Below are 44791 nucleotides of genomic sequence, written 5' to 3' on the forward strand. Positions count from 1 at the left end.
TACGAGGTCTTCCACGGGGTAACCGGTGAGCACCATCTCGCCGAAGGCGACGACGTTCGCCCCGGCTTCGTGGGCGCGACGAGACCAATCGAGCACGGTGGCGGCGTTTCCGTCGAGGTCACCCACGCAGCTGTTGGTCTGAGCTAGTGCGATGCGGATAGTCGGCATGCCGCCATTGTCTACCCGCGACCGCCGTGTCGGCCAGCGCACCCGCCGCGACGGCGGACCATGTTCGACCGAGGAGACCGGCGGATTTCACGTACCGCGAACGGCGAGACGACGGAACGTGCGCGCCGATCGCGACCAGGCGGAACGTCGACGTCCGACGACCACGGACGAGACGGCGGCCCCGTCACCTTCGTGACGGGGCCGCCGATGTCGAGTCGCCTTGCGGCGGTGGGTATCCGGGGTCAGCCCTTGGCCCCGGCGGTGCGGCGCAGCCAGATCGCGATGAGCTCGATGACCATGACGACGGCGAACAGCATTCCGGTGATCAAGGTCACGGCCTCGTATTCGAGGACGCGCGACGCCTGCAGGAGGTAGTAGCCGATGCCGCCGGCCCCGACGATGCCGAGCAGCGTCGCGGAGCGGATGTTGACGTCGAGCTGGTACAGCAGGTTGCCGATGAAGGACGGCAGGGCCTGCGGAAGCGTCGCCGCGAAGAAGACCTGCGAGCGGGTGGCCCCGGTGGCGCGGAGCGCCTGTTCGGGCCCGGAGTCGACCTCTTCGACCGAGTCGGCGACGAGTTTGCCGAGGAGCCCGATCGCGCCGATGGCGAGCGCGAAGGTTCCGGCGATCTCGCCGAGGCCGATCATGATGACGAAGACGATCGCGAGGATCAGTTCGGGGATCCCGCGTACGACGACGATGAACATGCGGAACAGTTTCGCGAGTCGCGGGAACGGCGAGACATTGCGCGCGGCCATGAGCCCCACGGGAATCGCGAGGATCGCGCCGATGATCGTCGCCGCGAACGCGACTTGGAGCGTCGTGAACATCGCGTCCATCAGCGTCTCGGTGGGGACACCCCCGGTTCCGGGCGGGAACATCCGCCCGAGGGTCGCCCAGAGGCCGTTGCCGCTGGCGCCTCCCGCGAAGTCGATGAGGACGTAGACGACCGAGACGGCGACGACGAGACCGGCGACTATGGCGTAGCCGAGGCGGCGCACCCGGGCGGCCGTCCATGGTGGGCTGACGCGGCGTTCGCCGACGGGACGGGAGCCGCGTTCGATGACGCGGCGGCCGAGGCCGAGGATGCCGCGTCGTTCGTTGGCGACACTTTGACCGAGGATCGCCTTGCGGACGGCGCCGGAGATCAGTTCCATGACGACGCACAGGATCAGCACGATCAGGGCGAGCGCCATCGCGCGCTTGTAGTCGAGGCGTTCGATGGCGTTCTTGATCTCTTTGCCGATTCCGGCGACCCCGACGAATCCGAGGAGGACGGAGATGCGCAGGTTGATGTCGAGCCGGTGCATCGCGGTGGCGACGAACGCGGGCAGGACCTGCGGGAAGACGCCTCCGATGAGTTGTTGCAGTCGGCGGGCGCCGGTGGCGCGGACGGCGGTGCGCGGGCCTTCGTCGATCTGTTCGATGGCGTCGGCGTAGAGCTTGCCGATCATGCCGATGGAGTGGATGCCCATCGCGAGGACGCCGGGCAGGATGCCGAGTCCGAGCACGCGAACGAGGACGATGGCGAGGACGACGTCGGGAATGGCGCGGCAGACGACGATGAGGGCGCGGGCGCCGAATCGGGTGGCCTTGTTGCGGGTGGTGTTACCGGCCGCCCAGATGGCGAGTGGCGCGCTCAGCACCATCGACAGCATGGTCGCGGCGATGACGACGGCGAGGGTCTGGCCGATGAGCCCGGCCGTCTCGGCGATGGGCGGGAAGTCGAGCGGGAGCATCCGGCCGAGGAAGTCGCCGGCGTTGCCGACGCTGTCGACGATGGTGGCGACGTTGATACGAAGCTCCACCATGGACCATAGGCCGAAGCCGAACAGTCCGAGGACGACGAGCGTCGCGGCGATCGTGTTGGCCCGGGGAACGGCGAGGGTGCGGCGTCGCCGTGGCGGTGGTGGCGCGCCGACGCTGGTGTCGGGGGCGTCTTCGGTGAGTGTGCTCATCGTCGCCTCACTCGGCCGCTTCGGCGACGGATTCGGCGCCGACCTTCGCGTAGATCGACATGGCGTCGGCGTGGTCGATCTCCGAGACCGGGGTGTCCATCACGACGCGTCCCGTGTGGAGTCCGATGATGCGGTCGCCCCACGTCAGGGCCAGGTCGACCTGGTGGAGGCTGCACAGCACGGTGAGCTTCTCCTCGGTGGCGACCTTGCTGATCAGTTCCATCACCTGGTGCGAGGACTCGGGGTCGAGCGAGGCGACGGGCTCGTCGGCGAGCAGGACCTCGGGCCGCTGCATCATGGCGCGGGCGATCGCGACGCGCTGTTGCTGGCCACCGGAGAGCGTGTCGGCGCGCTGGAAGGCGCGCTCGCCGAGGCCGACGCGGTCCAACTGGTCGAGGGCCTCCTCGCGGATGCGCTTGGGGTAGGTGGGAAGTCCGAGGCGCGGCCCGCCGAGCCGTCCGAGCGCGCCGTGGCAGACGTTCTCGAGGACGGTCAGGGTCGGGACGAGGTGGAACTGCTGGAAGACGAAGCCGATGCGCCGCCGGAGCCGACGGAGTTCGCGGGCTCCGGCGGCGGCCACGTCGACGCCGAGGACTTCCACGGCGCCGGACGTCGGCAGTTGAAGGCCGTCGACGTGCCGCAGCAGGGTCGACTTGCCGGACCCGGACAGGCCGAGCAGCACGACCACCTCCCCGGCGCGTGCCGACAGCGACACTTCGTCCAGGGCCGTGACCGGACCGGGGAAGCGCTTCGTCACCGTGTCGAAGCGGATGACGTCGCCGGTGGACGCGTCGGGGAGCTGGTCGTTGCTGCTCACTGGTTTCCTTTAACGCTGGGGTTCCGGGTCTGGTCAAGAGGCTTTGCAGGCGGCGGCCTGGGTGGCGTCGCAGACGTCGACGAGGGAGTCGTAGTACGTCTCCTCGACGGGCTGCCAGCCCCAGATTCGCTGGTCGGTCAGGTCGCACTCGCCTTCTTTGCAGTAGCCCTTCTCGACGAGGTAGTCCTGGTTGGCCTTGGTCTTCCAGATCTCGACGATCTTCTCTCGCAGTTCCTTGTCGAGTCCGTTGTAGATGGTGATGGGGGCTTCGGGGATGATGTCGGACTTCCACACGACGCGCAGGTCGCCGTCCTTCAGGTCGCCCTTCTCGATGAGGGTCGTCTCGATCATGCTGTCGAGCGCGAATCCGGCGTCGCAGGTGCCGTTCGCGACGGACAGGGCGGACGCGTCGTGGCCGCCGGCCTCGATCTGCTCCCAGTCGTCCATCTCGATTCCGGCGTCGAGGAGGCCCTTCACCGGGTACAGGTAACCGGAGGTGGAGCTGACGTCGACGAAGCACAGCTTCTTGCCCGCGAAGTCCTCGATCGTCTCGATGTCGGAGTCGGCGGGGACGACGCCGTAGGAGAGGTAGCCGGGTTCCGCGCCGTCCTTCTTGACCATGGCGCCGAGCAGCGACAGGTCGGAGCCGCTCTGCTTGGCCTGGTAGTAGGCGAGGGGGCCGTACTGGGCGATGTGGATCTTGCCGGAGCGTTGGCCCTCGATGACGGCCGCGTAGCTGGTGGCGGGCTGGAACTCGACCTTCATGTCCAGCTCGTCCTCGAGCATCTTCATGAGCGGCTCGTAGGTGTTGGACAGGTCGGTGCCTTCTTCGGCGGGTACACCGCTGATGATGAGCGTCTCACCGGACGCGTCGTCGGCGCTGGTGCCGCAGGCCGCGGTCAAACCGAGCACGGCGATGCCGGCAAGCGCTGTCAGCCGTCGGCTGAGCTGTCGCCTCATTGCGAACTCCTTAACGCCGCTAATGGGGGGTGCGGCGAACTGATCGGGGTGGTCAGACGGCGAGGCGTCCCATTCCGTGCACCTTGCCGAAGCGAGACGCACATTACCAAAGATTGACGGTCCCCCTCGCGTAGCGATCACGCGGCGGGCTGGAAGGCCGACGTCACTTGAGAAGTAGGTACACGCCCGCGGCGAGGCCGTAGACGACGATGAACCCGCGAAGCACGTTCTGGGGAAGCCACCGCGCGAGCCGGGCGCCCAGGTAGCCGCCGACGACGGTGGCCGGGGCCAGCACGGCGACACCCAGCCAGTTGACGGGGGCGAAGATCCCGTAGACGAGGACGGTGACGGCTCCGACGGTCGCCGAGGCGACGTTCTTGAGGGCGCTGATCCGCGCGAGCCGGTCGTCGCGGACGAGCGCGAGCCCGGCGACGAGCATGACGCCGAGTGCCGCGCCGAAGTAACCGCCGTAGAGGGCTCCGATGCCGGTCATGATGTGGACGCTCCACCATTGGCGGCGCGGGCTACGAGATTGCGGATGCCCGACGAGCGCGCGGAGACGCTGTTGGAAAGCGAGAAGCAGTGCCGCGCCGATGACGAGGAACGGCACGATCGCCTCGAACGCGGCGGCGGGCGTCGACAGCAGCAGTATCGTGCCGCCGATCGCACCGATCACCGCCGGAACGGTCATGGTGAGTGCGATGCGTCCTTGGCCGGGCAGGTCGCGGCGGCTGCCGACGACCGAGGAGACGTAGCCGGGGAAGACCGCGATCGAGTTGGTGACGTTGGCGGTCACGGGCGGCAGGCCGACGGTCACGAGCGCGGGGTAGGTGACGAGCGATCCGCCGCCCGCGAGGGAGTTGATGGCACCGGCGGCGAGGCCCGCCGTCAGCAGCAGCACGACCGAAGTGACGTCCATCATGGATCGTTTCGTGGTCGGGGGGCGCGTGACGACATGCGGGGCTCCTCGGTTCTATGACGTGGCCGCGTCGCTCGGCGCTGATCGTCGCGGCGCGAGGGCGCGTTCCGACTGGTCAGCGCATCTCGCTGGGAGATGCCGACGCGGGCGGGCGTCGCCATCGGATGAGACTACGATGGTTTCGGCGGACGAGTCAGCCAGACGGTCGCGACCTTGGTCACAAGGTCGAGGAACGTCCGGACTCCACAGGGCAGGGTGGTTGTTAACGGCAACCCAGGGCGACCTGCGGGACAGTGCCACAGAAAACAGACCGCCCGCGTGAGCGGGTAAGGGTGAAACGGTGGTGTAAGAGACCACCAGCACCCCCGGTGACGGGGGTGGCTCGGTAAACCCCACCCGGAGCAAGGTCAAGAGGGGCTTTCGGGCCCTGCGCGGACGTTCGAGGGCTGCTCGCCCGAGTTCGCGGGTAGACCGCACGAGCGCATCGGCGACGGTGCGCCTAGATGGATGACCGTCAACCGGGGTCGCGGTGACGCGCCCGGTACAGAATCCGGCGTACGACTGACTCGTCCGCCCCATTCAGTCGGCGAGTCGCGCCGTCAGGTCGCGATAGAGCACGTCCAGGTGATCGGCGAGTTGCGTCTGACGCGCACCGGTCAGACCGGACAGGAGCTCCGTCTCGCGGCGCAGGATCTCCCCCACGACCCGATCCGTCAGGGTGTGCCCGGAGCCGGTGAGCCGCACCCACACCGTCCGCGCGACGCCGCGTCGACGCTCGACCAGTCCGTCCCGTTCGGCACGGGCGACGCGCTGCGAGATCGCGCCCGCCGTCACCAGTGTCGACGCCGCGATGTCGCGCGTCGTCAGCTCGTACGGCTCACCCCCGCGACGGATGGTCGACAGTAGATCGAGGGTCGCGGGCTCGACGCCGAGCCGGGCGAGAAGACGGCGCCGGTCGTCGGCGAGCAGCTTCGCGATCCTCCAGATCGGAGTGACGACGGTGATCGCGTCGGCCGGGGCGTCCGGGAGCTCGCGACGCCAGGCGTCCGCGATCTCCACGGCGGGAACGGGACCGGGATTATCCAGCGGATAAGAGTCACTCGTCATGTGCCTCGCCCTTGTCGCGTCGATGATCGTCGATTATGTTTAGCTCTAAATTTAGAACTGAACGATAGGTGTGATTATGTCTCGTCTCGTCCTCATCACCGGCGGCGGCACCGGCCTCGGCCGGGCGATGGCCGAACGCTTCGCCACCGGCGGGGATCGCGTCGTCATCACCGGACGTCGCGTCGAGATCCTGCGCCGAACCGCCACCGAGCTCGGAGGCGGCGTCACCGCGATCCCCTGCAACCACGCCGATCCCGGTGAGGTGGCCCACCTAGCCGCCACCCTCGACGGCACGATCGATGTCATCGTCAACAACGCCGGAGGCAACACCGACATCGGAGCCTCCCCCGCCGAGGACATCACCTCCTCGCTGACGGACGGCCTCGCTGCCGTCGCAGAGTCGTGGCGACGGAATCTCGACGCGAACCTGATCAGCGCCGTCCTGACGACCAGCGCGCTCCTCGAACGCGTGCCGGACGACGGACGGCTCATCCACATCGGATCGATCGCGGCCGACAAGGGCGCCGGATCGTACGGTGCCGCGAAGGCGGCCCTCGCGTCCTGGAACATCGACCTCGCCCGCGCCGTCGGTCGGCGCGGAATCACGAGCAACATCCTGTCCCCCGGATACACACTCGACACGGAGTTCTTCAAGGACACGATGACCGCTGCAGGTCACGCCGCCCGCGTCGGAGCGACCGCGGTCGGCCGCGCCGGCACACCCCTCGACATCGCCGAAACCGCGTGGTTCCTCGCGTCGCCGCAGGCCCGCACCATCACCGCCCAGACACTCAAAGTGGATGGAGGCGCCTACCCGAGCCGCTGAGCCGTCACGCCGAAGCCTTCGCCACGCGGCGATCTACGCGACCGGGAACCCGTGTCGTAGGCAGGACCTAGCATCAGGTGATGACGACAGACCTGTTCGCGGGCATCCCCGTCAGCGACTACGCAACGGCGCTCGCCTGGTATGAACGACTCCTCGGTGGGCCGCCGTCGTTCCTGCCCAACGACACCGAGGCGGTGTGGGAGCTCGACGAGCACCGGTACCTGTACATCGACGTCCGCCCCGAGCACGCGGGCCACGCCATGCACACCGTGTTCCTGGGCGACTTCGACCCCCGCATCGCCGCGATCGCCGACCGGGGCCTGGAACCCACCGAGACCGAGACCTACGAGAACGGCGTCCGCAAGGCCGTCTTCCACGACCCGGACGGCAACGAGATCGGCCTCGGCGGAGCCCCGCTCTGAAGGGTCCCGATTCCGACCGGGTGGCCCGAGACTTTCGGCTTGGTGGGGCGGCGTACGGCACGCAAGGCTCTCTGCGGCGTCAGTGACGGAGCCCCACCAAGCCACAGAAAGAAGTCCACACCAAACCGCAGCTCCGGCCCCGCCCTGACGATCGGCGAGAGTGCTCTGCCGGGTGGCCGCCCGGACCCCGCGGCTTGGTGGGTCTCCCCTCCTGCCCACGGCAGAGAACGAACGACCCGTACGCCGCCCCACCAAGCCATCAGTCAGCGGCCGCCCAAGCGCTTGGCCGGACCCAGACCGATCTCACCGACAAGGACCGTCCCCCGCGTATTCGGGGAGCAGACGAGGTGATCTGGAGGTCTGCCCCGGGTGACCGGGTACTTTGCCGAGATCACCATGGCGCCAGGCGATCGAGACCGATGCTCAGCGGCCCTCGTTCATCGCCTCGTTGGCGAGGGCGTCGGCACGGAGGTTCTCGGCCCGGGGGATCCACGTGAAGGTCACGTCCGAGAAGCCGCGCACCAGCGTCGCGGCCTCCGATTGCAGGGGCTTCAGGCCCGGGTGCCGCACCTTCCAATTCCCGTTCATCTGCTCGACGACGAGTTTGGAGTCCATCCGCACGTCGACCCGGTGCGCGCCGAGTTCCGCGGCGGCGCGCAGGCCCGCGAGCATGCCCCGATATTCGGCGACGTTGTTCGTCGTGACGCCGAGGAATTCCTTGCGCTCCAACAAGATCTCGTCGTCCTCGGTGAGAACGACCGCGCCGTAGCCGGCGGGGCCGGGGTTGCCCCGCGACCCGCCGTCGGCTTCGACGACCACCCGGTCGATCCGACTCACAGGCCCGACTCCTCCGTCCGCACGAGTATCGCGCGACAGTTGTCACAACGCACCACATCAGACGGATCGGCGGCACGCAGCTCGGCCAACTCGCCTCCCGACTGTTCGATGCGGCAGCCCTCGCACCGACGCTGCCGCAGCATCGCGGCGGCCGTCGGGTTGCTCTTGCGGATCTTCTCGTACAGCGCGATCAAGTCCTCGGGAAGGCTTGAGGCGACGGCGATCCGCGCCTTCTGCTGCACCGAGGTCTGCATGTCGAGGTCGGCGACGACGCGGTCCCGATCCGTCGTCAGCTCGCTCAGACGGCCGGAGAGCTCGGACGCCTCGGCCGCAGACACGGCGGCGGAGGAAGTCTCGGACTCCCGACGCTCCATCAGTTCGAGTTCCTGGTCCTCAAGGTCCGATTGCCTGCGGGCCAAGGTCTCCAGCTCCCGGGAGAGCCCTTCGAGTTCACGGGGGCCGACCGAACCGGACTCCTGAAGACGACGGTCCTTGTCGGCGCGGGCACGCACCTGATCGATCTCGCGCTCCACCCGCGCGATGTCCCGTTCCAGATCGGAAGCGGTCGCCTCGTGGGCCGCGCGCCGGTCGGTCACCGTGTTGAGCTCCTTCGTGACCTCGGCGATCTCCTTCTCCACCGGCAAATGCGCGCGGCGGTGCGCCAACTGCGTCAGCGCGGTGTCGGCCTGTTGAAGGTCCAAGAGTCGGCGCTGGTCGTCGGGATCTGCTTGCACTCCGCGCTCCTTTGTTGTGTTGTCAGGTCTCACGACGACGCGTGAATGGTCCACGGGTCGGTGTTGACGTCACTTACCACGGTATCGACGCCGAATCGGGCCGCGACGTCGGAGGCCACCAGCTCCAACCAGGGCCACTCGCCGGCCCAATGAGCGACGTCGATCAATGCCGGTCCACCGGACGCGAGATGTTCGCTGACGACGTGATGCCGCAGGTCCGAGGTGACGAACGCGTCGACCCCGGCCGCGCGGGCGTGCCCGAGGTAGCCGTCTCCAGCGCCGCCCGACACTGCGACGGTCCGAATGATCCGTTCCGGGTCGCCCGCCGCGCGCACGCCCCACGTCGTCGCGGGGAGCGCGTCCGCGACGGCGGCGGCGAAGTCCGACAGGGTGAGAGGCCGACTCAGGGTGCCGACGCGGCCGATGCCGCGCGGTCCGTCGTCGATCGGGTCGAGGGGACGAAGTCCGGTCACACCGAGGGCGGTGGCGAGCGCGTCGGAGACGCCGGGGCTGGCGACGTCGGCGTTGGTGTGCGCGACGTACAGGCCGATGCCCGCCTCGATGAGGGTGTGCACGATGTCGCCCTTGTAGGTGGTCGGGGCGACGCTGGATACACCGCGTAGAAGCAGCGGGTGGTGGGTGACGATGAGGGTCGCGCCGACGCGGATCGCCTCGGCGACGATCTCGGGTACACAGTCGACGGCGAAGAGGACGCGTTCGACACGCCATTGTGGCCGTCCACAGACGAGTCCGACGCGATCCCAGTCGGCGGCCCATTCGGGCGGGTAGCGGCGGTCGAGTTCGGCGGTGATATCGGCGATGGTGGTCATTCGCGGGAGCGTACCGGGTCGAGGCCGGCGATCTCGGCGGCCACGACCGGCCACGGAAAGCCGACTCGCGCTTCGGGCTGTTTCGGTTGCGGCAGCGGAAAGAAGTCGTCGCCGAGGAGGACGCGAACACCCCAGCCCCGCAGTAGTCCAACATTGTGGACGAAAGTGGGGTGGGCGGCGTGCGACCGGTTGGAGTACGGGACGGCGAGGATGGGGCAGCCCCGCCCGATCGCCTCGGTCAGCAGTCCGAGAGCGAGTGTGTCGCTGATTCCGGCCGCCCACTTGTTTACCGTGTTGCACGTCGCCGGGACGACGGCGATCGCGTCGGTCCGTGGTACATCGCCGGGTGCCTTCGGATGCCGGTAGCGGGTGTGCACCGGGTGGCCGGTGAGGCGTTCCGCCTCGGCGATGTCGAGGAACCGCGCGCCGTCGGGCGAGGCGACCACCCAGACGTCCCAGTCTCGTGTCAACGGCTCCAGCAGCGCGGGAACGACTTCTCCCGTCAAAATGGAACCGCAGGTGACGAGGGTCAGGGTCGGACGGCACGCGGTTGCGCTCATGCGGCGACGCCCATACTCTCGGCGAGCTGACGGACGGGCAGCGGCGGGTTGGTCTTGCTGCGACGCAACAGGTCCGTGACGATCTCGTGTGCCATCGGACGGCAGCGAATCTCACTACGGGCGGCCCGGTCGGCGGCTACGAGGGCGCGCCCGGCCCGGTCGATGTCGCCGAACTGGGTGCAGGCGCGCGCCAGGTCCAGGTAGTGATGGGCGCGGCGTTCGGGCACCATCGCGTCGAGCAGGTCCGGGTCGATCTGTTTGTGGACGTCGAGGGCCGCGCGACCTTCGCCGAGCTCGACGAAGGCGGCGACGCGATGCAGTTTGACGTTGGTGGGACCGAACGACGTCCAGTAGTAGTTCTGGTTGTCGCCCACGAGATCGGCGGCCCGGGACGCGGCGTTGAGCAGGTCGCGCGTTGTCGCGGTGTCCCCGCGCAGCGACGCGGCCATCGCGGCCTGGAGCAGGAGGGCGCCGTAGACGCTCAACGAGGCCGGGTCGCGCATCGCTCGACCGCCGAGTTCGGACATGATGCCGTGCGCGACCTGGACGTTCAGGTCGAGCGCGGCCTCGTATCGACCCAGGGCGCGCAGCGCGTTGGCGACCCGGGTCGTCGCGATGCCGATGAGGAGCGGGTCGTCGCAGCGCTGGGCCGCGCCGATCGCGCGANCGGCGGCGAGCCAGGACAGTTGCGGTTCACCGAGTTTGCGCAGGACGGTCGAGGCGATCTGGTAGACCTGGGTGAGGAGGGCGGCCGCTTCCGCGCGGGTGCCGCCTTCGGACTGTTCCTCGGCGACTGGGGCCTGTTTGAGCAGATCGATGAGGCTGCGCGCGAGTACCGGGTAGTTCGAGTTCTCGTAGCTCGCCCACGCGTACGAGACGGACTTGCGCAGTTCGGGAATCGGCACGGGGTCGATCGGTGCGGAGGACAGGTACTTGCCGAGTCGTTCGTATCGTTCGAGGGACGCGCGAATGCTGTCGACCTCCACCTGGTCGATGCAGTTGGCGTATTCGTTGCGGCGCAGTGGTTCGCGACCGAGCAGTTGCTGTGTCTCGATGGCCAGGGCGTCGGCTATCTCGTTGACGACGGAGAACTTGTCGAGGCGTCGCACCCCGCGTTCCACCTTGTCCACCCAGCTCTTGGACTTGCCGATCGCGTCGGCGAACACCTGCTGGGACATTCCTCGACGTTGTCGCCAGTAGGCGACCCGCCTGCCAATCGGTTGTTCCGAGGACTCCATGTTAGACCCACCGTCATTTCTGGAGCGAGAGCGAATATCGAACCATCGACCACTCACTCTCTCCAATATGGACAAATAGTGCAGACGTCACGTGTGATGCGGAAGGACCGTGGAACGTGTCCGGGATCCGTTTCCTGCCATGAAACGTCGAGCGCCATCCTGAACGCGAACCAGCGTGATCATCTACATTGGTGGCCTGATGGGATCAGGCACCATATGTGTTTACACCGGCTCCGCATACAGCGCAACGATTGTGGGTCGATCGGGTGACGGTTGCGAACCGAAGTCGACCGAATCGTCCGGATTTCATCAGGGGTTGCGGTAGACTGTCGCGGCCGCTCATCACCACCACGCGCGGAGCCCGGCGTAAACCCTTTGTTCGGACGAATTCCCGGCATGCGGCACGCCGAAACGACTAGATTCTCGTTATGTCGGATATGAGACAGAGCCTGCTGTGGTCGATCCGTCATCGACGGGGGCCGGCCACGATCATCGTCGGCGCGAGCGCCACGCTCAGCGCGATCGGCGTCGGATACATAGTCGCGGTCGATGAGTTCGCCTGGTGGATCGCCGCGATCGCCGTCGCGGCGACCCTCGTCGTCACTCGGGTACGACGACGCCACGTCGACGCCGTGTCACGCGAACTGGCGGGATTGGCCACCGATCCGCCGCCCCGCCGCCGTCCCCGAGTGATCTAACGCCCGGTCGGCGACGACCGTCTCCGTGTCGTCCGGCGCGGAATCCTCGTCGGTTCGCTCGTCGTCCTCCGGCTCACCGTCGACGACGTCCTCATCGTCCACCGGGTCGGGTTGGACCATGTCATCGGGCACCGGCAGCGGCACCACCAGACACGGCCCTCCCTGGTAGATTCCGCCGTCGACGCACAGGCACAGGCGATCGCAGTAGCGGCGCGGACCGACGACCTCGTCCCCCGGGATGCCGAGTCGGTCGGGGATCGTCGAATGCCCGTGCACGATCTGGCTGCCGCCGAAGAAATCGAGCATCGCGGCCGCCTGGGCCGGGCCGTCCTCCGCCTCGAAGCGATGCCTGATCGTCAAATCCCGGAACAGACCCCACCATTTGGCGAAGTCGTCGGATCTCAGGATCTTGCGAACGTTGCGGTTGACCGCGTTGATGCTGCGGCCGTACGCGCCGTATTCGACCGTGTCGGTGTGGACGAGGAGATGGTCCGACTCGTAGGCGATGACCTGGCGGGCCTGCAGCCACATGACCTGGGACTTCGACAGGCGGGCCACGTCGTCGTCCTGGCCGCCGTTGAGGTGCCACCACATCCGGAAGTTTCGGGGACCGCCGTCCCCGACGTCGACCTCCTCGTCACCGAAACGACGCGCGCCCAGCATGAGGATCTCGTGGTTGCCGAGCAGTGTGTCCACCATGCCGCCCGCGTCTTCGGCCTCACCGGCGAGACGCATCAGGAGCTCGACGACACCGACCCCGTCGGTGCCCCGGTCGAAGAGGTCCCCGAGGAACCAAAGGCGGGTCTTACCGCCGCTCCACCGACCGTCACCGTCGATCAACCCCGCGCGTTCCAGTGACGCGACGAGTATGTCTCGGTGACCGTGCACATCGCTGACGACGTACACGGGTGTCTCGGCGGCCTTACTCATGCGCCTGATCGTAGTGCGGTCGCGCAGGTCCCGCCACGCGCAGGCGTCAGACGGGCAAAGATGAATCGATGCGCGTCGTTCGCCGTGGCCTTTGCCGGGCGAATCGGGCCGGGACCAGCGACATCGCGACCACCATCAGCACCTGCACCGTCAACATCAGCCGTTGCGGGATGCCCCGCCACGCCTCCCCGTTCGCCAACGAGGGGAAGAAGGTGTTGACGATCGTCAATACCAATGTGGAGAGCGAGAGGATCGCGAGGATCATCGCGAAGCGGTCGGAACCGGTTCCGACGCCGCGTCCGATGCGGTGCGCCGTGAGCAGACCGGCGACGGTGATCGCCGCGAAGGCCGTGCCCGCCGCGTACCGGTGGATGTGGCCGCTGACGGAGGACACGCCCTGACCGGCGTCCGTGGGAAACGCGACGACGGCGACGAGCATGACCGCCGCACTCGCCAGCAGGGCGCGAACGTCCCACTGCCGGGCCAGCCGGAGGCCGCCGACGGCCAACGCCACGCACGCCGAGGCGAGCCCGAGCGCTCCCAGCCCGAACAGGGTCGTGCCCGGCTCAACGAGCGCGTAGATACTGACCGGCTCTCGAACGGGGTCGACGATGTCGACCATCGTCAGGTGCAGCAGGGCGAAGCAGATGATCGCGGTGACGGCGCCAGCGAGTGCGACGCGGGGATATCGGGCGGGACGGTGGCGAGCGCCGATCATCGGGCACCTCCGAGGGCAGGGGCGAGGCGGTCGTAGATCGATTCGAACCGAACCAGCGACCGGGTGTCGTCATGCTCGAGAGCCATCTGCCGGGAATGGACCCCCATCGCCTCGGTCTCGGCGCGGGAGTAGAGGACCGCGTCGAGGCGCTTGGCGATGTCGTCGCTGTCGCCAGGGGTGAACAGATAGCCGTTGGCCCCGTCGTCGACGAGGTGGGGCAGGGCGACGGCGTCGGCGGCGACAACGGGTAGGCCCGAGGCCATCGCCTCAAGAGTAACGATGGATTGGAGTTCCGCGCGTCCCGCGATCGCGAAGACGTCGGCGGCCCGGTACAGGTCGGGCAGGTCCTCATCGGGCACGAAGCCGAGGAAGTGGACGCGTTCGGACACTCCGAGGTCGGCGGCGAGCGCGGTGAGCGCGGCCCTGTCGGGGCCGGTTCCGGCGACGACGAGTTGGGCGGGCGTCGCGGTGACGCCGATGGCGCGGATGAGTTCGTCGATGTGCTTCTCGGCGTCGAGCCTTCCGACATAGAGGACGGTCGGGACGTCGGGTAGGCCGAAGCCGCGCCGGTACTGGTGCGCGGGTGCGGCACGGGGGCTGAAACGGGTCAGGTCGATGCCGCAGGAGACGGCGTCGATCGCGCCGGTGAAACCGTTGCGCGCGAATACTTCGGCGGCGAGCGGGGTGGGGGTCGTGACGTGGTCGGCGCGGCCGAAGACGGTGGCGGCGTCCCGCCAGGCTCGTGCCGAGACGACGGCGCTGACGGCGTTGGGAACGCGGACGTGGTGGAGCAGGTTGTCCGGCATGAAGTGGTTGGTGGCGACGACGGGGATGTGCCGGGACACCGCGGCGCGGATCGCGGATCGTCCGATGGGGAAGTGGCTCTGCGCGTGGACGACGTCGGGGCCGATGGCGTCGAGAATCGCGCCGAGTGCTCGCCGGGCGGCGAGCGGGGTGCTGAAACGCATGGTGGGGTGCAGGAGGATCGGACGCGACCGAACATGATGGACGGTGACGCCGTCGACGTCGGTGGCGGCGTGGGCGGGCCCGGTCTCGGACGGCCGGATGACGTGGACGGTGTTGCCGCGTCGCGCGAGGCCGACCGCGAGGCGGTACGTGAAGTAGGCGGCGCCGTTGACGTCGGACGGGTAGGTGTCGGCGGCGATCGCGATGGTGCGTCGGCGCGGCGTGTGGCCACTTCCGGGGAGGAGGTGGGTCGTGGCGGGCAGCATGATCGACATCGATTTTGCTCCTATATGGATTGTTTGGTGGATGTAGACGGTGGATTGACGCTGATCGAGTCGCGGCGTGTCCCATCGGTGACGGCGGAGTGTGGACGCTCGCCCCGCACCTGGTCGACCGGTTCGCGTGGGGCCGGCACGCTGCGCACGAGCAGCGCGACCCCGGAGGCGATGACGGCGGCCGCCACGGCGGCCCCCATCGCCGCGCCGCCGACCGGAAGCGGCTCCCCGAACAGGGAGACGGCGGTCAGCGAGGCGACGAGCGGGTCGGCGATGAGCAGAAGCGCGTAGGAGACGGCGAAGTGGCCGAGGCGGTACGAGTGCTGAAGGAGCGCGCCGCCGAGTACGAGCAGCGCGAGCGCGACCGGAGTCGGCCAGGCCACGACCGAGGAGGCGTCGTTCCGGGCCGCGAACGCGATGAGCCGGATGAGCGCGGAGGCGACGCCGAAACATGCGCCTGCCGCGACGGCGAGCGCGATCGCCCGCCGCAGACGGTGGCGGGTGAGCGCCGCGACGGTGAGGACCGTGGCGAGCGCGAACGCGAGGAAGCCGAGCTCGGTGAGGTTCGGGTCGGTGGGCGGAGCGTCGTGCCGTGGCAGGGTCGCCACGAGCGCGGCCAGCCCGACGGTCATCGCGGCGGCACCCGCGATCTCGGCGCGGGTGAGGAGTCGACGGTGCAGCCGCGCGGCCGCCCAGACGGCGACGAGGAGCCCGGTGACGCCGAGCGGCTGGATGAGGGTGACGGGCGCGTAGGCGAGGGCGACGAGGTGCGCGGCGACGCCGATTCCCATGAGGACGGTGCCGAGAAGCCACATCGGGTCGCGGGCGAGGGTGGCGAGGAACCGGAACCCGGTGACGTCGGGCCGGCTTGAGGCGGCGGATTCCTGGACCGCCGCGCCGACGGCGAGGCAGAGGGCACCGACGATGGCGAGCGCCACGGGCCAGACCATCACGATGTCCGTCCGGTTCGGATGGAGTGCGTCGGGAACGGGTCGATCACGGCGGTTCCTTTCGCTGGTCGGGTGGGTCAAGCCTCAAGGAATCAGCGGTCGTTGCCATCAGGGACGGACCCCGGCGCGACCCTGAATCATCAGGCCAGGGTTGTCCCGGAGTCGACTCGCTCGGGAACGGCCGCGTGCCTGCTCAGAGGTGCCTTACCGGGTTCCACGGTGGCCGGTCGGGGTGGCGGAGAGGTGAATGCCCGACGACGGCCCGGGGTCGGCGCCGCGACGAGCGCTCCGGACGGCCGTTTCGAGTGGCGCCGTGGGCGGGTCGGCGGCGGACGGCGAGTAGATTCGGTGACCGTGGCGATGACGACAGGACGAATGCACACCAGGCACGAGTTGTCGGCGGCGGCTCTGGCGTTGTTCGCGGAATTCGGACACGAGTCGACCACTGTGGATCAAATAGCGGCGCGAGCGGGTGTCGCGCGTCGAACGTTCTTCCGGTACTTCGCGTCGAAGGACGACGCCGTCCTGCCGGATCACGACACCACCGTCGGCACGGTTCAGGCGGTGTTGGAGGGGGCGGCGCCGACGGAGGAGCCGTTGGCGGTGGTGTGCCGCGCGATCCGCGAGGTGCTGCGGATGTACACGGCGGATCCGTCGATGTCGCTGGCGCGGTATCGCCTGCTGCGGCAGGTTCCGGCGCTGAGGGAGCGCGAGATCGCGGTCGTGTCGCGCTATGAGCGCCTGTTCACGAAGTACCTCCTGTCGCATCCGAGTGTGAGTGGTGTCGACCCGGATTCGACGACCGCGATGCTGGCGGAGGTGTCCGCCTCGGCGGTGGTCGCGTCGCACAACCACGTGCTTCGACGGTGGTTGCGCACGGGCGCGACGGGCGACGCGATGTCGCGATTGGACGAAGCGCTGGCGGTCATCCGACGGCGCTTCTCCCCCAGCGCCGACGACGAGGCGCCGGGCGACATCGTGGTCACGGTCGTTCCCGGCGGGACGCACACCAGTGACGTGCTCGACGCGGTGCGCCGCGCGCTCGACTGAGGAAGGCACCTCCCGCGCCGACACGGGCGCGGGACCGCCGAACCGAACGGGCACGGGTCTCACGGTGCCCCGACTCGCAACGAATCGCCGCTCGCGATGGCGGGGGTCAAACGTGCGCACCCTGCCGACGGCGGGCGTGGGCGGCGCACCGCCATTTTGCTTCGCGCGGGTGATGACGCGCTTACGATCCTCTGTAGTGGCCGCCGACGGCCTTTCGCCGCCCGCGGCCCGGCACGCAACATCCACGCGCGCTTCGGTCCGATTCGCGCGGTTCATACCGGTTCTGCCGAACATTCGATGATCGCTTCGCGCTCATCGAGTCGACTCGCTCCACAGAACGACACGACGTGCCTTGACAATGGCACGAAGTGCCAACTATGGTGCTACTTGTTAGTAACGCCGGTCACGAAACGACGTGCAGCGCCGCATGAGAAATCGGCCGGCTTCGCGAAACGGAGTTCCTCATGCGAACGATTCTCGACGCAGTGCTCAGCGGAGACGCCGAAGCCGCCGACTTCCAGTCGCTTTCGATTCCCGAGACATACCGAGCCGTCACGCTCCACGCCGACGAGGCCGACATGTTCGAGGGCCTCGCCAGCGCCGACAAGGACCCGCGCAAGTCCATGCACGTCGAGGACGTGCCGGTCCCCGAGCTCGCGCCCGGGGAGGCGCTCATCGCCGTCATGGCGAGCGCGATCAACTACAACACCGTGTGGAGTTCGATCTTCGAACCCGTGTCGACGTTCGCTTTCCTCAAGCGCTACGGGAAACTCAGCCCCGAGAGCGCCCGCCACGACCTGCCCTACCACGTGATCGGCTCCGACCTGTCCGGCGTCATCCTGCGCACCGGCGCGGGCGTGAACGCGTGGAAGCCCGGTGACGAGGTCGTGGCCCACTGCCTCTCCGTCGAGCTGGAGAGCGCCGACGGCCACAACGACACGATGATGGACCCCGAACAGCGGATCTGGGGCTTCGAGACGAACTTCGGCGGCCTCGCCCACCTCGCGGTCGTCAAGACGAACCAGCTCATGCCGAAGCCCGACCACCTGACGTGGGAGGAGTCCGCGTCGCCGGGCCTCGTCAACTCGACCGCGTACCGACAGCTCGTCTCCTCCAACGGGGCCAACATGAAGCAGGGCGACAACGTCCTGATCTGGGGCGCCAGCGGCGGACTCGGCTCGTACGCGGTGCAGTACGCGCTCGCGGGCGGCGCCACCCCGATCTGCGTAGTCTCCTCTGAGGACAAGGCGGACCTGTGCCGGGCGATGGGCGCCGAGGCCGTCATCGACCGCAACGCCGAGGGCTTCCGCTTCTGGAAGGACGCCTCCACTCAGGACCAGAAGGAGTGGAAGCGGTTCGGCGGGCGCATCCGCGAACTCACCGGCGGAGAGGACGTCGACATCGTCTTCGAGCATCCCGGGCGCGAGACCTTCGGTGCGTCGGTGTACGTCACCAAGCGCGGCGGCACCATCGTCACCTGCGCCTCGACAACGGGATACCTGCACGAATACGACAACCGGTACCTGTGGATGAGCCTCAAGCGCATCGTCGGCTCGCACTTCGCCAACTACAAGGAGGCGTGGGCGGCCAACCGCCTCATCGCCAAGGGAAAAATCCACCCGACGGTGTCCAAGGTGTACTCGCTGGACGACGCCGGGCAGGCCGCGTACGACGTCCACAAGAACCGCCACCACGGCAAGGTCGGGGTGCTGTGCCTGGCGCCGTCGGAGGGCCTCGGCATCCGCGACCACGAAAAACGCGAACAGCACATCGCGCAGATCAACCGGTTCCGAGTGCCGCACGAGAACGGCGGCGTCCTCGGTCCTCACACGAAGCCCAGCCTCTCCGGCGTGGCCCGATGACCGAGCAGCCGCGCGAACGGGACCGGCCGTGGCTCATGCGCACCTACGCGGGGCACTCCACGGCCGTCGAGTCGAACGCACTGTTCCGCCGCAACCTCACGAAGGGACAGACGGGGCTCTCGGTCGCGTTCGATCTGCCGACGCAGACCGGTTACGACGCCGACCATGTCCTCGCGCGGGGGGAGGTCGGCCGCGTCGGCGTCCCGATCTCCCACATCGGACATATGCGGACGTTGTTCGACGGGATCGATCTCGCCGAGACGAACACGTCGATGACGATCAACGCGACCGCGATGTGGCTGCTCGCCCTGTACCAGACCGTCGCCGAGGAGCGCGGCGCCGACGTCTCGGCGTTGCGCGGAACGACCCAGAACGACATCGTGAAGGAGTACCTCTCGCGCGGGACGCACGTGTTCGCGCCCGCGCCGTCGATCCGACTGACCTGCGACCTCATCGCGCACACACTCGACGACATCCCGCGGTGGAATCCGATCAACATCTGCAGCTACCACCTCCAGGAGGCGGGGGCGACACCCGTCCAGGAGATCGCGTACTCCCTGTCCACCGCGATCGCCGTCCTCGACGAGATGCGCGACCGGGCCGAGAACGCGAGCTGGGACATCTCGGACGTCGTGTCCCGCATGTCGTTCTTCGTAAACGCGGGCGTCCGCTTCGTCGAGGAACTGTGCAAGATGCGCGCCTTCGGACGGCTGTGGGACAGGTTGACGACCGACCGCTACGGCGTCACCGACGCGAAGAAACGGCGCTTCCGGTACGGCGTCCAGGTCAACTCGCTCGGGCTGACCCACGCCCAACCCGAGAACAACGTGCCCCGGATCGTGCTCGAGATGCTCGCGGTGACCCTGTCCAAGAACGCCCGCGCCCGCGCCGTTCAACTGCCCGCCTGGAACGAGGCGCTCGGACTGCCGCGACCGTGGGACCAGCAATGGTCGCTGCGCACCCAGCAGATCCTCGCCTTCGAAAGCGACCTCCTCGAATACGGCGACCTCTTCGACGGATCGACCGTGATCGAACGCGAGACCACCGAGCTCGCGGACGCCGCGTGGGAGGAGCTGCAACGGGTGCAGGACGCGGGCGGCGCGATCGCCGCCGTCGAGTCGGGGTACCTCAAGTCACAGCTCGTCGCGTCCCACGCGGCCCGACGCGAACGCATCGAATCCGGTGTGGACAAGGTCATCGGCGTCAACAGTTTCACCGAGACCGAACCGAGCCCGCTCACCGCGGACATGACGACCGCGACCCAGCGCGTCGACCCGGCCCTCGAGGACGCGACGGTCAACGACCTCGCCGGCTGGCGGACCGGCCGAGACCAGGACGCCGTCCGACGAGCGCTCGAACGGCTCGCCGCCGACGCCGCCGAACCGGACGTCAACCTCATGTCCGCGTCGCTGGAGTGCGCGCGCGTCGGCGTAACGACCGGCGAATGGGGACAGACCTTGCGCGAGGTGTTCGGCGAATACCGCGCCCCGACCGGCATCGCGGCCGCGCAAGCGCCCCGCGCGGCCGACGGCGCCGACGCCGACCGACTCGCGGAGGTACGGCGACTCGCCGACGACACGGCAACCGAACTCGGCACCGGACGGCTGCGGCTCCTCATCGGCAAGCCCGGCCTCGACGGACACTCCAACGGCGCCGAGCAGATCGCGGTGCGCGCTCGCGACTGCGGACTCGAGGTCGTCTACTCGGGGATTCGGTTGACCCCCGAGCAGATCGCCGCGACCGCGCTCGCCGAAGATGTCCACTGTGTCGGTCTGTCGATCCTGTCGGGCGCGCACGTCGAACTCGTCGGTCGGGTCCTGGATCTGCTGCGCGACGGCGGTGGCACCGGGATACCGGTCATCGTCGGTGGCATCATTCCCGACGACGACGCGTCCACCCTGCACGCGCTCGGAGTGGCCGGGGTGTTCACTCCGAAGGATTTCGACCTGACCGACATCATCGCCGCCATCATCACCACGATCCGGCGCGCCCACCGGCTCGCCACGTCACCGTTGAAGGAGTCCCATGTCCTCGGTTAACCGCCACCGACCACGCCGGTCCTGTCTGGCCGTTCCCGGAAGCAGCCCCCGGTTCCTGGAGAAGGCGCAGGGGCTTCCCGTCGACCAGGTGTTCCTCGACCTGGAGGACGCCGTCGCGCCGCTGGCGAAGGAGGGCGCGCGCAAACTGATCGTGGACGCGCTCAACACCGGCGACTGGGGTGACCGGATCCGCGTCGTCCGTGTCAACGACCTCACCACTCATTGGACGTACCGCGACGTCATCGCGGTCGTCGAGGGAGCGGGCGCCAACCTCGACTGCATCATGCTGCCGAAGGTCCAGGACGCGGCGCAGGTGAAATGGCTGGACCTGTTGTTGACGCAGATCGAGAAGACGGTCGGGCTGGAGGTCGGACGGATCGGCATCGAAGCGCAGATCGAGAACGCGCAGGGCCTCGTCAACCTCGACGAGATCGCCGGCGCGAGCCCGCGACTGGAGACGATCGTCTTCGGCCCGGCGGACTTCATGGCCTCGATCAACATGAAGACGCTCGTCGTCGGCGAACAACCGCCCGGGTACCCGGCCGACGCGTACCACTACATCCTCATGCGCATCCTCATGGCCGCGCGCGCGAACGACCTGCAGGCGATCGACGGCCCGTACCTCCAGATCCGCGACGTCGACGGGTTCCGCCGGGTCGCGGCGCGGTCGGCCGCGCTCGGTTTCGACGGCAAGTGGGTGCTGCACCCCGGCCAGGTCAACGCCGCGAACGAGGTCTATTCACCGTCGCAAGAGGACTACGATCACGCGGAGCTGATCCTGGACGCGTACGAGTGGTCCACGTCGGAGGCCGGCGGGATGAAGGGCTCGGCGATGCTCGGCGACGAGATGATCGACGAGGCGTCCCGCAAGATGGCCCTGGTCATCGCACATAAGGGACGCGCCTCGGGGCTGAACCGCACGTCCACCTTCACCCCACCGGAGGGCTGAGCCGATGCAGTTCGGGCGCACCTACGAGGAGTTCGAGCCGGGCGACGTCTACAAGCACTGGCCCGGAAAGACCGTCACGGAGTACGACGATCACCTGTTCTGCCTGCTGACGATGAATCACCACCCGCTCCACTTGGACGCGCACTACGCCGAGGGCGCGACCGACTTCGGGCGCAACGTCGTCGTCGGCAACTACGTCTACTCACTGCTGCTCGGCATGTCCGTCCCCGACGTGTCCGGCAAGGCGATCGCGAACCTGGAGGTCGAGTCGCTGCGGCACGTGGCGCCGACGTTCCACGGGGACACGATCTACGGCGAGACGACCGTCCTCGACAAGACCCCCTCAAAGTCGAAACCGGACAGGGGCATCGTGACGGTCGAGACGCGCGGCCACAACCAGGACGGCACGCTCGTGTGCGTGTTCCGCCGCAAGGTCATGGTGCCGACCGCCGCCCACATCGAAGCGCGCGGCGGCGAACAGCCGCATCGCCCCGTACCAAAGGAGTCGAGCCGATGAGCCGCCTCGCCCGCACCGACGGACTCACCGAGATCCAACGCGACATCATCGCGGCCGTCCGCTCGTTCGTGGACCAGCGGATACTCCCCTACGCGACCGAGCTCGAACACCGCGACGAGTACCCGACCGACATCGTCGAGGGCATGAAGGAACTCGGGCTGTTCGGCATCACGATCGCCGAGGAGTACGGCGGGCTCGGTGAATCACTGCTGACGTACGCGCTCGTCGTCGAGGAGATCGCGCGCGGTTGGATGAGCGTCTCCGGGATCATCAACACCCACTTCATCGTCGCGCACCTGTTGGCGCAGCACGGAACGCAGGAGCAGCGGGATCGTCTCCTGCCGCGCATGGCGACCGGCGAGGTACGCGGGGCGTTCTCCATGTCGGAACCGGGTCTCGGCTCCGACGTGGCGGCGATCCGCACGAAGGCGATCCGCGACGGCGACGACTTCCTCCTCAACGGACAGAAGATGTGGCTGACGAACGGCGCGTCGTCGAACCTCGTCGCCGTCCTGTGCCGCACCGACGACGGGCACGACGCCCCGCACAAGAACTTGACGACCTTCCTGGTGGAGAAACCGGCGGGCTTCGGCACGGTCATGCCGGGCCTGACGATCCCCGGCAAGATCGACAAGATGGGATACAAGGGAGTCGACACCACCGAGATGTTCCTCGACGACCTGCGCGTCAACGGAACCAACGTCCTCGGCGGCACCACCGGTCGCGGCTTCTACCAGATGATGGACGGCGTCGAGGTCGGCCGCGTCAACGTCGCGGCGCGCGGCTGCGGGGTCGCGCGACGCGCCTTCGAACTCGGCATCGGATACGCGCAGCAGCGCTCGACCTTCGGCAAACCGATCGCGCAGCACCAGGCGATCGCGTTCAAACTCGCCGAGATGGCCACCAAAGTGGAGGCAGCGCACCTGATGATGGTCAACGCCGCCCGCCGCAAGGACTCCGGCGAGCGCAACGACCTCGAGTCGGGGATGGCGAAGTACCTGGCGGCGGAGTACTGCAAGGAGGTCGTCGAGGACGCGTTCCGCATCCACGGCGGCTACGGCTTCGCCAAGGAGTACGAGATCGAACGCCTGTACCGGGAAGCGCCGATGCTGCTCATCGGCGAAGGAACCGCCGAGATCCAGAAGATGATCGTGGCCCGGCGCCTCCTTGAGGAGTACAAACTCGACGGTTGACCCGGCCGTTCGCGGGGAGGAGACGAACCGGTGCGCCTGTCGGGGCGCGCCGGTTAGCTCCACACGTCGTCGGGCCGTGTGACACCGGTTCAGCGGTTCTTCGGAACGAAGGGTGCGGTCGGGCTCTCAATCCGCCGGATTCAAGGAATGCCCGGCGATCGGTCGGTGAGGTTACGGACACCGAGCGCGGAGTCGCGCAGCTGGTCGAGGCGGCCGTTGATCGCCTCGGTGGGTCCGTTGCCGATGCGGGTCCGGTCGAAGTAGGCCAGGACGTCCTCGGCACGGCGGAGCCGGGTGCGGCCACACCTGTGCAGCTCGCTCAGACCAGTCTGCACGTCCTGGCGGACGGACTCGATCAGCGTCGGCGTCAACCCTCGGCTCTCGGCTCTCGGCGCGATCGGGCTCCAGCAGCCGAGCGGTGACTGCCGGGCCGAGGTCGTCCAGGCGGGTGAGGGTGGTCCGGTCGGGGCAGGAGAAGGTCGTAGCGTCAGGGACGTCCAGAACCCCGGATGAGTGGCATGGCACTCCCATCGGAGGACCTCAACGCCCACCCGGCGAGCGACGCGTCGGCGGGCTCCACGCCCCGTCTGCGAAGAGCCGGGTTACCGCGACCTGGCGACCGTCGTCGTCCATTCCGATCTCGATCCCGGTGTGGAGCCGCGGGGCGTCACGTGAGCAGGCGACGGCGGTATCCCTCGGCCACCGCCGAGGCGCGATCACGAACACCGAGTTTGTCGTAGATGTGTTGCAGATGGGTCTTGATGCTCGCTTCGCCGATGAACAACGCCTTGGCGGCCTCTCGATTCGAGTTGCCGTTCGCGACCAGTTGCAGCACCTCCTTCTCCCGATCGGTCAGTGTGCCGGCGCCGGGCCTCCGAACCTGCCCCATGAGATGCTGCGTCACCGACGGCGCGAGCACCGACTCCCCACGCGCGGCCGCGCGGACGGCGCGCATCAGTTCGTCGGGCAGGGCGTCCTTCAGGAGATATCCGATCGCACCGGCCTCGATCGCCGGCAGTACGTCGCTCTCGCTGTCGAAGGTGGTCAGGATCAGCACTCGGGCACTCGGGGCCTGCTCGCGCAGGACCGCGGTCGCGGCGACACCGTCCATCCTGGGCATCCGAAGGTCCATGAGCACGACATCCGCCGCCAGAGACTTCGCACGTTCGATGCCCTCGGCGCCGTCCCCGGCCTCACCGACCACGACGATGTCCTCGGCGTCCGCGAAGGTGTCGCGAAGACCGCCTCTCACGATCGGATGGTCGTCAACGATCACCAGTCGAATCATCGGTCGGTCGCCCTTTTCGCTGTCGTGCCCCCGGGGGCGATCGCCGGAACGCGCGCGCTGACGGATGTCCCTTCACCCGGCGCGCTCTGCACCTCTATGTGACCGCCGACGCCTCTGATGCGTTGGCGCATGCTCGTCAGGCCGAAGCCGGTGCCGGCCTCTCTCGCGAAGCCGCGTCCATCATCCCGCACGTCCAACAGCACCTCGGTGCCCGTGTACGACAGCGTGACGCCGACGCGCGAGGCCTCCGCGTGCTTCGCCACGTTGGTCAGCGACTCCTGCGCGACCCGGAAGAGCGACACCTCGATCGCCGGGCTCAGTGGCTCTCGGGTGCCGGTGACCTCCACCTGCGTGCTGATCCCCTGGTCCTCCGACCATCGCTCGGTCAACGTGCGCAGCGCGTCGGGAAGGTGCGCCCGCCCGAGTTCCTGGGGAGCGAGCGCCTGCACGGACCGTCGTGCCTCGGTCAGACTGCTGCGCGCGAGCCGAAGCGCACGCGCGACGTGCTCCTCCGTCTCGCCCCGCATGTTCGCGGAACGCTCGGCCGCCTGAAGCTGTGTGATGATGCCGGCGAGACCCTGGGCCAGCGTGTCGTGGATTTCGCCGGCCAATCGCTGCCGCTCGTCCTGCACCCCGGACTCACGTGCCTGGGCGACCAGTTGCGCGTGAAGCCCGGCGTTCTCGTGAAGTGCCGCCTCGAGTCGCTCGACGAGTTCCTCCCGCTTGCGTTCCTCTGGTTCGCTGCGCGCCGTCAGCAAGATGCCCACCCCGATAGCCGCAGTCTGCACGGCGACGATCAGGACGAACTCCGCGAGCGTCTCCGGGGTCGGGTCGGCCCACACACGCATCGCCGAGCCGTTGAGCGCCACGGAGGTGGACAGGACTCCGAGCACCCCCAACGGCCACGGCGTGAGCAGGTACGCGTGGAAGAAACCGGCAACGGTGAAGACGAGGAAGATATCGGCGTACGTCATAAGGGTGACGCACAGCGCCATCAGCCCGACGAAGAAGATGCCCGCCGACACGGGCCGGAGCGTCCTCCTCTTGATGGGCAGCGTATGACCGAACAACAGCCACAGCACCGCGACCGCGACCAGCCCGAGGACGAATACGCCCTCGGGCCAGAAGCGTTCACCGGAGGCCGGAAGCACCCGCGAGAAATAGATCGCCGTCGAGATCGTCAGCAGGAGCCACGGTGTGATCAACTGCAGAAGGTCCCAGACCCGTAGCTGTTCCTCTTTCCAGGCCAACCGGGAGCGATTCGCGATCTCCGCCTCTTCCGCGATGGCGGATTCCCGCGTCCCGATACCCGGACGCTCACCGGCCCCGGCGTCCCGCACTATCAACGTCTACTCCCAGCGGAAGAGCTTTGCGGCGAGCGCGCTCGTGGTCACCGCGATGCCCGCCATTATGGCAATCTGCAGCCAGAAGGACTGCCCACCTGCGGTGGCGGTGATCTCGCCCGCTTCGGCCGACCACGCCGCGGTGAGAGCCTGCAGCCCTGGCGGTATGAACTCGCCGACCTCGCGCAGCACGTCGGGCATGGTGACCCGAGGAAGGAAGGCCCCGCCGAAGAACATCAGCGCGACGAACAGGAAGGTACCGACCTGGTTCGCGGCACTGCCCGTGCGGGCCACGGCCGCGGAGATCATGCCGAGCCCGAGCAGTGCCGCGTAGCCGACGATGCAGGCGACGACGAACTCCAGGGGACGCTCGGGCGGCGCGATGTCCAGCACCGCCCACGCGAGGAAGATCATGAGCGCCGCGGAGACGACCACGGAGGCGAACGCGACGATCATCTGCGCGAGCAGGATATTCCGCGGATGAGCAGGGGTGGTCGACAGCCTGCGCAGGATGCCGCGCTCACGATACGTGGCGATCACCGCCGGGATGTGCTGCACGGCGATCATCACCATCCCGAACACCAGAGCGGTCGGCGCCCAGATGTCGATGGACCGGAGCCCGCCGGTTTCCGGCGAGGACTCTCTGAGCGCCGGGATGGCACCCAGCCCAAGCAGGAGTCCCGTCGGGAACAACACACCGAAGCCGACGGTGGCAGCGTCCCGAAGGAAGAGCTTCGTCTCGATCTTGACCATCTTCAGGAGAGCGCGCATCAGCCGACCTTCCTCTCGAAGGCTTCCGAGGATTCCGGGGCGCGTCCGGTGAAAGCCACGAACGCGTCGTCGAGGTTGACCTGGTCGACGCGGAGATCCTCCGCCACGACCTGCGCCCGGGCGAGAGCCCCTGCGACGCTGCTCAGAAGCTGCCCCCTGCCGGTGACCAGCCAGCGGCCCTCGACGATCTCGACATCGGTGACGTCGGGAAGCGCGGTCAGGACGCCCTTGTCCAGCCGTTGGCTCACGCGGAACCGGACCTGCTGCGTCACGCTCGACTGCGCGATCAACCCTGCGGGCGTATCCACCGCGGCAACCCGGCCACCAGCGATGACGGCGATCCGGTCGCTGAGGCGCTCCGCTTCATCCATGAAGTGCGTGACAATGAGGATCGTGACGCCCGTGTCACGAACCCGCTCAATGAGACTCCAGGTCTCGCGCCTCGCCTGCGGGTCAAGACCCGTCGTGAGCTCGTCGAGGATCGCGACCTTCGGATTGCCGACCAGGGCGAGCGCGATCGACAGCCGCTGCTTCTGTCCGCCCGAGAGAGCCTTGTACTGCGTGTTGCGCTTCTCGGTGAGGCCAAGGAGTTCAATGAGCTCACGCCAGTCGGCGGGGTTCCGGTAGAAGGAGCTGTAGAGCTCGAGGGCCTCGGCGACTTTGATCGCGTCCGGGAAACTGCTCTCCTGAAGTTGAACGCCGAGTCGCTCACGAACCTCCGCCCGGTCCTTGATCGGGTCGAGTCCCAGCACGGAGATCGATCCCGAGTCGAGCCTTCGCAAACCGGCGATGCTCTCGACGGTTGTCGTCTTGCCGGCGCCGTTGGGCCCGATGATGCCGAAGATCTCCCCCTCGTCAACGATGAAGGAGACGTCGTCGACGGCGACGTGCTCCCCGTAACGCTTGTGCAGATTTCGTACTTCCAATGCGGTCATACTGCGAAGTTATGGCGCATCGCACCCCGTCACATCGACCGTCGCGTCTGAGCCCGGGTTGATTCGCACCTCCACCATCTGGTGGACGTGCGAAACCTCGCGGCACGGCCTGGGTCGCGCCGTTGGCTGGTCCGGGACACGGAGGTTCGACCTCCCACACCGGCCCCGTGCTCGGATCAGTTCAACGTCGAGTGCGCCGCGAACACGGCGCGATCGGGCTCCAGCAGCCGAGCGGTGACTGCCGGGCCGAGGTCGTCCAGGCGGGTGAGTGTGGTCCGGTCGGGGCAGGAGAAGGTCGTAGCGTCAGGGACGTCCAGAACCCCGGATGAGTGGCATGGCACTCCCATCGGAGGACCTCAACGCCCACCCGGCGAGCGACGCGTCGGCGGGCTCCACGCCCCGTCTGCGGAGCGTGGGTTCGGCGGACGCCATGACGGCGGCCCGTCGCCGTCGCACGCCTGGGTGAATTCGCGCCCGGTTGTCTCGCACCCTCGTGTGCGGCGCGCGCGGACTCCCACGCCTCGGCATACAGTGGCCCCGTAGCTACGCCGTAGGGCGATGGAGATGGGGGCGCGAACCGGGTGGAAGGCGAACGGACGCTGGGAACGTTCACGACGTTCGGTCTACTGTGCACTGTTACGACTTCGGCGGCGCCGGACACGGTACGCGTGTACGTCGACGAGCTCGACGCGCACGGCGACCCGACCATGGCCTGCACGATCGCGGGGATCACCGGCGACAAGATCGAGGCGTCCTTCGCGGCCGCCTACCGACGCGAGGAGTTCGCGACGTGGCGGAAGCTCATAGTCGCCGAGACCGCGCGCCTCATCGGACGACTGGTCGACACTCCCCGACCCGGCGCCCGCGGCGACGACTGGAACGATTGAGCGCGAATCGAACCGGCTCCCGAAGCCACAAACGACCCACAACGCCGCCGAGACGGAGGTCGGGCTCGACCGGTGTCGACTCAGCCGTGCCACGACCGCCACAGGGCGGCATACGCGCCGCCGGCCGTCAACAACTCGTCGTGGGAACCGAGCTCGGTGATCCGACCGTCCTCGACGACCGCGATCCGATCGGCGTCGCGCGCGGTGTGCAGGCGGTGCGCGATCGACACGACCGTGCGCCCGGCCAACACCCGCGCCAGCGCGCGCTCCGTCCCGCGCGCCGTCGACGGATCGAGCCTCGCCGTCGCCTCGTCCAGGACGAGCACACGCGGGTCCGCGAGGATCACCCGCGCGAGCGCGAGCTGCTGTTCGGCGGCGTCGGGCAGGCTCACGCCGTTACCGCCGAGCACGGTGTCGAGCCCGTCGGGAAGGTCGTGCGCCCACTCCGCGCTCACCGTGTCCAAAACGGACCATAGGCTCGCGTCGTCGGCGTCGGGCTCGGCGAGCCGCAGATTGTCGCGCAGCGGCGCGGCGAAGACGTGATGCTCCTGGGTCAGTAGGACGACGAGCCGCCGCAAGCGGTTCGCGTCGACATCAGTGACGGAGACGCCGCCGAGAAGGACGGCGCCGTCGGTCGGCGGGTCGATCCCGGCGAGGAGACGCGCGATCGTGCTCTTCCCGGCCCCGGACGGACCGACGATCGCGAGCCGCTCACCCGGCCGAACCGTCAGATCGATGCCGCGCAACACTTCCGGACCGCCCGGGTCGTAGCGGAAACGCGCTCCGCGCAGCTCCAAGCGGTCATCGGACGGCTCCGGGCCGGTCTCGGTGGGCGTGGGCCGTCCGATGACGCCGCCGATTCCCTCGACTCGCGCCAGGGAGGCGGCTCCGCGTTGCAGTTGCTCGACCCACGTGAACACCGCTTCGAGCGGGTCGACGAGCTGCCACAGGTACAGGGCGGCCGACACGACCGCGCCGAGCGTGACCTGTCGATCGAAGTACAGGAGGCCGCCGACGAGCAACACGACCGCCGTCGGGACCGCGTGGGCGACGTCGACGGCCGGGAAGAAGACCGTACGCAGCCGAAGCGTCGCCATCCGCGCCGCGAACGAACGATCGATGTGGGTCTCGCTGTCGTGGACACGCTGGGCTCGGAGTCTCAGCGTCTCAACGGTTCGCGCGCCGGTCACCGTCGCGGCCATCGACTCCGACACCTCGCTGATCGAGGCACCCTCCTCGATGTAGGCGGTGCGGGCGCGACGTAGGTACCAGCGCGTCGCGAGCACCAGGATCGGCACACCCGTGAACGCGACGACACCGAGCAGCGGGTCCACGATGAACACCGCCGCGATGATGAAGACGACCTGGACACCCGCCAGGGCCATCTCCGGAACCGCGCCGCGCACCGACGATCCGACCGCTCCGACGTCGACCGACGCGCGGGTCATCAGGTCGCCCACCCCGGCGCGTTCCACGATCGGCAGGGGAATCAGCAGAGATCGGTCGACGAAGCGCTCACGCAGGCGCGCGAGCACGCGTTCACCGAGCCTGGCGGCCAGGAGTCTCGCGTGGCGCACGAGCAGGATCTGCGCGAAGACGGCACCGACGATGGCCGCCGCAAGCAGATCCACGGTGGACACGGAGCCGCCGCCGGTCACGTTGTCGACGATCCGGCCGAGCAGCCACGGAGCGACGAGGCCGACGAGGGCGGCGGCGCAGTGCGTGACGACGACGCCCGCGACCGATCCCCGCTCATGGGAGAGCAGTTCCCGGGTCGCGGCGCGCACGGCGGCCGGCGAGGCGACGGGCAGACGTCCGGTGTCGGTCATCGGTCACTCCCCTCCCCAGACACGGGAGGCTCCGCGTCGGGTTTCGGTTCGGGCGCGGGATCGGGGTCGATGTCGCGGGTGACGAGCGCGCGGTAGTCGCGGTCGTCGACGAGCAGGTCGCGGTGGACGCCGGTCGCGGCGAGCCGATCGGCGCGGAGGTACGCCACCCGATCCGCCCGATCGAGCCATAGTGGAGACGTCGATACGACGAGGGTGGTTCGTCCGGCCCGATGGAGTCTCAGCCGGGCGGCGATGTCGGCCTCGGTGCGCGCGTCCACGGCGGAGGTGGGGTCGTTGAGCAGCAACATCTCCGCGTCGACGAGCAGCGCGCGAGCCAATCGCAGGCGCTGCCGCTGACCACCGGAGAGGGTCGTGGCGCGGTCGGGCAGCGGCGAGTCGAGTCCGAGCGGAAGTGCGTCGACGATGTCGGTGGCGACGGCGGTCTCCAACGCGGCGGTGATCCGCTCGCGATCGAACGCGGTGCGCTGCGCGTCAGGGGCGGCCTCACGGCCCGGAGCGGCGAGGGCGTCGCCGATCGTCCCTGGAAAGATGTGCCCGTCGTTGTCGGCGACCAGGATGGACGCGCGGACCGTCGACAACGGGATGTCCTGCAGCGGAACCGATCCCCAGGTGGCATCGGAGTCGGTTAGGCGACCGAGCCGGTCCATGAGCGCGTCGACATCGCTGTCGCGATCGGCCGCGAGCACCGTCAACTCTCCATGTCGGACGGTCACCCCACTGGCGGGATCGTGGAGGTCCGTCTCGGGTTCGGGCTCCGTCGTCCCGTCGTCGGTGAGGGCCTGCGGCAGCGACAGGACCGCGATGACACGGCGCCCGGCGACGATCGCGCGAGTGATGTCGTAACCGGCTTCGAGAAAGAACGCCACGGGAATCGTCAACGCCGCGATATAGCCGTAGACGGACACGAGATCGCCGACGCTGATCTGCCCCGTCGCGGCCATGCGCGCCGTCAACCACACGACCCCGGCCAGATACAGGGCCGGCACGCCCGTCCCGAGCGCGTGGATCCAACTCGATACGACTCCGACCCGGTATCCCTCGGCGCGAAGCGAAGCCGACCCGGCGTGGTACCGACGCGCGAAGATGGCACCGCCGCCCGTCCCCGCCAGGACACGCAATCCCGACACGATGTCACCCGACAAGCCGGTGAGCGAGCCCTGGCGCTCCCGGTACACCGCCTCGGCGTCGCCGAGTCGCCGCAACAACGGAAGCATCAGGACCGCCAACGCGGGCACGCCCACCCCGACGATGACCGCGAGCAACCACGACACCTGGAACAGGATGACCGCGAGGACGATGTAGGCGATGGCGGCCCCGACGCCGGGCCCCGTGACGGTGAGGGCCTGCGCGATCTGGGTGACGTCGGTCGCGCCGACGGTGACGACCTCGCCGCTGGTCACCTTGCCGCGCAAGGTGTTGCCGAGCGCGGCGCAATGCCGGACGACGACCCTGATCGTGCGGAACGAGGCGTCCATGCGGACCTTCGTCATGGTGCGGTGCCGCATGATCCCGCAGTAGGACGTAAACAGCCCCATCGCGAACAGCGTCGCCGACCATCCGACCAGGACGGGCAGATCGCGGGCGACGAGGCCGTCGTCGATCGCACGCGACATGAGATACGGCGGAACCATCAAGCTGACCATGTAGACGGTTCCCCAGAAGGCGCCCAGGAGCACTCGCGGCCACTGGGAGCTGGTGAGCCACCACAGATACGCCAAGGGACCGCTCACGACGGGGGTTCCGGGACCGGGGGCACGAGACACGCCGACAGCCTAGACGCGTGACGACCGCGAACCGCTGCGGTCCACCTTCACCGCGACCGGCCCCACTCCCCGCGACGCCGGGGACCGGCCCGTCTTCACCGCGAACCGCGGTATGCGAGCTTCACCCTTCCGACGCATCGCCCATCGACGAGGTTCGAGGACCCGGCGCGACGCACGCGACGGGTTCGACAGAGATGGTCCAGGAACGAGTCAATTCGCGCAGAACGGGGCTCGCGGATCGGACCCGATCACCAAACATCCGCCATGACCCTCAGATGGGGCCCTGTCAACGGAAGTCGCGCCGTTGAGGATCGTCGATGTCAACGCGCGAGCCCTTCGACGAGCTCCCACGTCTGTTCCGCGATGGCGTGTTCTTCGTCGGTCGGGACGACGCACACCGTCACGGGGGAGTCGTCGTCAGAGATGATCGCTTCGTTGAAGGCGTTGCGCGCCGGATCGAGGCGGATGCCGAGGCGTTCCAGACCGCTCAGGCCGCGAGCGCGGATGTCGGGGTTGTTCTCCCCGACGCCGGCGGTGAACACGATCGCGTCGGCTCCACCGAGCACGGCCAGGTACGCGCCGACGTACTTGCGGATGCGGTGACAGTAGACGTCGAGCGCGGTGCGCGCGGCGGCGTCCCCGGATTCCGCGAGTTCGTGGACGCGGCGCATGTCGTTCTCGCCGCACAGACCGAGTAGTCCGCTTCGGGTGTTGAGGGCGTCGTCGATGTCGCCGATGGACATGCCGTGGCGTGCGAGGTGCGCGATGACGGCCGGGTCTATGTCGCCGCTGCGGGTACCCATGACGAGCCCTTCCAGGGGCGTCATCCCCATGGACGTCTCGACGCACACTCCCCCGTGGATCGCCGACACGGACGCCCCGTTCCCCAGGTGCAGGACGATGATGTCGCAATCGGACGGATCACGGCCGAGAAGCCGTGCCGTCGCGCCGCCGACGTAGCGATGCGAGGTGCCGTGGAAACCGTAGCGTCGGACGCCGTAGTCGGTGACCCACTCGGGGGGCACGGCGTAGCGCCAGGCGTGTTCGGGGATCGTCGTGTGGAACGCGGTGTCGAAGACGGCGACCTGCGGAACGTCGCCGAACGCGGCGCGGGAGGCCTGGATCCCGGCGAGGTTCGCGGGATTGTGCAGTGGCGCGAGTGTGGACAGTTCCTGGACGACGGCGCACACCTCGTCGGTGATGAGCGTCGGTTCGCTGAATCGGTCTCCGCCGTGGACGACGCGGTGGCCGATCGCGTCGGGCGGCGACGGAGGCAGGACGGCGAGCACGAGTCGCATGGCGGTGTCGTGGTCGGGGATCGTCGTCTCCGTCTCGCGGGTCCCGTCGGCGTCGGTGTGGCGCGCGTTGCCGACCTCCTCACCGATGCGTTCTATCAGGCCGGAGGCGATCGCTTCGCCCGACGGCAGCGCCACGAGCTGGTACTTCAGCGAGGACGAACCGGAGTTGACGACGAGGACGGTGCTCATTGGGCCTCCGTGACGGTCTTGGCGGACTCATACGCCTGAACGGCGGTCAGCGCGATCGTGTTGACGATGTCGGGCACGGTCGCACCGCGAGAGAGGTCGTTGACGGGACGCCGGAGCCCTTGCAGCATCGGACCGATCGCGACGGCCCCGGCCGAGCGCTGAACCGCCTTGTACAGGTTGTTGCCGGTGTTCAGGTCGGGAACGACGAACACGGTCGCTTGGCCGGCGACGGCGCTGCTGGGGAGCTTCGCGGCGGCGACTTCGGCGTCGACGGCGGCGTCGTACTGGATCGGCCCCTCGATGGCGAGGTCGGGCCGCCTCGAGGACGCCAGGGCGGCCGCCTCGCGCACGCGCTCCACATCGGATCCTGTGCCGGAGTCGCCGGTGGAGTACGACAGCATCGCGACCTTCGGTTCGACGCCGAAGGTCGCGGCGGAGTCGGCGGCGGAGATGGCGATGTCGGCGAGCTGGGTGACGTCGGGCTCGGGGATGACGGCGCAGTCGCCGTACACGAGGACCCGCTCGGGCAGGCACATGAAGAAGACGCTGGACACGACCTCGACGCCGGGAGCGGCCTTGATGATCTCGAACGCGGGGCGAATGGTGTGGGCTGTCGTATGGGCGGCGCCGGAGACCATGCCGTCCACGAGTCCGCAATGGACCATCATGGTGCCGAAGTAGGAGACGTCGACGACGGTGTCGAAGGCCATGGCCTCGGTGATGCCCCGGTGGGCGCGCAGACTGGAGTACTCGCGCGCGAAGCGGGAGCGCAGCTCGACGTCGCGGGGATCGACAATGGACACGTCCTCGATATCGATGCCGAGGCGATCCGCGGCGGCGTTCACCTCGGTGACGTCGCCCAGCAGTGTCACCCGCGCGACCCGTCGTCGGGTCACAATCTCGGCGGCGCGGAGAATGCGCGGCTCGGTGCCTTCGGGAAGCACGATGTGGCGTTGATGACCGCGGGCGCGTTCCATCAGGTCGAATTCGAACATCAACGGCGTGACGGCGGGCGAACGGCCGACGTGGAACCGGCGCGACAGCCGATCGGTGTCCACATTGTCGGCGAACAGGGTCGACGCCGTCGCGAGGGTCGCGTCGGAATCGGCCGAGAGCTTCCCCCGCACGGCGGCGAGGCGCGTCGCGGTGTCGAAGGTGTCTCCGTCGGCGGCGTAGACGGCCAGCGGTGACGCGAAACCGGCGATGACGTCGCGAACGGCCGTCGGCACAGCGAGACCGCCCGTGAGGACGATGCCCGCGATGGCGGGGCTGCCGGCGGTGTGCGCGGCGAGTAGACCCAGGAGCAGGTCGGAGCGATCGCCAGGGGTGATGACGAGCGCGCCGGGCGTCAAGTGGGTGAGCATGTTCGGGAGCGTCATCGCGGCGACGAGCAGACCGCTCGCCTGGCGGGCGGCCGTCGCCGGATCTCCGAAGAGGATGGTCGCGTCGCAGGCGGCGGCGTATTCGCCGACGGTGGGCGCGAGCAGCTTCGGCGAGCGCGGGATGACGTCGGCGTCGGGCAGATCACGCCGTATCGCGTCGACGGCGTCGGGGTCGGCGCGGTTGACGATGATCGCGGAGACGCTGGCGTGAGCGGCCCGGGCTTGGGCGCGGGCGAGGCGGGCGGCCTGGGACAACTCGGCCGGGGTCCGTCCGTCGCCGGTCATGATCAGGACGAGCGGCGCGCCGAGGTTGACCGCGACGCGCATGTTGAACTCGTACTCCATCGGGGACCCGACGTCGGTGTAGTCGGTGCCGACGATGATGACGGCGCGCGCGGTCACCGCGAGGGCGTGGTACCGCTCGACGATGCGACTCATCGCGGCGTCCGGGTCGTGGTGGACGTCGTCGTAGGTGACGCCCACGCAGTCGGCGGCGTCGGCCGTCAGACGGAAACGGTGCCGCAGCAGAGCGACGAGCGGATCCGGGGAGTCGGCTCGGACGACCGGGCGGAAGACGGAGACGGAGCCGACGGTCCGGCTCAGCAGTTCCGTCAAGCCGAAGGCGATGAGCGACTTGCCGCTGCCGCCGTCGAGCGCGGTGAGGTAGGCGCTGTGAGGCATCCGTTCACTGTAGGGGGTGAGCGCTCGCGGGTCGTCATGCCCGCGCCGCCGTTGGTGGCGACAACGGCTCGAGGTTTCCACCCGGCGACACGACGCGAGCGCGGGACGGGCCCGTCGCGACCACGGCGAAGCGATGATCTTCGATGCGATGCGCGGCCCTTGACCAGTCGTTTCAGGTTGGCTTCAGGCGCCTTTAGCGTGGCTTCAGCACTCAGGGGCTACGTTCACCATAGGGGAGGAGGATGGTGGCCCCCATGATCGACGATCTGGGGGATGGCGCCGATCGAGCCCACGAGACACCGAGTCAAGCCACTCTGGACAGATCCGGATGGTCGAGAACGGCACACGGTCTCGAACAGGCAGGGATCGGGAACGGGAAACGGCCCCCGACACGGTACGCGTCGAGGGCCGGATGTGAACACGTCAGCAGGTGTTGAGCATGGTCTGCAGCGCCGACTTCTCGGCGGACTGCAAGGTAAGGCCCCAGTGGTACTTCGAGCGGACCCACATCTTGGCGTAGGTGCACTGGTACGACGACATCGGCTTCCACTCGGTCGGATCCGAGTCGCTTTTGGAGCGGTTGGAGCTGGCGCTGGACGCCCGCAGCTGCGGGTACGACAGGTCGTTGGCGAAGGCCTCACGCTTGGCCTGCGTCCAACCGGAGGCTCCGGAGCGCCACGCCTCGGCGAGCGGAACGACGTGGTCGATGTCCACGTCGGACGACGAGTACAGGGTCACGCCGTCGTAGGGGCTGTACCAACGGCCCGCCGTGGGCTGGCAGTCGGAACCGACGCTCACGTCGATGCCGTCTCGTTGCAGCACCATCTCTCTGGCGTTGCAGGAGCCGGAGACGGTCTGCCAGTGCGGGAACTTGGCACGGTCGTAACCGGAGGACGAGCCTTCGGGTGTGACGGTGAGCGCCGCGAGTTCGGCGAGCGCCGTGGCCTTGCTCGGGATGTTGGGGGCGGTGGCGTGTGCGGGGTCCGCCACCGACAACGACGCGATCACCAGGGCGCACGCCGCGAGGGCGACGACGAGGAGGCGACGAGTCGATGAGATGAATGTGCCGGTCATGACATCTCCTTCGAAGGTGCTTAAGACGATCATGACGTTACATATTTAACATTGGAGATTTCTAGCCCATAGCGGACTTTTCCGCGAAAGGTTCGTGAATTGTCTCCGAACCACCAGGCGACCGGTCCGCCATGACCGCCGAACTACAGTGAAGCCATGTGCCCAACTCGCCGCGCCACCGTCGACGACGTGCCCGAACTCGTCCGATTGCGCGCGCTCATGCACGACTCCATGGGTTCCCCGGACATCGAGGACGTCCTGTGGCGGGATGCCGCGGCGGGCATGCTCGTGGCGGAACTTCCTCGCCGTCCCGCGTTGATCGCGGCGTTCGTGGTCGACGGTGAGCCGGGGTTGGCGGCGTGCGCGACCGGTTCGATCCTCAGGAAGCTGCCGTCTCCGGCGAACCCGTCGGGGAAGTCGGGCTATGTCTTCAATGTCAGCACCGATCTCGACCACCGGCGCCGCGGACACGCCCGTGCGTGTATGGTCGCGCTGCTCGACTGGTTCGTCGGCGAAGGCGTGTTCAGCGTCGAACTGCGCGCCTCGGTCGAAGCGGAACCGCTGTACACCTCGCTCGGTTTCGTCCGAACCAGCGACCCCTCGATGAAACTGAACCTCAAACGACGATGAGACTCCTCGCCCGCGGCCGAACGGCCGACGTCTACCTGCTCGACCATGCCCGCGTCCTGCGCCGGTACCGCGACGGTGAGGATGCCGAGCCCGAGGCTCGCCTCATGACATACCTTGGCGGCCATGGTTATCCGGTGCCGAGGGTGTTCGATGCGACCGGTTCGGACCTGGTGATGGAGAGACTCGCTGGGCCTACCATGCTCGAGGACGCGCTGTCCACACCGGAGGCGGTGTACCGGCACGGCGAGACGCTCGCCGAGCTCCACAATCGACTTCACGCGGTCCGGGCGCCCACCTGGCTGCCCCGCCACGACGACGCGGGTCGCGTCCTCCACCTGGACTTTCACCCCGGCAACGTCGTCCTGACCCACGACGGTCCGGTCGTCATCGACTGGGGCAACGCCATGGCGGGCGATCCTCGCCTGGACGTCGCCGACACCTCGGTGCTGCTGCGAGCGGCCACCGTCGAGCTGCCCGGGGTCGACCCGGCGGCGTTCGCGGCGTTGCGGAAGCGGCTTCTCGACGACTACCTGGGTGAGATCGCGCACCATCCGACGGCGATGCTCGCCACCGCGATCCGCCGCCGCGTCGACGATCCGAACTGGACCATCGACGAGCGTTCCGAGCTGCGGCGCTGGTTGTCGACCCTGAACTGACCACCGTCCACTTCGCGAAAGCGGGGATCTCTGCGGCTCGCGGTCGGACCCGACGGCGCGGAATCCTCCGCCGAACGACCGGGGAAAACGAGTAGTGTCCCCGCCATGCCATCGACTCGGGTCAATCACTTCGCCAGCGGTCGGGACGGGATCGTCGCGACCGTCGATCCCCTGGCGTCCGAGGCGGGCGCCGCCGTACTGCGCCGCGGCGGCACGGCCGTGGACGCCGCGATCGCCGCCAACGCGGTCCTGTCCGTGACCGCGCCGCACCTGTGCGGGCTGGGTGGGGACCTGTTCGCGTTGGTCTCGAAGCCGGGGGAGGCGCCGATCGCGCTGAACGCGTCCGGCCGGTCCGGTTCGGGAGCCGACCCCGATGCCTTGCGCGCCAACGGACACCGGACGATGCCGTTGTCCGAGCTCGCGGCGGTCACCGTGCCGGGTTGCGTCGACGGGTGGATCGCGCTGCACCGTCGCGGCGGGACGCTGCCACTCGCCGAACTGTTCGGCGACGCGATCCGACACGCCACCGACGGTTTCACACCGTCGCCGCTGCTCGTCTTGGGAGCCGCCCGTGTGACCGGCCGCCCCGGGACGTCCGATCTGGATGACGCCGCCGCCGGGCGACCCGTCCGGAGACCGGGCATCGCCGCGACCCTGCGGGCGATCGGCGAGAACGGACGCGCGGGCCTGTACCGGGGCGCCTTCGGTGCCGGGCTACTCGGCCTCGGCGGTGGCCTCTTCAGAGAATCCGATCTGGACGAGATCAACGCGGACTGGGTCGAACCGGTGCGGCGGGACGCCTTCGGGCACACGGTCTGGACGACACCGGCGAACACCCAGGGCTACGTCGCCGCCCTGGCGCTGGGCATCGCGGATCGGATCGGCGTCTCCGACCTCGACGGGGCCGAGTGGGCGCACACCCTGATAGAGGCGTCACGGCTGGCCGGCGTCGATCGGCCGAAGCTACTCCACGAGGGCGCGGACGTCGCGGCACTGCTCACCGACGCCGAGGTCGACAAGCGCGCGGCACGCTTCGACCCGAACGGACGGGCGGACCTGACGGACACGGTCGCCCCGGGCGGCACGACCTACCTGTGCGTCGTCGACGGTTCCGGCACCGGGGTGTCGCTGATCCAGTCGAACGCGGCCGGTTTCGGCAGCGGAATCTTCGAACCCGCGACCGGCATCGGCCTGCACAACCGGGGGTTGGGCTTCTCGCTCGAACCGGGTCACCCGGCCGAGTTCGGACCGCGCCGCCGACCGCCGCACACGCTCATGCCCATGATCGTCACGCGCCCGGACGGAACACTCAGGACTGTCGCGGGGACGATGGGCGGAGACACGCAACCGCAGATCATGACGCAGCTCCTGACCAGACTGCTCCACAATGATCAATCAGCCACCGAGGTCGTCTCCGCCCCACGGTGGCGAATCGGCAACACCAACGGCTTCGACACATGGTCCGACCAGGCGGCGCCCGTCGAACTGGAGAGCGACGCACCGTACGGTTGGGACGACCTCGCCGCACGTGGCCACCGGGTCACGCGCGTCCCCGTCCCGTTCGGGCATGCCCAGCTGATCGACGTCGACGCGGACGGGACGGCCCACGGCGCCGCCGACCCGCGTGCCGTCGTCGCAACGACGATCGCGGTATGACCGCACCGCACGACCCGGCTTCCGGCACCGGACGGCGGGGCCGAATCGGTCGAGTCAACGCCGGAAGCCGAAATGGACCTTCGACGTGTCGTGACGGTGGATCGATCAGCCGAGCAGGGTGTACGCCACACCGATGAGGGCGCCCGCCGCGATGTACCAGGCACTGTTCAACCTGGTGCGCCACAACAACACCAGGGTGACGATCGCGATCCCGGCCGTCAACGGGTCGACGATCGCGGCGGCGCCCAGCTGAGCACTGACGCCCGCCATGAGCGCCAACGCGGTCGCGTTGACGGCGTCCAGGACCGCCGACGTCCACTCCCGAGACCGGAGCCAATCGACCAGCCTGGTCAACAACCCGACGAACACGAACGACGGCGCGAAGATCGCCACCGTCGCGACGAAGGCGCCCGGAAGCCCCGCGACGACGTAACCGACGAAGGTCGCGGTCGTGAAGACCGGCCCCGGAGTCACCTGACCGACGGACACGGCGTCGACCAGCTGCTGCTCGGTGATCCACCCGAGCCGGTCGACGAAATCGCCCTGAAGGAAGGCGAGCAGCACGTACCCGCTGCCGTACAACACGGAACCGATCTTCAACATCGTGAAGAACAGTTGCGTCAACTGCGCGCCGGACGGTTCTCCCAAAGCCAGCACCGGCACCAATACGAGCCCGTGCGCGCCCGTGCCCCGAGGACGGTGCCGCACCAGGTGCGCGAGCGCCGCGATGACGGCACCGGCGGCCATGATCAGGAGTTCGTTGACCCCGACGACGTAGGCGGCGAGCGCCGACACCGCGAGGACCGCGAGCCACACGCTGCCGATGGTGGTTCGCAGCAGGGAGAACAGGGCGTGCGCGATGATCGCGATGACGGCCGGGACGATGCCGTACAGGACGCCCGACACGGCCGGAGTCTGTCCATAGGAGACGTATATCCAGGCCAGGGCCGTCACGAGGACCGCCGCGGGCACGATGAAGCACACCCCGGCCGCGAGCAGGCCGCGCCAGCGGGCACGATCGAACCCGAGGTGAATCGCCAGTTCGGTGGAGTTGGGGCCGGGGATGAGGTTCGTCGCCCCCATGAGGTCCACGAAGCGCTGCTCGGACACCCACCCACGACCGCGCACGACCTCCTGGTGCATCAGTGCCGTGTGGGCGGCCGGCCCGCCGAACGCGATCGTCCCGAGGCGGAGGAACAGGAACGCCACCTCGCGCACGGACCCCACGGGAGGTCGCGACGGATCGTTCGGGTCGGTGTCGGCGTCCACGTGCGCTTCCCTCTCTGTACCGAGACGTCAATCCTGTCTCATGGCTGCTTGGCGGTCACGTGGACCGGCTGCGGAGCGCGGACAGGATCGCGAGGGCCGCGGGCACCGGGTTGGCGCCGTATCGGCTGGCGAAGGCGTCGACGAGGTGCCAGCCCGCGCGGCGTAGGACTCGTTGCCGCGCAAGGTGTTCCGTCACTCCGTCGGGGTGTACGCCGCAGGTGACGCCGATCGCGGCGTCGCCGTCGCCCACGCAGAGGTCGAGGCGCCAGGAGCCGACGGGGTATCCGACACGGACCGGCACGTCGGCCCTGCGAAGTTCCTCGGAGACGGAGGCGACCCACGCGTCGACGGTCCCGGGTGGCGGCGCCTCGGGCGGGTGGTCGGCGTATCGAAGGAAGTCGCCGATGAGACCACCGGGATCGAGCAGCGACGTCACGACGTGGAGTCGTCGGCGGGCTCGGGTGATCATGACGTTGAACAGGTGCGGGTCCGAGACGAAGCGGCGGCGGCCCACGGCGTCCGTGTCGAGGACGCCGAGGCCGGCGATGACGGTGGCGGCCTCGCTGCCCTGGAACGCGTGGACGGTGCCGGTCCGCAGGCCGACGCGGGCGATGAGGTCGGCGGTGTACGTCTGAAGGAGCGCGGCCTCGATCGCGTCCGCCTGCGCCCGGAACGGCGTGATGAGCGCGATGTCCGACTCCCCCGCGTCAATCAGGGACTCGGTGAGGGCGAGCATCCGCTCCAGCTCAGCGGTGTTGACGCCGTCGGTGACGGTCGCGTCGACGACGCGATGCACGTCGATGGCGTCATGGCGGTCGTTCCTCGGGTGGGTTGTCACCGGCGCGACCTGTCCGTTGTAGAAGCTGCGGGACGAGAAGCCGATGAGGTGCGGCACGCCGCGATAGTGCTCGCCCAGGCGTATCGCCGGGCTCGCTCCACACGCGACGTCGTACAGCGAACGGCGGCGCACGTCGAGCAGGTCGGCGTGTTCGGTCACGGCGTGTTCGTTGAGGACGTCGGCGACCGCCGCGTCGCCGACGAAGGACACGAACCGGAGCTGCCGGGGGTCACCCGCGACGACGACGCGACGGCCGCGCGCCAGGGCGGGCGCCGCGCGGATCTGGTCGATGTGAGATGACTCGTCGAGAATCACCAGGTCGAACATGCCGGGATCGGCGGGGAGGATGTCGTCGACGTCGGTGACGGTGCCGATCCACAAGGGAAGAGCACGGAGGAGGGCCGTCGTATCGAGTGCCGCGAGCGCGGTGCGGCGCCGCGATCGACCGGCCCGCAACGCCGCCGCCAAGCCGGACATCGCGCGCAGCGCGACACGGTCTCGACGACGACGGGACGTCGCCTCGATCGCGAGCGCGTGACCGGCCGCCTCGCGGGAGCGCTCGTCCGCTTCAGCCAGGATGTCCCAGGTGTCGCGCAGATCGGTGCCGCCGGTCGCGGTGAGACGGGCGGCGGCGCGGTGGGATTCCGCCAGAGTCAGCGCGTGCCGGAGGTCGTCGGCGGAGCCGGACCCTCGGACGACGGCGGCCAGACGGCGGCGGGCGTGCGCCGCTCGAAGGCGGTTGATCCACCCGACGCCGTCGGCGAGGGAACGGTCGAGGAGCCGAGCGACGACCGTCAGGTCGACGTCCATGTCGAGCAGCCCGGGGAAGTCGTTGAACCACAGGGTGTCCGAGCCGCGGACCGTGGCGGCGAGATGCTCGTCGGCGAGTGCCGTTCGTGCTACCGACTCGGCTCGGCCGACGAGTTGGAGGGCGCGGTCGGCCGAGGCGCGCGCTTGGCGGAGCGCATCGTCGCCGTGCCCGGCCGGGGCTCCTCCGGACAGCTCGGTCAGGACGGCGCCTCGGCGTTCGCTGTCTCCGAAGAGGACGGGTTCGGGGCCGGGCTGGCGGCTGATCAGGTCGGCGAGGACGTCGGCGGCGTGGACGGACTGCGTGACCATCAGGACCGACTCGCCCGCCGCGATGGCGTCCTGCGCGATCGCGGCGAGTGTGTGGCTCTTGCCGCAACCGGGCGCGCCGGAGATGACGGTGACGGGGTGCCGACGGGCGTGGTCGGCGGCGGCGGTCTGGTCGGGGTCGAGCGGCAGGATCCGGACGGTGGGACGTTCGGGTCTCTCCGGTTCGAGCGGGGCGAGACCGTAGACGGCGGCGAGCGCGGTGGCGTCGAGGCCGGGCCGCGATCCCCAGTCTCGTAGGGTGGGCGCGACTCCCATCGGGGCGGGTCGGGCGGCGAACAGGACGCTGCCGGTGACGAGCACGAGTTCGTCGCGGTCGGTCGGCGGAGTGTCGGTGACTGCGGTGACGGGAAGCCCGGTGGACACGGCGAGTTCGAGCAGCGTCTCGGGGTCGATCGGATTCAGGGGTGATTCGGGCGCGGTCGGACCGAGGGTGGTCTCGATGTCTCCGGCGGGCCGGATGCGCTGCGACAGCATGCCCGTCTGGATGCGCACCGGGCGTTGGTACAGCGGCAGGAACACGACTCGCCGCCGACCGTCCACCATGGCGTTGCCTCGGATCGTGTACCAGCCCTGGCGCATGATGCGCTCGTCGCGGTGCAGCGCGTCGAGGGCGGCGAGGCGCGCGGCGGCGGGGTCCTTGACGGTGTCGGGGTCGAGGTCGGGGAAGTGCACGGCGGTGGCGGTGCCGCTGCGAATGTCGAGGGGCGCGGCGCGCGGCGCGGGTGCGAGATCGGCGAGTACCGCCAGCAGAGTCGAGACGTCCATGTCACCGGTGAACCTATCGCGAACCGACAAGACACGGGAGCGTCAACTCGGGGTTGACGATTTGAAATCGTCAACCTATGGTTGACGCATGAACGAGAAGATTCCCGTCCGACTGGACGAACTCATCGATTACGTCAAGACTCAACATCCGTCCGGCTCCGATCTGGAGCGGCTGTCCGAGGCGGTGCTCGTCGCCGAGCGCCTCACCGACCACGCCGACACCCTCGTCGGACACTTCGTGGATCAGGCGCGGCGCGCGGGAGCGTCGTGGACCGACATCGGCCAATACATGGGCGTGACGAAGCAGGCCGCGCAGAAGCGCTTCGTCTCCAAGAAGGGCACGGAGGAGAACCCCCTCGAGGCGACCGGCCGATTCACCGGCCGCGCGAAGATCGTCATGGAGAAGGCCGCGATCGCGGCGCGGAACCGAGGCAACACCGAGACCACCGACGTGCACATTCTCGTCGGTCTCCTCCAGGAGAGGGAGAGTCTCGCGATCGTCGCGATGGAGTCACTGAACGCGGACGTCGACGCCATCGCCGCCGCCGCGACGGAGGCCCTGCCGCCCGGCGGCGAGCCCCGGTCGACACCGATCCCGACGATGGACGCGCGGGCGACGCGCGTCTTCGAACGCACCATCGAGGAGGCGGTCAACATGGGGCACAACTATGTGGGCACCGAGCACATCCTCCTCGCCCTGCTGGAGGACAAAGGAGAACCGGCGACGATCCTCAGCCGCCACGGCGTGACGAAACCCGCGATCCGTAAACCGATTCAGTCGATGCTGGCGCAACTCGCGGCGGCGAACGATCCGAAGTAGGCATCAGTGGTGGGNGGNTCCCGTCGCGACGGGAAC

The 44791-nt window shown here is 68.7% G+C and carries 39 protein-coding genes, 1 other RNA gene and 4 pseudogenes (1 of these 44 only partly in view); 15 read left to right on the forward strand and 29 right to left on the reverse strand.

Annotation, left to right across the window (positions count from 1 at the left end):
- The 5 genes from ACM9NP_RS01525 to ACM9NP_RS01545 form a co-directional block, all read right to left on the reverse strand.
- Nucleotides 1–168, reverse strand: the 5' end (the start) of a protein-coding gene (locus ACM9NP_RS01525; RefSeq protein WP_415644720.1) for an NAD+ synthase. 1581 nt of this gene lie to the left of the window's left edge; only the first 168 of its 1749 coding nucleotides appear in the window; it begins with the start codon at nt 166–168; its stop codon lies off the left edge, out of view.
- A 242-nt stretch (nt 169–410) separates the two neighbouring features.
- Complete coding sequence (gene phnE, locus ACM9NP_RS01530) at nt 411–2126, reverse strand: phosphonate ABC transporter, permease protein PhnE (protein WP_415644721.1); 1716 nt, start codon at nt 2124–2126, stop codon at nt 411–413.
- A 7-nt stretch (nt 2127–2133) separates the two neighbouring features.
- Complete coding sequence (gene phnC / locus ACM9NP_RS01535; protein ID WP_415644722.1) at nt 2134–2943, reverse strand: phosphonate ABC transporter ATP-binding protein; 810 nt, start codon at nt 2941–2943, stop codon at nt 2134–2136.
- A 33-nt stretch (nt 2944–2976) separates the two neighbouring features.
- The gene (locus tag ACM9NP_RS01540) at nt 2977–3903 is read right to left on the reverse strand and encodes a phosphate/phosphite/phosphonate ABC transporter substrate-binding protein (protein WP_415644723.1); all 927 of its coding nucleotides are present in this window, start codon (nt 3901–3903) and stop codon (nt 2977–2979) included.
- Nucleotides 3904–4066: 163 nt separating this feature from the next.
- Complete coding sequence (locus ACM9NP_RS01545; RefSeq protein ID WP_415644868.1) at nt 4067–4822, reverse strand: sulfite exporter TauE/SafE family protein; 756 nt, start codon at nt 4820–4822, stop codon at nt 4067–4069.
- Nucleotides 4823–5011: 189 nt separating this feature from the next.
- Here ACM9NP_RS01545 and rnpB point away from each other — a divergent pair.
- An RNA gene (gene rnpB / locus ACM9NP_RS01550) (RNase P RNA component class A) lies at nt 5012–5395 on the forward strand.
- Nucleotides 5396–5401: 6 nt separating this feature from the next.
- Here rnpB and ACM9NP_RS01555 read toward each other — a convergent pair.
- A complete protein-coding gene (locus tag ACM9NP_RS01555; protein ID WP_415644724.1) occupies nt 5402–5929 on the reverse strand; it encodes a MarR family winged helix-turn-helix transcriptional regulator in 528 nt (175 codons plus the stop codon).
- Between the two features lie 76 nt (nt 5930–6005).
- Here ACM9NP_RS01555 and ACM9NP_RS01560 point away from each other — a divergent pair, with 76 nt between their 5' ends.
- Both ACM9NP_RS01560 and ACM9NP_RS01565 read left to right on the forward strand, forming a co-directional pair.
- The gene (locus ACM9NP_RS01560) at nt 6006–6755 is read left to right on the forward strand and encodes an SDR family NAD(P)-dependent oxidoreductase (RefSeq protein ID WP_415644725.1); all 750 of its coding nucleotides are present in this window, start codon (nt 6006–6008) and stop codon (nt 6753–6755) included.
- Nucleotides 6756–6835: 80 nt separating this feature from the next.
- Nucleotides 6836–7177 carry a VOC family protein gene (locus tag ACM9NP_RS01565; protein WP_415644726.1) on the forward strand — a complete coding sequence of 114 codons (342 nt, stop codon included), beginning with the start codon at nt 6836–6838 and terminating at the stop codon, nt 7175–7177.
- Nucleotides 7178–7612: 435 nt separating this feature from the next.
- Here ACM9NP_RS01565 and ACM9NP_RS01570 read toward each other — a convergent pair.
- From ACM9NP_RS01570 to ACM9NP_RS01595, 6 genes and pseudogenes are all read right to left on the reverse strand, one after another.
- Nucleotides 7613–8005 (reverse strand): annotated as a pseudogene (locus ACM9NP_RS01570) (reverse transcriptase-like protein); the annotation flags it as partial.
- A 5-nt stretch (nt 8006–8010) separates the two neighbouring features.
- Entirely contained in the window at nt 8011–8748 is a 738-nt protein-coding gene (locus ACM9NP_RS01575) for a zinc ribbon domain-containing protein (protein WP_415644727.1), read from the reverse strand.
- Between the two features lie 29 nt (nt 8749–8777).
- A complete protein-coding gene (locus ACM9NP_RS01580; RefSeq protein ID WP_415644728.1) occupies nt 8778–9578 on the reverse strand; it encodes a Nif3-like dinuclear metal center hexameric protein in 801 nt (266 codons plus the stop codon).
- Complete coding sequence (locus tag ACM9NP_RS01585; protein WP_415644729.1) at nt 9575–10138, reverse strand: flavoprotein; 564 nt, start codon at nt 10136–10138, stop codon at nt 9575–9577. Before ACM9NP_RS01585 ends, ACM9NP_RS01580 begins: the two co-directional genes overlap by 4 nt.
- A pseudogene (locus ACM9NP_RS01590) lies at nt 10135–10804 on the reverse strand (helix-turn-helix domain-containing protein); the annotation flags it as partial. The pseudogene ACM9NP_RS01590 and the gene ACM9NP_RS01585, both read right to left, overlap by 4 nt.
- Before the next feature lies 1 nt (nt 10805).
- Nucleotides 10806–11376: pseudogene (locus tag ACM9NP_RS01595) on the reverse strand (helix-turn-helix domain-containing protein); the annotation flags it as partial.
- A gap of 428 nt (nt 11377–11804) precedes the next feature.
- Between ACM9NP_RS01595 and ACM9NP_RS01600 the strand changes: the two are divergent.
- Nucleotides 11805–12074: a hypothetical protein gene (locus ACM9NP_RS01600; protein WP_415644730.1), complete on the forward strand. Its 270-nt coding sequence runs from the start codon at nt 11805–11807 to the stop codon at nt 12072–12074.
- Here the strand turns inward: ACM9NP_RS01600 and ACM9NP_RS01605 are convergent.
- The 4 genes from ACM9NP_RS01605 to ACM9NP_RS01620 are packed head-to-tail and all read right to left on the reverse strand — an operon-like array spanning nt 12012 to nt 15913.
- Entirely contained in the window at nt 12012–13004 is a 993-nt protein-coding gene (locus tag ACM9NP_RS01605; RefSeq protein WP_415644731.1) for a metallophosphoesterase, read from the reverse strand. The genes ACM9NP_RS01600 and ACM9NP_RS01605 overlap by 63 nt on opposite strands.
- Before the next feature lie 46 nt (nt 13005–13050).
- Nucleotides 13051–13722 carry a DUF998 domain-containing protein gene (locus tag ACM9NP_RS01610; protein ID WP_415644732.1) on the reverse strand — a complete coding sequence of 224 codons (672 nt, stop codon included), beginning with the start codon at nt 13720–13722 and terminating at the stop codon, nt 13051–13053.
- Nucleotides 13719–14963, reverse strand: a complete 1245-nt coding sequence (locus ACM9NP_RS01615) for a glycosyltransferase (RefSeq protein WP_415644733.1) — start codon at nt 14961–14963, stop codon at nt 13719–13721. The genes ACM9NP_RS01610 and ACM9NP_RS01615 overlap by 4 nt, the downstream gene beginning before the upstream one ends.
- Before the next feature lie 11 nt (nt 14964–14974).
- Nucleotides 14975–15913, reverse strand: a complete 939-nt coding sequence (locus tag ACM9NP_RS01620) for a DMT family transporter (RefSeq protein WP_415644734.1) — start codon at nt 15911–15913, stop codon at nt 14975–14977.
- 360 nt (nt 15914–16273) lie between these two features.
- On the opposite strand from ACM9NP_RS01620, the gene ACM9NP_RS01625 reads away from it, so the two are divergent.
- The 6 genes from ACM9NP_RS01625 (at nt 16274) to ACM9NP_RS01650 (ending at nt 23523) form a co-directional block, all read left to right on the forward strand.
- Nucleotides 16274–16963, forward strand: coding sequence for a TetR family transcriptional regulator (locus tag ACM9NP_RS01625; protein ID WP_415644869.1), 690 nt, complete (start codon nt 16274–16276; stop codon nt 16961–16963).
- 464 nt (nt 16964–17427) lie between these two features.
- Nucleotides 17428–18825: a crotonyl-CoA carboxylase/reductase gene (gene ccrA, locus ACM9NP_RS01630; RefSeq protein ID WP_415644735.1), complete on the forward strand. Its 1398-nt coding sequence runs from the start codon at nt 17428–17430 to the stop codon at nt 18823–18825.
- Nucleotides 18822–20864 (forward strand): protein meaA, encoded by a 2043-nt coding sequence (locus ACM9NP_RS01635; protein WP_415644736.1) that lies wholly within the window; start codon nt 18822–18824, stop codon nt 20862–20864. The genes ccrA and ACM9NP_RS01635 overlap by 4 nt, the downstream gene beginning before the upstream one ends.
- Nucleotides 20851–21813: an HpcH/HpaI aldolase/citrate lyase family protein gene (locus ACM9NP_RS01640; protein ID WP_415644737.1), complete on the forward strand. Its 963-nt coding sequence runs from the start codon at nt 20851–20853 to the stop codon at nt 21811–21813. Before ACM9NP_RS01635 ends, ACM9NP_RS01640 begins: the two co-directional genes overlap by 14 nt.
- Nucleotides 21814–21817: 4 nt before the next feature.
- Entirely contained in the window at nt 21818–22330 is a 513-nt protein-coding gene (locus tag ACM9NP_RS01645) for a MaoC family dehydratase (protein ID WP_415644738.1), read from the forward strand.
- Nucleotides 22327–23523 carry an acyl-CoA dehydrogenase family protein gene (locus tag ACM9NP_RS01650; protein ID WP_415644739.1) on the forward strand — a complete coding sequence of 399 codons (1197 nt, stop codon included), beginning with the start codon at nt 22327–22329 and terminating at the stop codon, nt 23521–23523. The genes ACM9NP_RS01645 and ACM9NP_RS01650 overlap by 4 nt, the downstream gene beginning before the upstream one ends.
- Nucleotides 23524–23632: 109 nt before the next feature.
- Here the strand turns inward: ACM9NP_RS01650 and ACM9NP_RS01655 are convergent.
- The 6 genes and pseudogenes from ACM9NP_RS01655 to ACM9NP_RS01680 all read right to left on the reverse strand — a co-directional run.
- Nucleotides 23633–23831 (reverse strand): annotated as a pseudogene (locus ACM9NP_RS01655) (transposase); the annotation flags it as partial.
- Nucleotides 23832–24190: 359 nt separating this feature from the next.
- On the reverse strand, nt 24191–24811 hold the full coding sequence (locus ACM9NP_RS01660) for a response regulator (protein WP_415644740.1): 621 nt from the start codon (nt 24809–24811) through the stop codon (nt 24191–24193).
- Nucleotides 24808–26151, reverse strand: coding sequence for an ATP-binding protein (locus tag ACM9NP_RS01665; protein WP_415644870.1), 1344 nt, complete (start codon nt 26149–26151; stop codon nt 24808–24810). The genes ACM9NP_RS01660 and ACM9NP_RS01665 overlap by 4 nt, the downstream gene beginning before the upstream one ends.
- A 9-nt stretch (nt 26152–26160) precedes the next feature.
- The gene (locus ACM9NP_RS01670) at nt 26161–26925 is read right to left on the reverse strand and encodes an ABC transporter permease (protein WP_415644741.1); all 765 of its coding nucleotides are present in this window, start codon (nt 26923–26925) and stop codon (nt 26161–26163) included.
- Nucleotides 26925–27860 (reverse strand): ABC transporter ATP-binding protein, encoded by a 936-nt coding sequence (locus ACM9NP_RS01675; RefSeq protein WP_415644742.1) that lies wholly within the window; start codon nt 27858–27860, stop codon nt 26925–26927. The genes ACM9NP_RS01670 and ACM9NP_RS01675 overlap by 1 nt, the downstream gene beginning before the upstream one ends.
- A gap of 176 nt (nt 27861–28036) precedes the next feature.
- Nucleotides 28037–28207 carry a hypothetical protein gene (locus ACM9NP_RS01680; protein WP_415644743.1) on the reverse strand — a complete coding sequence of 57 codons (171 nt, stop codon included), beginning with the start codon at nt 28205–28207 and terminating at the stop codon, nt 28037–28039.
- 234 nt (nt 28208–28441) lie between these two features.
- On the opposite strand from ACM9NP_RS01680, the gene ACM9NP_RS01685 reads away from it, so the two are divergent.
- On the forward strand, nt 28442–28747 hold the full coding sequence (locus tag ACM9NP_RS01685) for a hypothetical protein (RefSeq protein ID WP_415644744.1): 306 nt from the start codon (nt 28442–28444) through the stop codon (nt 28745–28747).
- Between the two features lie 80 nt (nt 28748–28827).
- Here ACM9NP_RS01685 and ACM9NP_RS01690 read toward each other — a convergent pair whose 3' ends face one another.
- The 5 genes from ACM9NP_RS01690 to ACM9NP_RS01710 form a co-directional block, all read right to left on the reverse strand.
- Nucleotides 28828–30576 (reverse strand): ABC transporter ATP-binding protein, encoded by a 1749-nt coding sequence (locus tag ACM9NP_RS01690; protein ID WP_415644745.1) that lies wholly within the window; start codon nt 30574–30576, stop codon nt 28828–28830.
- Nucleotides 30573–32360, reverse strand: a complete 1788-nt coding sequence (locus ACM9NP_RS01695; RefSeq protein ID WP_415644746.1) for an ABC transporter ATP-binding protein — start codon at nt 32358–32360, stop codon at nt 30573–30575. The genes ACM9NP_RS01690 and ACM9NP_RS01695 overlap by 4 nt, the downstream gene beginning before the upstream one ends.
- Nucleotides 32361–32680: 320 nt before the next feature.
- A complete protein-coding gene (locus tag ACM9NP_RS01700; RefSeq protein WP_415644747.1) occupies nt 32681–33847 on the reverse strand; it encodes an acetate/propionate family kinase in 1167 nt (388 codons plus the stop codon).
- Nucleotides 33844–35910, reverse strand: coding sequence for a phosphate acetyltransferase (gene pta, locus ACM9NP_RS01705; protein WP_415644748.1), 2067 nt, complete (start codon nt 35908–35910; stop codon nt 33844–33846). Before pta ends, ACM9NP_RS01700 begins: the two co-directional genes overlap by 4 nt.
- A 423-nt stretch (nt 35911–36333) precedes the next feature.
- The gene (locus ACM9NP_RS01710) at nt 36334–36984 is read right to left on the reverse strand and encodes a GmrSD restriction endonuclease domain-containing protein (protein ID WP_415644749.1); all 651 of its coding nucleotides are present in this window, start codon (nt 36982–36984) and stop codon (nt 36334–36336) included.
- Nucleotides 36985–37140: 156 nt separating this feature from the next.
- Between ACM9NP_RS01710 and ACM9NP_RS01715 the strand changes: the two genes are divergently transcribed.
- From ACM9NP_RS01715 to ACM9NP_RS01725, 3 genes are all read left to right on the forward strand, one after another.
- Nucleotides 37141–37614 (forward strand): GNAT family N-acetyltransferase, encoded by a 474-nt coding sequence (locus tag ACM9NP_RS01715; protein WP_415644750.1) that lies wholly within the window; start codon nt 37141–37143, stop codon nt 37612–37614.
- On the forward strand, nt 37611–38270 hold the full coding sequence (locus ACM9NP_RS01720) for a phosphotransferase (protein WP_415644751.1): 660 nt from the start codon (nt 37611–37613) through the stop codon (nt 38268–38270). The genes ACM9NP_RS01715 and ACM9NP_RS01720 overlap by 4 nt, the downstream gene beginning before the upstream one ends.
- A gap of 105 nt (nt 38271–38375) precedes the next feature.
- Nucleotides 38376–39926, forward strand: coding sequence for a gamma-glutamyltransferase family protein (locus ACM9NP_RS01725; protein ID WP_415644752.1), 1551 nt, complete (start codon nt 38376–38378; stop codon nt 39924–39926).
- A gap of 105 nt (nt 39927–40031) precedes the next feature.
- On the opposite strand, the gene chrA is transcribed toward ACM9NP_RS01725, so the two are convergent.
- Nucleotides 40032–41195, reverse strand: coding sequence for a chromate efflux transporter (chrA, locus tag ACM9NP_RS01730; protein ID WP_415644753.1), 1164 nt, complete (start codon nt 41193–41195; stop codon nt 40032–40034).
- Nucleotides 41196–41250: 55 nt separating this feature from the next.
- Complete coding sequence (locus tag ACM9NP_RS01735) at nt 41251–43935, reverse strand: AAA domain-containing protein (protein WP_415644754.1); 2685 nt, start codon at nt 43933–43935, stop codon at nt 41251–41253.
- Between the two features lie 88 nt (nt 43936–44023).
- On the opposite strand from ACM9NP_RS01735, the gene ACM9NP_RS01740 reads away from it, so the two are divergent.
- Nucleotides 44024–44755, forward strand: coding sequence for a Clp protease N-terminal domain-containing protein (locus ACM9NP_RS01740; RefSeq protein WP_415644755.1), 732 nt, complete (start codon nt 44024–44026; stop codon nt 44753–44755).
- Nucleotides 44756–44791 lie beyond the last annotated feature (36 nt).

The organism is Stackebrandtia soli (assembly GCF_965137155.1).
In the GTDB taxonomy this organism is placed as follows: domain Bacteria; phylum Actinomycetota; class Actinomycetes; order Mycobacteriales; family Micromonosporaceae; genus Stackebrandtia; species Stackebrandtia soli.

Coding starts and splice junctions, on each gene's coding strand:
- ACM9NP_RS01675 (WP_415644742.1), bottom strand. CDS start 27,860: ATGACCGCATTGGAAGTACGAAATCTGCACAAGCGTTACGGGGAGCAC.
- ACM9NP_RS01560 (WP_415644725.1), top strand. CDS start 6,006: ATGTCTCGTCTCGTCCTCATCACCGGCGGCGGCACCGGCCTCGGCCGG.
- ACM9NP_RS01715 (WP_415644750.1), top strand. CDS start 37,141: ATGTGCCCAACTCGCCGCGCCACCGTCGACGACGTGCCCGAACTCGTC.
- ccrA (WP_415644735.1), top strand. CDS start 17,428: ATGCGAACGATTCTCGACGCAGTGCTCAGCGGAGACGCCGAAGCCGCC.
- ACM9NP_RS01725 (WP_415644752.1), top strand. CDS start 38,376: ATGCCATCGACTCGGGTCAATCACTTCGCCAGCGGTCGGGACGGGATC.
- ACM9NP_RS01565 (WP_415644726.1), top strand. CDS start 6,836: ATGACGACAGACCTGTTCGCGGGCATCCCCGTCAGCGACTACGCAACG.
- ACM9NP_RS01625 (WP_415644869.1), top strand. CDS start 16,274: ATGACGACAGGACGAATGCACACCAGGCACGAGTTGTCGGCGGCGGCT.
- ACM9NP_RS01690 (WP_415644745.1), bottom strand. CDS start 30,576: ATGACCGACACCGGACGTCTGCCCGTCGCCTCGCCGGCCGCCGTGCGC.
- ACM9NP_RS01645 (WP_415644738.1), top strand. CDS start 21,818: ATGCAGTTCGGGCGCACCTACGAGGAGTTCGAGCCGGGCGACGTCTAC.
- ACM9NP_RS01555 (WP_415644724.1), bottom strand. CDS start 5,929: ATGACGAGTGACTCTTATCCGCTGGATAATCCCGGTCCCGTTCCCGCC.
- ACM9NP_RS01620 (WP_415644734.1), bottom strand. CDS start 15,913: ATGGTCTGGCCCGTGGCGCTCGCCATCGTCGGTGCCCTCTGCCTCGCC.
- ACM9NP_RS01735 (WP_415644754.1), bottom strand. CDS start 43,935: ATGGACGTCTCGACTCTGCTGGCGGTACTCGCCGATCTCGCACCCGCG.
- ACM9NP_RS01720 (WP_415644751.1), top strand. CDS start 37,611: ATGAGACTCCTCGCCCGCGGCCGAACGGCCGACGTCTACCTGCTCGAC.
- pta (WP_415644748.1), bottom strand. CDS start 35,910: ATGCCTCACAGCGCCTACCTCACCGCGCTCGACGGCGGCAGCGGCAAG.
- ACM9NP_RS01660 (WP_415644740.1), bottom strand. CDS start 24,811: ATGATTCGACTGGTGATCGTTGACGACCATCCGATCGTGAGAGGCGGT.
- ACM9NP_RS01545 (WP_415644868.1), bottom strand. CDS start 4,822: ATGGACGTCACTTCGGTCGTGCTGCTGCTGACGGCGGGCCTCGCCGCC.
- ACM9NP_RS01600 (WP_415644730.1), top strand. CDS start 11,805: ATGTCGGATATGAGACAGAGCCTGCTGTGGTCGATCCGTCATCGACGG.
- ACM9NP_RS01640 (WP_415644737.1), top strand. CDS start 20,851: ATGTCCTCGGTTAACCGCCACCGACCACGCCGGTCCTGTCTGGCCGTT.
- ACM9NP_RS01610 (WP_415644732.1), bottom strand. CDS start 13,722: ATGATCGGCGCTCGCCACCGTCCCGCCCGATATCCCCGCGTCGCACTC.
- ACM9NP_RS01540 (WP_415644723.1), bottom strand. CDS start 3,903: ATGAGGCGACAGCTCAGCCGACGGCTGACAGCGCTTGCCGGCATCGCC.
- ACM9NP_RS01740 (WP_415644755.1), top strand. CDS start 44,024: ATGAACGAGAAGATTCCCGTCCGACTGGACGAACTCATCGATTACGTC.
- ACM9NP_RS01670 (WP_415644741.1), bottom strand. CDS start 26,925: ATGCGCGCTCTCCTGAAGATGGTCAAGATCGAGACGAAGCTCTTCCTT.
- ACM9NP_RS01700 (WP_415644747.1), bottom strand. CDS start 33,847: ATGAGCACCGTCCTCGTCGTCAACTCCGGTTCGTCCTCGCTGAAGTAC.
- ACM9NP_RS01605 (WP_415644731.1), bottom strand. CDS start 13,004: ATGAGTAAGGCCGCCGAGACACCCGTGTACGTCGTCAGCGATGTGCAC.
- ACM9NP_RS01680 (WP_415644743.1), bottom strand. CDS start 28,207: ATGGGAGTGCCATGCCACTCATCCGGGGTTCTGGACGTCCCTGACGCT.
- ACM9NP_RS01650 (WP_415644739.1), top strand. CDS start 22,327: ATGAGCCGCCTCGCCCGCACCGACGGACTCACCGAGATCCAACGCGAC.
- ACM9NP_RS01585 (WP_415644729.1), bottom strand. CDS start 10,138: ATGAGCGCAACCGCGTGCCGTCCGACCCTGACCCTCGTCACCTGCGGT.
- phnE (WP_415644721.1), bottom strand. CDS start 2,126: ATGAGCACACTCACCGAAGACGCCCCCGACACCAGCGTCGGCGCGCCA.
- ACM9NP_RS01635 (WP_415644736.1), top strand. CDS start 18,822: ATGACCGAGCAGCCGCGCGAACGGGACCGGCCGTGGCTCATGCGCACC.
- ACM9NP_RS01580 (WP_415644728.1), bottom strand. CDS start 9,578: ATGACCACCATCGCCGATATCACCGCCGAACTCGACCGCCGCTACCCG.
- ACM9NP_RS01710 (WP_415644749.1), bottom strand. CDS start 36,984: ATGACCGGCACATTCATCTCATCGACTCGTCGCCTCCTCGTCGTCGCC.
- ACM9NP_RS01615 (WP_415644733.1), bottom strand. CDS start 14,963: ATGTCGATCATGCTGCCCGCCACGACCCACCTCCTCCCCGGAAGTGGC.